We start from the raw sequence: 56,485 nt of genomic DNA on the forward strand, positions 1-56,485 counted from the left end.
GGCAAGACGAAACGCGAGATCATCCGATGCCTCAAACGCTACGTCATCCGCGAGGTCTACCACCTGATCCGACCCGCACCACGGACCCTCCCCACAGCGAGTTGACAACTATAGGAGCGTCAACGCCCTGGCGGAGAACCTGTGGATGGTCATCAAGACCGAGTGCATCCGCGGCCGCGTCTTCGCCACACACGCCGAGGCGAACCTCGCTCTCTTCGAGTACATCGACGGCTTCTACAATCCCCGCCGCATCCAGAAACGGCTCGGCTACCTCAGCCCGATCGAGTACGAGGAGAAGCACTACGCCGACCAGGCAGCGGCCGAACCAGTGAACCTGAAACCACGTCAACCCGCCCTGACCAGCTAGTCAGCCACTCCCGCGCTGCGGGGGAACCTCACTCCCGCACTGACCGGATGAGGTCAGAGAAGTCAGTCAGACTCTGCGACACGTAGCGCCTCCCTGAGAAGCGGGACCACCCGCTTCGGAACCCTGATCACCGACTCATGCCAGGGATCAGAACATCTCGCGAGCTCTCGCCCGTGGTCTGTTCGTCTGCTGTCCACCCCTGGATCACGAGATCCTTCGACTCCTGATCCACCCACACAGCAGGTGATCCGTGATCTCCGGACTCAGGATCTTTACCAACGAACCGTAAGGCCATGAGGTCCCTCCCTGCCGAGCGCGTTGCGCCTGGTTGCACGACCCTCACCCTGCCGGACAGCGCTGGTCAAGGGGGCGTGTTCACCCCGGCCGGGCCAAGCACAAGTGCGGCCCAGGGAGGGCACGCAGAAGGCGTCCGGCTCTGTGTCGGGCCGGACGCCCTCTACCTACCTACACCCACTCCACGGCCGAGACGATGCGCCCGCCGTCTTGCGGAGGGGCAGGGAGCGGCGTTCGCCGCAGCGTGCGAGAAGCCTGCTCACGCTCCCTCGCCCCGAGCCCTCGGAGGGTCTCGGCCCGCTCCGCATCGGTCATGCCGGCCAGCGCCTCAGCCATCCGCCGGACGGCATCCCCGCTGGTCACTACGGCTTCTTGACCGTCAGCGGAAGCATCTTCTTGCCGCTCTCACTCAGTTGTGGCCATGTATCGAACTGCGGGCACACGCCGCAGTCGAAGCACGGCGTCCAGCGGCAGTCCTCCACCTCGGTCTCGTCCAGCGAGTCCTGCCAGTCCTCCCAGAGCCAGTCCTTGTCCAGGCCCGAGTCCAGGTGGTCCCAGGGCAGGACCTCCTCGTACGTCCGCTCGCGGGTGGTGTACCAGTCGACGTCCACGCCGAAGTCCGGCAGCGTCGCCTCGGCGCTCTTCATCCACAGGTCGTAGCTGAAGTACTCGCGCCAGCCGTCGAAGCGGCCGCCGGCCTCGTAGACGGCACGGATGACGGAGCCGACCCGGCGGTCACCGCGCGAGAGCAGGCCCTCGACGATGCCGGGCTTGCCGTCGTGGTAGCGGAAGCCGATCGAGCGGCCGTACTTCTTGTCGCCGCGGATCTTGTCCCGGAGCTTGGCGAGCCGGGCGTCGGTCTCCTCCGCGCTCAGCTGCGGGGCCCACTGGAAGGGGGTGTGCGGCTTGGGCACGAAACCGCCGATGGAGACGGTGCAGCGGATGTCGTTCTGCCCGGAGACCTCGCGGCCCTTGGCGATGACGTTGACCGCCATGTCGCCGATCTGGAGGACGTCCTCGTCGGTCTCGGTGGGCAGCCCGCACATGAAGTACAGCTTCACCTGACGCCAGCCGTTGCCGTACGCGGTGGCGACGGTGCGGATCAGGTCCTCCTCCGAGACCATCTTGTTGATGACCTTGCGCATGCGCTCGGAGCCGCCCTCGGGGGCGAAGGTGAGACCGGAGCGGCGGCCGTTGCGGGTCAGCTCGTTGGCCAGGTCCACGTTGAACGCGTCGACGCGGGTGGAGGGCAGCGAGAGGCCGATCTTGTCGTCCGTGTAGCGGTCGGCGAGGCCCTTGGCGATCTCGCCGATCTCGGTGTGGTCGGCGGAGGAGAGGGAGAGCAGGCCGACCTCCTCGAAGCCGGTCGCCTTGAGGCCCTTCTCCACCATCTCGCCGATGCCGGTGATGCTTCGCTCCCGCACGGGGCGCGTGATCATGCCGGCCTGGCAGAAACGGCAGCCGCGGGTGCAGCCGCGGAAGATCTCCACGGACATCCGCTCGTGGACGGTCTCGGCGAGCGGGACCAGGGGCTGCTTGGGGTAGGGCCACTCGTCCAGGTCCATGACGGTGTGCTTGGAGACCCGCCACGGCACGCCCGACTTGTTCGGTACGACGCGGCCGATGCGGCCGTCCGGGAGGTACTCGACGTCGTAGAAGCCCGGGACGTAGACGCCGCCGGTCCTCGCGAGGCGGAACAGCACCTCCTCGCGGCCCCCGGGGCGGCCCTCGGCCTTCCAGGCGCGGACGATCTCGGTGATCTCCAGCACGGCCTGCTCGCCGTCGCCGATGACCGCGCAGTCGATGAACTCCGCGATCGGCTCGGGGTTGAACGCGGCGTGCCCGCCGGCGAGGACGATCGGGTCGTCGATGCCCCGGTCCTTCGCGGCGAGCGGGATGCCGGCCAGGTCGAGCGCGGTGAGCATGTTGGTGTAGCCCAGCTCGGTGGAGAAGCTCAGCCCGAAGACGTCGAACGCCTTGACCGGGCGGTGGCTGTCCACGGTGAACTGGGGCACCTTGTGCTCGCGCATCAGCGCTTCCAGGTCCGGCCAGACGCTGTAGGTGCGCTCGGCGAGGACGCCCTGGCGCTCGTTGAGCACCTCGTAGAGGATCATGACGCCCTGGTTGGGCAGCCCGACCTCGTACGCGTCCGGGTACATGAGAGCCCAGCGGACGTCGCACTCGTCCCACGGCTTGACGGTGGAGTTCAGCTCACCGCCGACGTACTGGATGGGCTTCTGCACATGCGGGAGCAGAGCTTCGAGCTGTGGGAAGACCGAATCGACAGACATCGCGAACTTTCGAGAGCCGGCAGGGGTGACCATCCAGCGTACCGCGACGCTCAGCCTCCGGACGCCCGCCGGATGTCCGCCCGGGCGGCCCTGTGCCACACACCGGGCAGTTCGCGCTCGCCCTCGGCGGCGGCGGCCTCCTCCTTCCCGTAGAGCAGTCCCCAGGTGAACGAAGGCTCCCCCGCCGCGTGCGCCCGGACCGCGAGCGCGCGCAGGGTCTCGCGGGCGACCACGCCGTCCTGGTGGTCGCCGAGGAGGCTCTGTACGGCCTTCACCCGCTTGGCGGACCTCTTGGCGGGCTTCCCGAGGGCGGGGCGGGCCGCCTCCGCCGCGTACCGGGCGCGTTTGGCCGCCTTGCGGGCGCGGTGCAGGGCCGCGTCGCGGTCCGGTCCTGGCGGCAGTTCGAGGGCGTGCGCGATACGGCCGGCGAGGCGCTTGTGGTCCTTGTGCACGGCCCGGGCCAGCTCCTTGCCGGGCGCGGCGGCGGCCGCCGGCAGCAGGGGCGGGTCCGCGAGGAGCCGTTCCAGGGCGCGCAGTAGCGTCAGATAGCGCTCGGAGTCCAGGACTGCGGCCGTGCGCCGGTGCGAGCCGCTGCGCCCGCCCGCCGACCACAGCCGCAGCCGGGCCCGGACCGGGCCGAGGACCAGGGTGCGGGGCAGCGCGTCGAGCCGGGCGCGCAGCCGGGCGTCCAGGACCTCCTGGTCCCGGTCGACGCCGAGTTCGGCGGCCAGCCACTTCAGCTCGGTGCCGAGGGGGCGGGTGGCTTCGCGGTCCAGGACGCGGCGGTAGGTGCGCAGGGCGCTGCGCAGTCTGCGGGTGGCGACCCGCATCCGGTGCACGGAGTCGGGCAGGCCCCGGCGGACGGCCGGGTCGAGGGCGACGATCGCCTCCGCCTGGCGGCGCGCGTAGGCCAGGACGTGGTCGCCGGCGGTGCACGGCTCGGCGGTGCGCGGCTCGGCGGTGCGCGGCTCGGCGGGCTCGTCGTCCTGGGGCCGCGAGCCGGCGGGCGCCGTCTCGGCGAGGGCGCGGGCGAGTTTGGAGGGGGCGGTGGAGGGCCGGATGCCGGCCTCGCCCAGGTGCTGTTCCACGGTGTCGAGGAAGGCGGGGTCGCCGTCGTCGGCGAGTTCGGCCTCGATCTCGGTCCAGGTCGCGGTGCGGTCGCCGCCGGACAGCCGCTCGGCGTGGACCTCGTCCACGCTGAGCTCGGCGAGGGGGGTGCCGTCCGGGCCGGTGAGCACGTGGACGTCGCGGGCGGAGCGCAGCCGGACCACGGGGACGACGGGTGTGTCCAGGACCCGGGAGCGGATCAGTGCGGCGAGGCGGGGCGGCAGGGTGTCGGAGAGCGGGGCGCGGATCTCGTCGCGGACGTTCGCGGCGACCGGGAGCTTGAGGTGCCAGCCGGCGTCCGAGCCGCCGGTGCGGCGGCGCAGGGTGACGTGGCCGGCGGCGAGGCGCAGGTCCTCGGTGTCGTAGTACACGGCGTCGAGTTCCATGACGCCCTCGTGGTCGACGGCCTCGACCCCGGCCACCCGGCTCAGGTCGGGCAGCCGGGTGGCGTCGGTGGTTTCGTACTTCCGCTCGATCTCGCGCTTGGTGTCCGCCATGTACCGAATCTAGTGCCGCGCGCGTCGAAGTGGTCGCTCAGGCCGTTATCGGCCGTTGCACCCGGATCGACTGGAGCAGCCCGATGGCCACCCAGACGGCGAACATCGAGGAACCGCCGTAGGAGACGAACGGCAGCGGGAGGCCGGCGACCGGCATGATGCCGAGCGTCATGCCGATGTTCTCGAAGGACTGGAAGGCGAACCAGGCGATGATCCCGGCGGCGACGACCGTGCCGTACAGCTCGGTGGTCTCGCGGGCGATGCGGCAGGCGCGCCACAGGACGACGCCGAGCAGGACGAGGATGAGCCCGGCGCCGAGGAAGCCGAGTTCCTCGCCGGCGACCGTGAAGACGAAGTCGGTCTGCTGCTCGGGGACGAACTGCCCGGTGGTCTGGGTGCCCTGGAAGAGGCCGGTGCCGTGCAGGCCGCCGGAGCCGATCGCGATGCGCGCCTGGTTGGTGTTGTAGCCGACGCCCGCCGGGTCGAGCGCCGGGTTGGCGAAGGCGGCGAACCGGGCGATCTGGTAGTCGTCGAGCAGCCCGAGCTGCCAGATGGCGACCGCGCCGGCAATCCCGGTGCCCAGGAGTCCGAAGACCCAGCGGTTGGAGGCGCCGGAGGCCAGCAGCGCCCCGAGCACGATGACGACCATGACCATGACGGAGCCGAGGTCCGGCATCCCCATGACGACCGCCATCGGGAGCGCTGCCAGGGCGAGGGCCTTGGCCACGGTCCGGTGGTCGGGGTGCAGCTGGTCGCCCGCGTCGACGCGGGCGGCGAGCAGCATCGCCATGCCCAGGATGATGGTGATCTTGGTGAACTCGGAGGGCTGGAGGGAGAACCCGCCCGGCAGCAGGATCCAGGCGTGGGCGCCGTTGACGGTGGCGCCCAGCGGGGTGAGGACCGCCATCACGAGGAGCACGGACAGCCCGTACAGGACCGGCACCGCGCCGCGCAGCGTGCGGTGGCCGAGCCAGATCGTGCCGATCATCAGCGCGATGCCGATGCCGGTGTTGAGGGCGTGCCGGAACAGGAAGTAGTACGGGTCGCCGTGGGTCAGCGAGTCGCGTCCCCGGGTCGCCGACCAGACGAGCAGCGAGCCGATGAAGGAGAGCGCGATCGCCGAGCCCAGCAGCGGCCAGTCGAGCCGGCGCACGAGCGAGTCGCGCGCGACGAGCCGGCCCCAGGTGGAGCGCTCGGGGGCGTAGCGCTGGACGGAGAAGCCGGCCATCAGTCACGCCTCCCGAGGACCGCGGCGAGCGTCTGCTCGGTGGCCGGATTCTCCGAGGCGGGGGTGTACGGCTTGATCGTCGGGGCGTCGATGGTGCCGTCCGTCCCGATCTTCGGCAGGCCCTTCTGGGGCGTCGGCAGGAGGGCCTTCTTCACGTCCTGCTTGCCGGTGGCGTCGAGGCCGTAGATGGCGTTGTAGATGTTGCGGACGGCGGGCCCGGACGCGCCGGAACCCGTACCGCCCTGGGAGATCGTCATGACGACCGTGTAGTCCTTGGTGTACGTGGCGAACCAGGAGGTCGTCTGCTTGCCGTAGACCTCGGCGGTACCCGTCTTGGCGTGCATCGGGATCTTGTCCTGCGGCCAGCCGCCGAACCGCCAGGCGGCGGAGCCGCGGGTCGCGACACCCGCGAGGGCTTCGTCTATCTCGTTGCGCGTCTTCTGGGTGAAGGGCAGCTTGCCGTGCGACTTGGGCGCGATCTCCTGGACGGTCTTGCCGTCGGCGCTGACGATCGCCTTGCCGACGGTGGGGTCGTAGAGCGTGCCGCCGTTGGAGATGGCCGCGTAGATGGTGGCCATCTGGATCGGGGTGACGAGGGTGTCGCCCTGGCCGATCGAGTAGTTGACGGAGTCACCGGCGCGCATCCTGTCGCCTTCGAGGCAGTTCTCGTAGGCGATCTTCTCGACGTACGTGCCGTCCTTCTTGCCCTGCTTGCACCAGGAGTCGTGGTTGGCCTTGGCGAAGTTCTTCTTCCACTGGCGGTCCGGGACGCGGCCGCTGACCTCGTTGGGGAGGTCGATGCCGGTCTCCTTGCCGAGGCCGAACTGGTGGGCGGTCTTGTAGAACCAGTCGTTGGGGTTCTTCTTGGGGTTGTTGCCGCCGTCCTTCTGCCACTCCTTGTGCGCGATGCCGTAGTACACGGTGTCGCAGGAGACCTCCAGGGCGCGGCCGATGGTGATGTCGCCGTAGCCCTGGGACTCGAAGTTCTTGAAGGTCTGCCCGCCGATGGAGTACGAGCTGGGGCAGGGGTAGTGGCCGTCGAAGGGGTATCCGGCGTTGACCGCCGCGGTCGAGGAGATGACCTTGAAGATGGAGCCGGGGGCGGCCTGGCCCTGGATGGCCCGGTTCAGCAGCGGGAAGTTGCTGGTCTTGCCGGTGAGCTTGGCGTAGTCCTTGGCGGAGATGCCGCCGACCCAGGAGTTGGGGTCGTAGTTGGGCAGGGAGGCCATGGAGACGACCCGGCCGGTCTTGGCCTCCATGACGACGACGGCGCCGGAGTCCGCCTTGTAGTTCTCGCCGGTGTTGGTGTCGAACTCCTTGCGGGCCGCCTTCATGGCCTCGTTGAGCTCGTACTCGGCGACGGCCTGGACGCGGGCGTCGATGGAGGTGACGACGCTGGCGCCGGCCTCCGCCTCGTCGTTCTTGGCCTGGCCGATGACCCGGCCGAGGTTGTCGACCTCGTAGCGGGTGACGCCCGCCTTGCCGCGCAGCTCCTTGTCGTACGTGCGCTCCAGGCCGGAGCGGCCGACCATGTCGGAGCGCAGGTAGGGCGAGTCGCTGTCCTGGGCCTTCGTGATCTCCTCGTCGGTGACGGGCGAGAGGTAGCCGAGGACCTGGGCGGTGTTGGCCTTGCCGGGTGCGGGGTAGCGGCGCACGGCGGTGGGTTCGGCGGTGATGCCGGGGAAGTCCTCGGCGCGTTCGCGGATCGTCAGGGCCTGCTGGGTGGTGGCCTCGTCGGTGACCGGGATGGGCTGGTAGGGCGAACCGTTCCAGCAGGGCTGCGGGGTCTTGGCGTCGCAGAGCCGGACCTTGTCGAAGACGTCCTTCGGCTTCATGTCGAGCACGTCGGCGAGCCGGGTCAGCACGGCCTTGCCGTCGTCGGCCATCTTCATCAGGTCGGTGCGGCTGGCGGAGACCACGAGGCGGGTCTCGTTGTCGGCGAGGGGCACGCCGCGCGCGTCGAGGATGGAGCCGCGGGCGGCGGGCTGGACGACCTGCTGGACGTGGTTGTTCTTCGCCTCGTCGGAGTACTCCTGGCCGTTGCGGATCTGGAGGTACCAGAGGCGGCCGCCGAGGGTGAGGAGCAGGGAGAAGACGAGGACCTGGATGACGATGAGGCGGATCTGGACCCGCTGGGTCCGGCCCGTCTCGGGGATGTTGCTCACCGGGCGCCCCCCGTCGTGGTCCGGGGGGTGTGCCCCGTGGAATGCAGCCTCACAGTCGCTTGACTCCCTTGATCCGTCCGGCGCGTGCCGCCCGGTTGCGGGCCGCCTTCACGCGCAGTCCGCCGCGCTGGCTGCCGATCCGCAGCCCGGTTCCCGCCGCGAGCCAGCCGGCCGCCACGTCGCCGCGGCCGGAGGATGACTCGGCGACGGGGTCGTTCACCGTACGTCTGGCGAGCGCCATGATCAGCGGCACCGTGAACGGCGCGAGGAGCAGGTCGTAGACGGCGGCGGTGAACAGCAGGCTGCCCAGGCCCACGTGACGGGCCGCCGTGTCGCCGACGAGCGCGCCGACCCCCGCGTACAGCAGGGTCGAGCCGATCGCCGCCGCGACGACCGCGGCCATCGGCAGGAAGGCGGACTTGAGCTGCCCGTTCTCCGGCCGCGCCAGGCCCGCGAGGTAGCCGATGAGGCAGAGCACCAGGGCGTAGCGCCCGGCGGCGTGGTCGGCGGGGGGTGCCAGGTCGGCGAGGAGGCCCGCGCCGAAGCCGATGAGGGCGCCGCTGACGTGCCCGTACACGAAGGCCAGGCCGAGGACGACCATGAGCAGCAGGTCGGGCACGGCGCCGGGCAGCTGGAGCCGGGCCAGTACGGACACCTGGACGACGAGGGCGAAGACGACCAGAACGATGGAGAGCAGGGTCCGGTTGACGTGCATGGGGATCAGCTCTACCTCTGTTCGTTGACCGCGTTGTCGGCGTTCGGTGTGGCGTTCCCGCTGGGGTCCGGGCCGGGGCTCTCGTGGATGTTGCCCACGACGTTGCCCTCGGTGTCGACGATGTCGCCGTTGGGCGAGATGGTGACGGTGACGGTCGGGGTGGGCTTCGGCTTCGCGGGCGCCTTCGGCTTCTTCGGCAGGACCATGTCGCGGGGGTCCTCGCGCGGGGCCTGGACGACGACGCCGACGATGTCGAGCTTGGTGAAGCCGACGTACGGGCGGACGTAGACGGTACGGGTCAGGTCGCCGCCGGAGGGGTCGACGCGGACTACCTCGCCGACCGGGACGCCGGGCACGAACGGCTTGTCCTTGCTGGAGCCGAAGGTGACGAGCCGGTCGCCCTTCTTGACCTTGGCCTTGCCGTTCAGGAACTGCACGGCCAGCGGCCGGGAGCCCTGGCCGGTGGCGAACCCGAGTTCGTCGGTCGACTCCATCCGGGTGCCGACGGTGAAGTCGGGGTCGTTGGCGAGGAGCACCGTGGCGGTGTCCGGGCCGACGGTGGTGACGCGGCCGACGAGTCCGTCCCCGTTGAGGACGGTCATGTCGCGCTTGAGGCCGTCCTTGGAGCCCGCGTCGATGGTGACCGTCCAGGAGAAGCCCTGGGCCGCTCCTATGGCGATGACCTCGGCGGCCTTGATGCCGTACTGGCCGGTGGCCGACTTCTTCAGCATCTTGTCGAGCTCGCGGACCCGGCTGCGGTTGCGGTCGTCGCTGCCGAGTTCGGCCTTCAGCTGTGCGTTCTGCTTCTCCAGCGTGGCGATCTTGTCGTGCCGGGCGCCGGAGGCGCGCACCGCTCCTATGGCGTTGCCCACCGGGTCGACCGCCGACGCCACGCCGTTCTCCACGGGTCCGAAGACCGTGGCGGCGGCCTGCCGGGCGCCGTCCACCGGCGACTCCTCACCACCCCGGATGTCCACCGTGATCAGTGCGAATGCGATGGCGATCAGCAGCACCAGGAGCAGCCGGCTCTCTCGTGTGTCCCTCACGTGCGGCGGCCGTGCCTTCCTCGTAGGAATGTTCGTGCCTGTATATCAACGATCCCCCGCGCGGAGCGGCAGCGTCCGCGCGGAGGGCCGTGGGATTACTACCGTCGGGGCTGGGCGTCCAGCACCTGCTGGAGCGCCTCGAACTCCTCGACGCACTTGCCGGAGCCGAGCGCGACCGAGTCCAGCGGGTCCTCGGCGATGTGGATCGGCATGCCCGTCTCGTGGCGCAGCCGCTCGTCCAGGCCGCGCAGCAGCGCGCCGCCGCCGGTGAGGACGATGCCGCGGTCCATGACGTCGCCGGACAGCTCCGGCGGGCACTTGTCGAGGGTCGTCTTGACCGCGTCCACGATCGCGTTGACCGGCTCCTCGATGGCCTTGCGGACCTCGGTCGCGGAGATGACCACGGTCTTGGGCAGGCCCGAGACGAGGTCGCGGCCGCGGATCTCGGTGTGCTCGTCCTTCTCCAGCTCGAACGCGGAACCGATGGTGATCTTGATCTGTTCGGCGGAGCGCTCACCGAGGAGGAGCGAGTACTCCTTCTTGATGTGCTGGATGATCGCGTTGTCCAGCTCGTCACCCGCGACCCGGATGGACTGGGCGGTGACGATGCCGCCGAGCGAGATCACCGCGACCTCGGTGGTGCCGCCGCCGATGTCCACGACCATGTTGCCGGTGGCCTCGTGGACCGGCAGGCCCGAGCCGATGGCCGCCGCCATGGGCTCCTCGATGATGTGCACCTGGCGGGCGCCTGCCTGCGTGGACGCCTCGATCACGGCGCGTCGCTCGACCCCGGTGATGCCGGAGGGCACGCAGACCACGACCCGGGGGCGGGCCAGGTAGCGGCGCTTGTGGATCTTCAGGATGAAGTAGCGGAGCATCCGCTCCGTGATCTCGAAGTCGGCGATCACGCCGTCCTTCAGGGGCCGTACGGCAACGATGTTGCCCGGCGTACGGCCGATCATCTTCTTGGCCTCGGCGCCGACCGCCAGGATTCCGCCGGTGTTGGTGTTGATGGCCACGACGGACGGCTCGTTCAGGACGATGCCGCGCCCCCTGACGTACACCAGCGTGTTGGCAGTCCCGAGGTCGATAGCCATGTCACGGCCGATGAACGACATTGAGTTCCCCTTGTTCCCCATGAGGATGCGTCGGGCCTTCCCAAGTGAAAGCGTCGATGGCTTGTTTTGGTAGGCGAGATGAGCGCTGCGGGCGTGGAAGGTTCCATCGTAGTGCCGGATGCACCGACACAGCGCGAGGGTCCGCCGCCGTGCTGGGCAGAACGGGTGGCCGTTCCACTCATGGTGACGTTACGTCGGGGGGATGCGTTCCCGCGATCGGGGACCCTATGCCGAAGGGCGACCGAATTACTTCGGTCGCCCCAGGTCATGAGCGCTGTTCGGCTGAGTGCGGCTCAGGAAAGTCCAGGAAAGAACAGCTTCATTTCCCGCTCCGCGGACTCCTCGGAGTCCGAGGCGTGGATGAGGTTCTCCCGGGTGATCGTGCCGAAGTCACCACGGATCGAGCCGGGCGCGGCGGCGATCGGGTCGGTGGGGCCCGCCAGGGCGCGGACGCCCTCGATGACCCGCTCGCCCTCGGCCACCAGGGCGACGATCGGGCCGGACTGCATGAACTCCATGAGCGGCTCGTAGAACGGGCGGCCCACGTGCTCCGCGTAGTGCTGCTCCAGCGTGGCGCGGTCCAGGGTACGCAGCTCCAGCGCCGTGATCTTCCAGCCGGCCTTGCGCTCGATGCGGCCGACGATCTCGCCGACCAAACCGCGCCGGACGGCGTCGGGCTTGAGAAGAACGAGGGTGCGCTGGGTCATGCGGGACTCCTTGCAGGCATACGGGTGCGGTGAGGCGAGATTACAGGGGCATGGCGACGGGCCCGCGGCCGGGTTTGCCGCGGTGTCCGCCGCGTGGGTGATGCCGCCCGGTCAGCTGCCGGCGGGTGCCTGCGCCTCCGCCTGCGCCGCCCATCGCGCCTTCACCGCGTCGATCCGGCGGCCGTAGTGCACCGAGGCCCACCACAGCGCGCCGAAGGCCACGCCGAGGACGAACATCGTGGGCACCACGAAGCCGCTCGCGACCAGCGCGATCTGCAACGCCCAGCCGAGCTGGACGCCCCCGGGCCGGGTGATCATCCCGCACAGCAGCACGGAGAACAGCATCCCGATGCCGCACACCGTCCAGACCGCGGCGTTCGTCAGGTCGTCGGACTTCATCGCGACGAGTCCGGCGAACCCGATCACGAAGAACTCACCGATCAGCGTCGATGCACAGAGCGTGCGCATGGGTCAGCGCCTTCCCAGAAGCAGCCGGGCCTCGCCGACCGTGATCACGGAACCGGTCACCAGCACCCCGGCGCCCGCGTACTCGTCCTCTTCCTCGGCGAGGGTGATCGCCGCCTCCAGCGCGTCGTCCAGCCGGGGCTCGACCTGCACCCGGTCGTGGCCGAAGACCTCGACGGCGACGGCCGCGAGGGCGTCGGCGTCCATCGCGCGCTCGCTGGAGTTCTGCGTGACGACGACCTCGGCGAAGATCGGCTCGAATGCCTCCAGGAGCCCCCGCACGTCCTTGTCACCGCTGGCGCCGACCACCCCGATCAGCCGGGAGAAGCCGAACGCCTCGGAAAGCCCCTCGGCGGTGGCGCGGGCGCCGGCCGGGTTGTGCGCGGCGTCCAGGACGACGGTCGGGCTGGAGCGGACGACTTCGAGGCGGCCGGGCGAGACCACCGAGGCGAACGCCGTGCGCACGATGTCCGCGTCCAGCGCACCGGCCTGCTCGGCGCCGACGCCGAAGAACGCCTCGACCGCGCAGAGCGCCACCACCGCGTTGTGCGCCTGGTGGGCGCCGTACAGCGGCAGGAAGACGTCTGTGTACTCGCCGCCGAGGCCGCGCAGCGTCAGCAGTTGGCCGCCGACCGCGATCTCCCGGGAGACCACGCCGAACTCCATGCCCTCGCGGGCCACGGTCGCGTCGGCCTCGACGGCCTTCTTCAGCATCACCTGCGCGGCGTCCACGGGCTGCTGGGCGAGGATGACCGTGGCACCCTGCTTGATGATCCCGGACTTCTCCGTGGCGATCTCGCCGGGCGTGGAGCCCAGGCGGTCGGTGTGGTCCAGCGAGATGGGGGTGACGACGGCGACCGTCGCGTCGATCACGTTGGTCGCGTCCCAGGTGCCGCCCATGCCGACCTCGACCACGGCGACGTCCACCGGCGCGTCGGCGAACGCCGCGTACGCCATGCCGGTGAGCACCTCGAAGAACGACAGCCGGTAGGGCTGCTGGGCGTCGACCATCTCGACGTACGGCTTGACGTCCTCGTACGTGGAGATGAACCGCTCCGGGTCCATCGGCGCGCCGTCCAGGCTGATCCGCTCGGTGATCGACTGGACGTGCGGCGAGGTGTAGCGCCCGGTGCGCAGGTCGAAGGCGCCGAGCAGGGCCTCGATCATGCGGGCGGTGCTCGTCTTGCCGTTGGTGCCGGTGATGTGGATCGAGGGGTACGCGCGCTGCGGCTCGCCGAGCACGTCCATCAGCGCGGCGATGCGCGTCACGGACGGCTCCAGCTTGGTCTCGCCCCAGCGCCCGGCGAGCTCCTGCTCCACCGCGCGCAGCGCCTTGTCCACCTCCGGGTCGGCGGGGCGGGCGGGGACCTCGTCGGCCCGGGGCGGTCCGGAGGCTGCGCGCAGCGTGCGGCTCCCGGCCTCGATCACCGCCAGGTCGGGGTCGCGCTGGGTCGCTTCGTCGACGATCTCCGCGAAGGTGTCGTCGGGATCGGACGCGTCGGGCCGGTCGGAAGGGCGGGGCTCACTCACGGGGCCAGTCTACGGATGGGCACGGACAACGCGCGCAGCCGCCCGGGGGCCGGACACGGCGGGGTCGCGGCGAAGCCCCCGCGTCCCTCGGGCGAGGGGTGCGGGGGCTTCGCGGCGGTGGCTCAGGACTGCGGCAGGTTCGCCAGCTGACCGGTGATCCGCTCGATGTCGGCCTCGGCCTTGGCGAGCCGGCCGCGGATCTTGTCGACCACGTTGTCCGGGGCCTTGGCCAGGAACGCCTCGTTGCCGAGCTTCCCGGTCGCCTGGGCCTTCTCCTTCCGCGCGGCCTCCAGGTCCTTCGTCAGCCGCTTGCGCTCGGCGCCGACGTCGATCGTGCCCGACAGGTCGAGGGCGACGGTCGCCCCGGCGACGGGCAGCGAGGCGGTGGCCTGGAAGGTGTCGCCGGCCGGCTGGAGGCGCAGCAGCTGCCGCATCGCCGTCTCGTGCGCGGCGAGCGGGGTGCCGGTCAGGGTGAGCTCGGCCGGCACCTTCTGGCCGGGCTGGAGGCCCTGGTCGGAGCGGAAGCGGCGGACCTCGGTGACGACCTGCTGGACGAGCTCGATCTCCTGCTCGGCCGCGTCGTCGCGGAAGCCCGAGTCCTTCGGCCAGTCGGCGATGACGACGGACTCGCGGCCGGTGAGCGCGGTCCACAGGGTCTCGGTGACGAAGGGGACGACGGGGTGCAGCAGGCGCAGCATCACGTCGAGGACCTCGCCCAGGACCCGGCCGGAGACCTCGGCCGGGCGGCCGCCGCCGAAGAACGTGGTCTTGGACAGCTCGACGTACCAGTCGAAGACCTCGTCCCAGGCGAAGTGCCGAAGCGCCTCGCTGAGCTTGGAGAACTGGAAGTCGTCGTAGTACGCGTCGACCTCGGCGACCGTCTTGTTGAGCCGGGACAGGATCCAGCGGTCGGTCACCGACATCTCGTCGGCCGACGGCAGTTCGCCCTCGATCGTCGCGCCGTTCATCAGGGCGAAGCGGGTGGCGTTCCAGATCTTGTTGGAGAACTTCGCGGAGCCCTGGACCCAGTCCTCGCCGATCGGGACGTCGGTGCCCGGGTTGGCGCCGCGCGCGAGGGTGAAGCGCAGCGCGTCGGAGCCGTACTTGTCCATCCAGTCCAGCGGGTTGACGACGTTGCCGAAGGACTTCGACATCTTCTTGCCGTGCTCGTCGCGGACCATGCCGTGCAGGACGATCGTCCCGAACGGCGGGACGTCCTTGTCGATGTACAGGCCGAACATCATCATCCGGGCGACCCAGAAGAAGAGGATGTCGTAGCCGGTGACCAGGACGGAGTTCGGGTAGAACTTCGCGAGGCTGTCGGTCTGTTCGGGCCAGCCGAGGGTGGAGAAGGGCCACAGGCCGGAGGAGAACCAGGTGTCCAGGACGTCGCTGTCCTGCGTCCAGCCCTCGCCCGTGGGCGGTTCGTCGTCCGGTCCGACACAGACCATCTCGCCGTCGGGGCCGTGCCAGACGGGGATGCGGTGCCCCCACCACAGCTGGCGCGAGATGCACCAGTCGTGGAGGTTGTCGACCCAGTCGAAGTACCGCTTCTCCATCTCCTGCGGGTGGATCTTGACCTTGCCGTCGCGGACGGCGTCACCGGCCGCCTCGGCGAGCGGGGCGACCTTGACCCACCACTGCATGGAGAGCCGCGGCTCGACGGTGGTCTTGCAGCGCGAGCAGTGGCCCACCGAGTGGACGTACGGCCGCTTCTCGGCGACGATCCGGCCCTCGGCGCGCAGTGCGGCGACGATGGCGGAGCGGGCCTCCATCCGGTCCAGACCCTCGAAGGGGCCGGGGACGGTGATGACCGCGCGCTCGTCGAGGACGGTGAGGAACGGCAGGTCGTGGCGCTGCCCGATCTCGAAGTCGTTCGGGTCGTGGGCGGGCGTGACCTTGACGGCACCGGTGCCGAACGAGGGGTCGACGTGGTGGTCGGCGACGACCGGGATCGTGCGGTCGGTCAGCGGCAGCTTGATCTGCTTGCCGACCAGGTGCTTGTACCGCTCGTCGTCGGGGTGGACGGCGACGGCGGTGTCACCGAGCATCGTCTCGGCGCGGGTGGTGGCGACGACGATGGTCTCGTCGCCCTCGCCGTACGTCATGGAGACGAGCTCGCCGTCGTCCTCCTGGTACTCGACCTCGATGTCCGAGATCGCGGTGAGGCAGCGCGGGCACCAGTTGACGATGCGCTCGCGGCGGTAGATCAGCTCGTCGTCGTACATCCGCTTGAAGATGGTCTGGACGGCCCTGGACAGGCCCTCGTCCATCGTGAAGCGCTCGCGGGACCAGTCGACGCCCTCGCCGAGGCGGCGCATCTGGCCGGAGATCTGGCCGCCCGACTCGTTCCTCCACTGCCAGACGCGCTCGACGAAGGCGTCCCGGCCCAGGTCGTGGCGGGACTTGCCCTCCTTGCCGAGCTCGCGCTCGACGACGTTCTGGGTGGCGATGCCGGCGTGGTCCATGCCCGGCTGGTAGAGCGCCTCGAAGCCCTGCATGCGCTTGCGGCGGACGAGGGCGTCGATCAGCGTGTGCTCGAAGGCGTGGCCCAGGTGCAGGGAACCGGTGACGTTGGGCGGCGGGATGACGATGGAGTACGGCGGCTTGCCGCTGTTCGCGTCCGCCTCGAAGTACCCGCGTTCTACCCAGCGCTCGTACAGCTTCCCCTCTACCTCGGCCGGCGTGTACTGGGTCGGCAGTTCGGGGTTGCTGGCTGGCTGCTGCGCTGGGTTCTCGGTCACGCGGACAGTTTAGGGCCGTCACAGTCATGCACTGAAACCGGTTTGTTCCGTAACGGTGTGCCTCCCGGTGGTCCGTGCGCGGGGTGCTTCCGCCAGGATGTTCGGAACGCGTAAGTATCACGAACAGGGGACACCGCAGATGAGCTACAACCAGCCGGGCCCGTACGGTGGGCAGCCGCCGCAGGGCCGGCCCGGACCGTACGGACAGCAGCCGGGCCCGTACGGCGGGCAGCCGCCGCAGGGTCCGCCGCAGGGACAGCCCGGCTACGGCTACCCCCAGCAGGCCCCCCAGGGCGTCCCGCCCCAGCAGCAGCCCCAGCCCGGTTACGGCTACCCGCAGGCCCAGCAGCCCGGCCCGTACGGCCAGCAGCCCCCCACTCCCCCGTACGGCGGCCAGCCGGTCTACGGCCAGCAGCCGGGCTTCCCGCCGGCGGAGCCCCCGAAGAAGAAGACGGGTCTGATCGTGGGCGCCGCGGTCCTCGCCCTGGCGGTCATCGCGGGTGGCGTGTACTACCTCACCTCGGACGGGGGAAGCACCTCCGTCGCGTCCTCCACGAAGGGCTACAAGCTGACGCCGCCGGAGGCGGTGGGCGAGTACAAGCACGACAAGTCCGACTCCGACAACAAGACCGGGCCGCTGACCGGCAAGGAGAAGACCGAGACCGAGGAGATGGGCGTCAAGTCGCCCGTCGAGGCCAGCGCCGTCTACGCCAGCGGGGACATCGAGAAGAACCCGCTCACCACGAAGATGCTCATGCTCAAGGGCATCTGGGGCAAGGTCGACGACCCGGAGAAGACGCTGAACGCGGCCTTCGCCGGGGCCAAGGACGAGATGGCGAAGGACGAGGGCGACGACGACAGCGAGGCGACCCTCGTCGGCTCGCCCGAGAGCGTCACGCCCAAGGGCTTCGACGGCGCCCTGATGAAGTGCCAGACGATCAAGACGGTCAACAAGAAGTCCGACGGCTCGCTCCAGAACGGCCCCAAGGAGGTCAACATCCCCGTCTGCATCTGGACCGACTACAGCACCGTCGGCATCGTCTTCGCCGTGGACCTGGGCGCGGCCATGACCACAGGCAAGAGCATGCCGACCGAGGACGTCGCCGACCTCGCCGCCAAGCTCTACAACACCTCCCGCACCAAGATCTGAGCGCGACAACGCGAAGGGGCGCCCAGCCGGTTCTTCCGGCGGGGCGCCCCTTCGCGTACGTGCGGACTACCGCACCGCGCTACGCGGACTTCTCGTGCCGGCCCTCGTCGCCCTTGCCGATCGTGCGCGGCTCGCGCGGGACCAGGGTCGGGTTGACGTTGTTGCGGACCACGTCGGCGGTGATGACCACGCGGGCGACGTCCTTGCGGGACGGCACCTCGTACATCACCGACTGGAGGACCTCCTCCATGATCGCGCGCAGGCCGCGCGCGCCGGTCTGGCGCAGGATCGCCTGGTCGGCGATGGCCTCCAGCGCCTCGCGCTCGAAGTCCAGCTCCACGCCGTCGAGTTCGAAGAGGCGCTGGTACTGCTTGACCAGGGCGTTGCGCGGCTCGATGAGGATCTGGAGCAGGGCCTCGCGGTCCAGGTTGTGGACCGAGGTCAGGACGGGGAGGCGGCCGATGAACTCGGGGATCATCCCGAACTTCACCAGGTCCTCCGGCATGACCTCCTGGAACTGGTCGCTCGCCTGGATCTCCCGCTTGGAGCGGATCGTGGCGCCGAAGCCGATGCCCTTGGCGCCGGCCCGGGACTCGATGATCTTCTCCAGGCCGGAGAAGGCGCCGCCCACGATGAACAGCACGTTCGTCGTGTCGATCTGGATGAACTCCTGGTGCGGGTGCTTGCGGCCGCCCTGGGGCGGTACGGAGGCGGTGGTGCCCTCCAGGATCTTCAGCAGGGCCTGCTGGACGCCCTCGCCGGAGACATCGCGGGTGATCGACGGGTTCTCGCTCTTGCGGGCGACCTTGTCGATCTCGTCGATGTAGATGATCCCGGTCTCGGCCTTCTTGACGTCGTAGTCAGCGGCCTGGATCAGCTTCAGCAGGATGTTCTCGACGTCCTCGCCGACATAGCCGGCCTCCGTCAGCGCCGTCGCGTCGGCGATGGCGAACGGGACGTTGAGCATGCGGGCCAGCGTCTGCGCGAGCAGCGTCTTGCCGGAGCCCGTGGGGCCCAGCAGCAGGATGTTCGACTTGGCGAGCTCGATCGCGTCGTCGCGGCCCGCGCCGCCGCCGTTCTCGCCGGCCTGGACCCGCTTGTAGTGGTTGTACACAGCGACCGAGAGGGCCTTCTTCGCGGGCTCCTGCCCGACGACGTACCCCTCGAGGAACTCGTAGATCTCGCGCGGCTTGGGAAGCTCTTCCCAGCGGACCTCGCTCGTCTCCGCGAGCTCCTCCTCGATGATCTCGTTGCAGAGATCGATGCACTCGTCGCAGATGTACACACCGGGACCCGCGATGAGCTTCTTCACCTGCTTCTGGCTCTTTCCGCAGAACGAGCACTTGAGCAGGTCGCCGCCATCACCGATGCGTGCCACGAGGTGCTTCCCCTTCGCCTGGGAGACGCCTGGTTCAGCGGCTCCTGGTGCCTCTATCCGACGGTACCTTGCCTGGCCCCCCATGCGGGCCCCCCTTGGCACGGTTCACACGGCCGTGACCGGCTGTCCGTTCCGTGCCAAGGGGCCGGGCCCCACGTCAGGCGACCGCTCCGGCCGCGCTCTTGCGGGTCGCCACGATCTGGTCGACCAGACCGTAGGCGAGGGCGTCCTCGGCCGTCAGGATCTTGTCGCGCTCGATGTCGTCGCGGATCTTCTCGATCGGCGTGGTGGAGTGCTTGGCCAGCAGCTCCTCCAGCTGGGTCCGCATGCGCAGGATCTCGTTGGCCGCGATCTCCAGGTCGGAGAGCTGCTCACGGCCGGTCTGCGAGGACGGCTGGTGGATGAGGATGCGCGCGTTCGGCAGCGCCAGGCGCTTGCCGGGTGTACCCGCGGCGAGCAGGACGGCGGCGGCGGAGGCCGCCTGGCCCATGCAGACCGTCTGGATGTCCGGCTTCACGAACTGCATCGTGTCGTAGATCGCGGTGAGCGCGGTGAACGAGCCGCCGGGGCTGTTGATGTAGATGGAGATGTCCCGGTCCGGGTCCATCGACTCCAGGCACAGCAGCTGCGCCATGACGTCGTTGGCGGAGGCGTCGTCGATCTGCACGCCGAGGAAGATCACGCGCTCCTCGAAGAGCTTCGCGTACGGGTCGTACTCGCGCACGCCCTGCGAGGTGCGCTCCACGAAGCGCGGGACGATGTAGCGGTTGTCCACCTGCGGGCCGGTGTAGAGGCCGCTCGCGGAGGCGCCGGAGAAGTTGTTCATGTGGGTGTTCACCATCCTGGTGGCGTTCTGTGGCTGGGTGTCTCGGCGTACGAGAGATGCGCGGTGCGGTGCGGCGCTGTCCGGGGGACCGGATCAGGCGCCGGTGCCGCCGCCGCCCGGAACGCCCGATGCGACGGTGATGATCTCGTCGATGAGGCCGTAGTCCTTGGCCTCCTCCGCGGTGTACCAGCGGTCGCGGTCGCCGTCGCGGATGATCGTCTCCACGGTCTGGCCGGAGTGGCGGGCGGTGATCTCCGCCATCCGCTGCTTGGTGCGCAGCAGGTACTGGGCCTGGATCTTGATGTCCGACGCCGTACCGCCGATGCCGGCCGAGCCCTGGTGCATGAGGATGTCGGTGTTCGGGAGCGCGAAGCGCTTGCCGGCGGTGCCGCCGGTGAGCAGGAACTGCCCCATCGAGGCGGCCATGCCCATACCGATGGTGACCACGTCGTTCGGGATGTACTGCATGGTGTCGTAGACCGCCATGCCGGCCGTCACCGAGCCGCCGGGGCTGTTGATGTACAGGTAGATGTCCTTGTCCGGCTCGGCGGCAAGGAGGAGCAGCTGCGCGGTGATCTTGTTGGCGATGTCATCGTCGACCTGCTGACCGAGGAAGATGATGCGCTCGCCGAGCAGTCGGCTGTAGACCTGGTCACCGAGGCCTCCACCGAGGGACGGCTCTCCGGCGGCGTAGGGCATCAGATTCGTCACGTATCCACCTGCTCGTCTCTGACGGCTCCGGCCGTCTCAGCGTCTTCGTACCGGGTGGGCCGGGACTCCCCGACCCTTCCTCTTCATGGACCCTAACGCGCAGGTGGGACAACGCCATCCCGCTTCCGCAACTGTTCGCTGGGAGCGCAAGGTCCGCAGTTGGCACAAGGGTTGTGGCGAATCGTCCGCGGTACGACGACGGGCTCCGGACGCGGTGGCGTCCGGAGCCCGTCGTACGGGGTCAGCGCGAGGCTCAGACCTCGGTCTTCTCCTCGGCGGCGGCCTCGGCGGCGCCCTCGGCGGCCTCCGTGGTCTCCTCCGCCGCGTCCTCGTCGTCTTCCAGCTCGACGACCTCGCCGTTGGTGTCGACGACCTTGGCGGCCTCGACGACCACGGCCAGCGCCTTGCCGCGGGCGACCTCGCCGACGAGCATCGGCACCTGGCCGCCCTCGACCACGGCCTGGGCGAACTGGTCCGGGCTCATGCCGGAGGAGGCGGCACGCCGCATGAGGTGCTCGGTGAGCTCCTCCTGGTTGACGTTCAGCTTCTCCTTGTTGACGAGCTCGTCCAGGATGAACTGGGTCTTGATGCCCTTGACGGCCTGCTCGGACGTCTCGGCCTCGAACTCCTCAAGGGTCTTGCCCTGGATCTCCAGGTACTTCTCGAGGGTGAGACCCATCTGGCCGAGCTGGTGGTGCTCCAGGTTGTGCTTGCGGGTCTGAACCTCGTCCGCGAGCAGCTTCTCCGGGATCGGGACCTCGGCGAGCTTGAGCAGCTCTTCGAGGACGCGCTCCTGGGCCTGGGTGGCCTGGTCGTACTGCTTGGTGTTCTCCAGGCGCTTGCGGCTGTCCGCCTTCAGCTCCTCCAGCGTGTCGAACTCGCTGGCCATCTGGGCGAACTCGTCGTCCAGCTCGGGGAGCTCGCGGGCGGCGACGGCGGTGACCTTGACGGTGACCTCGGCCTCCTTGCCCTCGGCGGAGCCGCCCTTCAGCTCGGAGGTGAAGGTGGCCTCGCCACCCGCCTCCAGGCCGGTCACGGCGTCGTCGATGCCTTCGAGGAGCTCGCCGGAGCCGATGGTGTACGAGACACCCTCGGCCACGCCGTCCTCCAGGACCTCGCCCTCGACCTTGGCCTGCAGGTCGATCGTGACGACGTCGCCGGCGGCGGCGGCGCGCTCGACCGGGTTGGTCGAGGCGAAGCGCTCGCGGAGCTGCTCGACGGCCTTCTCGACGTCCTCGTCGCTGACCTCGAGGGCGTCGACGGTGACCTCGATGCCGGAGTAGTCCGGGATCTCGATCTCGGGGCGCACGTCCACCTCGGCGGTGAAGGCCAGCAGCTCGCCGTCCTTCAGCTCCGTGATGTCGACCTCGGGCTGGCCGAGGACGTTGAGCTCACCCTCGTTGACGGCCTCGGTGTAGAACTTCGGGAGCGCGTCGTTGACGGCCTCCTCCAGCACAGCACCACGGCCGAACCGCTGGTCGATGATCCGGCTGGGGATCTTGCCCTTGCGGAACCCCTTCACCGTGACCTGCTGGTTGATCTTCTTGTACGCCGCGTCGAGGCTGTCCTTGAGCTCCTCGAAGGGCACCTCGATGCTGAGCCGAACCCGGGTCGGGTTCAGGGTCTCCACGGCGCTCTTCACGGTTCGGTCTCCTTGGTGGCTGACTTCTTGGGGTTCTGCTCGGCCGCACAGGAGGCGGCTTCGCGGACCGAGCCCGGTACATCAGACACACGGGCACGCATTTTGCATAGTAACGGCAAGGGGGAGGACTCCCACAACGCGATCTTGCCGCTGGTCCTCGCCGGTGGTCGGGGTGGCCGGATTCGAACCGACGACCTTCCGCTCCCAAAGCGGACGCGCTACCAAGCTGCGCCACACCCCGTCGGTGCGACACGTAGGGTACATGCAGACGGGCACCGGACCCGCAGCTTTGCGCCGGTCGGCCGGGCGCGGCACCGTCCGCCTCGGTATGGGGTGTGCGGGCAGCGCCCGCGACCCGCTACGATGCTTCTCGTGCCGCGGTCCCCGTGACCTGCGGCGCGCCGCACGCGGGCGTAGCTCAATGGTAGAGCCCTAGTCTTCCAAACTAGCTACGCGGGTTCGATTCCCGTCGCCCGCTCCACGCACGACGAGGGGCCCGGTCCGGTGGACCGGGCCCCTCGTCGTGTCCCGGGACCGGCACCGGTTCGGCACCGGCCCGGGCCCGGGCTCAGAAGCTGATCTGGTTGATCGTCTCGGCTATCGAGTTCATGAACCTGTTGATCGACGGCGCCATGCCGGTCGATGCCAGGAAGAAGCCGAAGAGCACCGCGACGACCGCGGGCCCGGCCTTGATGGAACCGCCTCGGATCATGACCACCAGGATGATGGCCAGAAGAAGCACCACAGACAGTGAAATGGCCACGACTGATCACACCTTCGGTCGGTCCGCCTTGCCGGCCCGGAGCTGTGCGGCCGTGCACCCCTCCGTTCCGTCCATCGTGCCACCAACTCCCCCCGGGTCGCTGCCAGGTGACGAATCGACCTGTCGATATCACGCCATCTTGCGCCCCTTGCGCCCCCTGTGCGCCCGATGACTCGAACGGCTGAGGCCCCGTCATGCACAGGCACCCCCGCCCGGCCCCGCACCGCTGCCGCCGCATCGGCCCGTTTCTGTGAATCCGCGCCTCGGAGCGATATGCAACGGTGATCGTTTCTGTATCCACACAGTTTATTCACAGGGAAATTCGTCGCCGAACGCGACGTAATTCACTTCGGCCAACTCACTGACGGTATGCACCATTTGATACGGATGAAACCGGCCACAACGGGCACGCTTTGTTGGTTTGGCATTTGATATGCAGGGAACACGCGCTATTCGACGGCGGTTTTACGGATGGCAATCGAGACGTCTAGGGTGCTTGAGATGTTCCACGCTCCGAACGCAATGCAGAGGGCCGCGCTTTCCCCGGCGACCGGGGAGCCGGAGCCCAGACCCCCTGCGTCGGCGGCGACCGCGGAGGCACCCGCTCCGGTAGCGAACGAGGCCGCGCAGGGCGCCCCCGCCAAGAAGCGTGACGCCTTCTTCGACAACGCGAAGTACCTCGCCATCGTGCTGGTCGCGGTGGCGCACTCGTGGGTCCCGGTCATGGACGGGAGCCGGGCCGCCCGCGCGCTGTACATGGTGACGTACACCTTCCACATGCCCGCGTTCATCCTCATCTCGGGTTACTTCTCACGGTCGTTCGACCTGAGCCCCGCCAAGGTGAAGCGGCTGGTCACCGGTGTCGCCGTGCCGTACGTGGTCTTCGAGACGGCGTACTCGCTGTTCCGGCGGTACGCGAACGACCAGCCGGACGCCCCGATCAGCCTGCTGGAGCCCTGGTACCTGACCTGGTTCCTGGCCGCCCTGTTCATCTGGCGGCTCACCACCCCGCTGTGGCGCAATCTCCGCCACCCGCTGGCCGTCTCCCTCGTGATCGCCGTCCTCGCCTCGCTCGCCCCCGGCATCGGTGACGACCTCGACCTGCCGCGCGTCCTGCAGTTCCTGCCGTTCTTCGTGCTGGGACTCCAGCTGAAGCCGGAGCACTTCGAGCTGGTGCGCCGCCGCGAGGCGCGGCTGATCGCCCTGCCGCTGTTCGCCGTCGCCGTCGTCTTCGCGTACTGGGCGGCACCCCGCATGCAACTGGGCTGGTTCCTGCGGGACTCCAGCGCCCAGGACATGGGCGCGCCGTGGTGGTCGGGCGCCGTGATGACGCTCGCGATGTTCGCCTGCGCGACGCTGCTGACCGCCGCGTTCCTGGCGCTGGTGCCACGCCGGCACATGTGGTTCACGGTGCTCGGCGCCGGCACGATCTGCGGCTACCTGCTGCACGGCTTCCTGGTGAAGGGCGCCGACTACGCGGGCGTCTTCGACGACCACGCCTGGCTGGTCTCGCCGACCGGTCTGGTGATCGTGACCGTGGTCGCCTCCGCCGCCGTGACCCTGCTGTGCACGCCGCCGGTGCGGCGGGTCCTGCGCTGCGTGACCGAGCCGGACATGGACTGGGCGTTCCGCCGGGACGCCGCCAAGATCTGAGCCCCCCGCTCCCCCACACGCGAAGCCCGGCCCGGCGTGGCCGGGCTTCGCGTGTGGGGGAGCGGCCGGGCTTCGTCGTATCGGCCGGTGTTGGCTCAATCCCGCCGTTCGGCCGGCAGCTTCCAGAGCGCCCCGTCCACAGCCTTCAGAGTTGCGGGCCTTCGGGCTCTCCATCGACCCCGGCGGCCTGCCGACCGTCCTGTGGGCCGGTGCCGGCCGCCGCCGCGGTCACCCTCGCGATGAACGTCTTCGCCGGGATCGCCGCCGCCAAGGTGTACGCGTTCGGCCCGCAGGCCACCGCGAACATCTCCACCACCCTCGTGGCGCGCGGCGAGTTCGCCCTGATCCTCGCCACGATGGCGGCCGGGCGCTCGTACTGGCTGGGCCGCTTCCTGCCGGGCGGGCCGGAACCGGCGCTCCCCGGTCCCGTTCGGGTCGGCTCAGGACTTCCGTGACAGGAGCAGCAGGGCCCGGTCGTCGTTGACGTCCTTGGCGCACGCCTCGATCAGGTGCCAGGCGGCGCCCTCGAAGCCGGTGGCGACATAGCGGTCGGCCTCGCCGGTCAGCCGGTCGATGCCTTCCGCGATGTCCCGGTCCGATGCCTCCACCAGCCCGTCGGTGAACAGCATCAGCACGTCGCCGGGGGCCAGATGGCCCTTCACCGGGTCGAACTCGGCGCCGTCGTACACCCCGAGCAGCGGGCCCTCCGCCGCCATCTCCTCCCACTGGCCGCTGCCGGCGTGGAGTTGGAGGGCGGGCGGATGGCCCGCCGAGAGGAGTTCGTAGTCGCCCGTTTCGAGGTCGAGGACCAGGTGGATCGAGGTGGCGAAGCCCTCGTCCCAGTCCTGGCGCAGCAGATAGCCGTTGGCGGCGGGCAGGAAGCCGTGCGGCGGCAGTGAGCCGAGGAGCCCGCCGAAGGCGCCGGACAGCAGCAGGGCGCGGGAGCCCGCGTCCCTGCCCTTGCCGGAGACGTCGGTCAGGACCGCCTCCAGGGTGCGCCCGCCGTGGGTGCGGGCCGCGACGACGAAGTCCCCGGAGAAGGACTGCCCGCCGGCCGGGCGCAGCGACATCTCGCGGTGCCAGCCCTGCGGGAGGCGGGGCAGCGAGCTCTGCACCCGGATGCGTTCGCGCAGGTCGAAGAGCATGGTGCCGCCGCGCCGCCAGGGCACGCCGACCCGGGCGCGGAACTGGGCGAGGATCAGCCCGAAGAACCCGCAGGCGGCGACCGTCAGCACGGTGCCGGGGGTGACCCTGGCCGGGCCATTCTCGTAGGGGCCGAGCCAGATGGACTCCACGATGAGGGCGGCGGCGGCCGCCGCGTACAGGCCGAGCAGGCTGGCGGGGCGCAGCAGCAGGCCGCCGGCGACGATCGGCAGGACGAGCATGGTGGGCGCGCACCAGACCGGGTCGGCCAGGGTGGCGCAGGTGATGGCCGGGATGACGAGCAGCAGGCCGGCCAGGGCGATCCAGTCGGAGCCGTCGCCGCGGAAGTAGTCGACCCCGGACCTGCGCAGCGTGCTGCGGACCCGGTGCGCCGATTTCCGCAATCGGGCCGGGTACGTCTCTGCTCCTGCGCGTCGGGCCATTGCGGGGACCTTATCCACCCGGCGGCCTCCGGTGCAGGGGGACCCCATGACAATGTGTTCGAAATCGGCCCGTCCGGGGCCGTACTTGCGGGTAGCCGGGTGCGCTCACGCGGACTGGCAGCCCGGGCACCAGAAGAGGTTGCGGGCGGCCAGGTCGGCCGTGCGGATCTCGGTGCCGCAGATGTGGCAGCCCTGGCGGGCGCGCCGGTAGACGTAGACCTCGCCGCCGTGGTCGTCCACGCGTGGCGGGCGGCCCATCGCCTCGGGCAGGTGCTCGGGGCGGACGGTGTCGATCCGGTTGTTCCGTACGCCCTCGCGCATCAGCGCGCCCAGGTCCGCCCAGATCGCGTCCCACTCGCGGCGGGTGAGGTTCTTGCCCGCCCGGTAGGGGTCGATGCCGTGCCGGAACAGCACTTCGGCGCGGTAGACGTTGCCGACTCCGGCGACGACCTTCTGGTCCATCAGGAGGGCGGCGACGGTGGTCCGGCTGCGGGAGATCCGCTGCCAGGCCCGTTCGCCGTCCTCGTCGCCGCGCAGCGGGTCGGGGCCCAGCCGGTCGTGTATCGCGCGCTTCTCGGCGTCGGTGATCAGGGCGCAGGTGGTGGGGCCGCGCAGGTCCGCGTGGTGGGCGTCGTTCAGCAGGCGCAGCCGGACGGTCTCGGTGGGCGGCGGGGCCGGCACCGTACCGAAGCCGAGCTTGCCGAACAGGCCGAGGTGGATGTGGACCCAGCCGGTGTCGGGGAAGCCGAGGAAGAGGTGCTTGCCGTGGGCGTCGGCCGCTTCGAGGACCTGGCCGTCGAGCAGGGCGGCGCTGTCCGAGAACTTGCCCTGCGGGCTGCTGACCCGCACCGGCCGGCCGGCGAAGCGCTCGCGGTGGTCCGCGGCGAGGCGGTGGATGGTGTGTCCCTCGGGCACGGTGGCGGGTCTCCTCGGTGGGGGCGGGGGCGGACATGGCTGTGCCGCCGGAAGGACCGGCGGCACAGGGGGTCGGGGGTCAGCCCTGCTGCGGGTGGTGGGCCGGGACCGGGGGGAGTTCGCCGGTGTTCTCGTACGCGGTGAGCATGTCGATGCGGCGGGTGTGCCGCTCCTCGCCGGAGTACGGGGTGGCGAGGAAGATCTCCACGAACTTGGTGGACTCCTCGACGGTGTGCATCCGGCCGCCGATGGAGATCACGTTGGCGTCGTTGTGCTCACGGCCCAGTGCGGCGGTCTGCTCGCTCCAGGCGAGTGCGGCGCGGACGCCCTTGACCTTGTTGGCGGCGATCTGCTCGCCGTTGCCGGAGCCGCCGATCACGATGCCGAGGCTGTCCGGGTCCGCGGCCGTCTTCTCGGCGGCCCGCAGGCAGAACGGCGGGTAGTCGTCCTGGGCGTCGTAGATGTGGGGACCGCAGTCGACGGCTTCGTGGCCCTGTGCCTTGAGCCACTCGACGAGGTGGTTCTTGAGTTCGTAACCGGCATGGTCGGATCCGAGGTACACGCGCATGGGAGGAGTGTGGCACGAGCGGAGCCGGGTGGCCGACGACGGGGTGCGGCCGCACGGGCTGCCCGGCCCCGTCGACGGGGGGCCGGCCCGGGAGTTCGGGTAAGCCGCCGACCGGGTGCGCGCGCTCGACGTGGTGACGGGTGACGGGGTGGCGCGCGGCGGCGGCCGCATGGACGGCTTCCACGGCCCCGGACGGCCGAGAGGCTCGCCGGTCTGGTGTCGCGGTACGACCCGGCGAGCCTCTTCGGAGGTCCCTGCTTACGGAAGCGGGGGCGGCGGGGTCAGCCCCGGCGGCCGATGAGCTTCCAGGAGGCGGGCAGCGCGCCCATGGCGAGGGCCGCCTTCAGCGCGTCGCCGAGGAGGAACGGCGTCAGGCCCGCGGCGATCGCGGCGCTCGCCGACATGCCGGTGGACAGCGCCAGGTACGGCACGCCGACGGCGTAGATGATCGCGGAGCCGAGCACCATCGTGCCCGCGGTGCGCAGCACCGAGCGGTCGCCGCCGCGCCGGGCCAGGCCGCCGACCACGGTGGCGGCGAGCAGCATGCCGAGCACGTAGCCGAAGGAGGCACCGCCCGCGCCGGAGCTGCCGGCCGAGAACCACGGCATGCCGGCCATGCCGACGAGCGCGTACACGGCGAGGGAGAGGAAGCCGCGGCGGGCGCCGAGCGCGGTGCCGACGAGGAGGGCGGCGAAGGTCTGGCCGGTGACCGGGACCGGGGAGCCCGGGACCGGCACGGCGATCTGCGCGGCTATGCCGGTGAGCGCGGCGCCGCCGAGCACCAGGGCGGTGTCCACGGCGTAGCGGTGCCGGACGGCGGGCAGCAGGTCGGCGAGGACCGCTCCGGTACGGACGGGGGCGGCAGCAGTGCTCATCGGGACTCCGCGGGGGTGAGGGCAGACAGAGGGACGGACTGAGCCTGACGTTAGCCGACGGAGTCGCGCTCGATCACCATCAGCGGCCCACAAAGCGGCGGTTGGGGCGTTGGTGGGATTCACACAACGAACGACGCGCAATCATCGCGGGGCGTGATGCTTGTCACGGAGGTGGGAATGGATTCTTCCGGGCTGGGCCGGGAAGGGGCGCGGGGGCAGGACTGTGAACTCCCTCTAAAACTCCGCCCCGTGACGGCGGCCCGTCGCCTGCCGCTCCACAGGGCCGCGGCGCGGATCCGGTGACCGTATAGCGGACCGTGGTTCCCGGTGATCGGGGCGCGTGTTCAGGCTTGAGGACGTCCCCCGTCTCACCGACCGGACAGAGTTCGTCCATGTCCCGGACCTCCTCCCCCACCGGCTCGCCGGCCACCGCGCCGGACACCGCGCCCGACACCTCCCTCTCGCACGGGCTGAAGCAGCGCCGTCTGTCGATGATCGCGCTGGGCGGTGTCATCGGCGCCGGGCTCTTCGTCGGCTCCGGTACGGGCATCGCCGCCGCGGGCCCCTCGGTCGTCGTCGCGTACGCCGCCTCCGGGCTGCTGGCCATGCTCGTGATGCGGATGCTCGGTGAGATGTCGGCGGCCGATCCGGCGTCCGGTTCGTTCTCCGTCCACGCCGAGCGGGCGATCGGCCCGTGGGCCGGTTTCACGGTGGGCTGGGCGTTCTGGGTGCTGCTCTGTGTGGCCGTCGGGCTCGAAGGGATCGGCGCGGCCCGGATCGTCACCGGCTGACTGCCCGGGACCCCGGAGTGGGCCTGGGTGGCGCTGTTCATGGTGGTGTCCCTGGGGGCGAACCTGGCCTCGGTGTCGAAGTTCGGCGAGTTCGAGTTCTGGTTCGCCGCGCTCAAGGTCACCGCGATCGCGCTGTTCCTGGTGCTGGGCGTGCTGGCGGTGGTTCCCGGGGCTGACGGTGGTGGCGCTGCTCGCCATGGCCGGGATCTTCGTCCTGATGCTCCGCCAGCCCGGCACCCGCGACCAGCTGCTCGCGTCGGGCGCGCTGACGGCGGCCCTGGCCGCCGTCGGGACCGTACGCGGGCGGCGCGCCGGGACCAGGACGAAGGACTGACCCTCTCTCAGCCACTCCTGCTGTTAGCCTGCTCTTGCATATAGGTTGCAATAACAACGGTTCAGCAGCTGGAGGGTTCGAAACCAATGGCCACGTACACGCTCCCGGAACTCCCGTACGACTACGCCGCGCTCGAACCGGTCATCAATCCGCAGATCATCGAGCTCCACCACGACAAGCACCACGCCGCGTACGTGAAGGGCGCGAACGACACCCTGGAGCAGCTGGAGGAGGCCCGCGACAAGGAGGCATGGGGAGCGGTCAACGGCCTCCAGAAGAGCCTGGCCTTCCACCTCTCGGGCCACATCCTGCACTCCATCTACTGGCACAACATGACCGGTGACGGCGGCGGCGAGCCCCTCGCGGCGGACGGCGTCGGCGACCTCGCGGACGCGATCACCGAGTCCTTCGGCTCCTTCGCCGGCTTCAAGTCCCAGCTGACGAAGGCGGCCGCCACCACGCAGGGCTCCGGCTGGGGCGTCCTCGCCTACGAGCCGGTCAGCGGCAAGCTGATCGTCGAACAGGTCTACGACCACCAGGGCAACGTGGGCCAGGGCTCGGTCCCGGTCCTCGTCTTCGACGCCTGGGAGCACGCCTTCTACCTCCAGTACAAGAACCAGAAGGTCGACTTCATCGAGGCGATGTGGGCCGTCGTCAACTGGCAGGACGTGGCCAAGCGCTACGCCGCCGCCAAGGAGCGCGCGGACGTCCTGCTGCTCGCCCCCTGACCCGGGGCGCTCCCGGCCGGGGGCGCATCGAGCGTCCTGCCTCGTGATCGTCTTCTCAACCTTCACCGGGCAGGCGGATGAAGGAGAGGCCCCCGCCTGGACGTGACAGGCGGGGGCCTGTCTGCTGCATGATGTCCGCCATGAGGAGCAGATCATGACGATCACCGTCCAGCAGCTGGCGTGCTACCCGGTCAAGGGCTGTGCCGGCGTCGCACTCGACAGCGCACGGGTCACCACCACCGGCCTCGAACACGACCGGACGTTCATGGTGGTCGACGCGGCCCACGGCACCTTCCGCAGCCAGCGCACCCACCCCGCGATGGCCGCGCTCAGGGCCGAGGTCCTGGACTCCGGGGCCGTGCTGGCCCTGTCGGCCGAGGGCGCGGGGCCGCTGCGCCTGGACGTCGTCCGGGACGGGCCGCGCCGCGAGGTCAGCATGTTCGGCAAGGACCTCGGGCCGGCCGTCGACCAGGGGGACGAGGCCGCGCAGTGGTTCTCCGACGCACTCGGGGCCCCGTCCCGGCTGGTCCGGGCGGTCCCCGGCTTCGACCGCGACGGCTGGGGCGACACCCCCGGCAAGCTCAACTTCGCCGACGCGCACGCGGTCCTGGTCACCTCGACGGCCTCGCTGGCCGCTCTCAACGCCCGGATCGCCGCCCGGGGCGACGCCGCGCCCGTGCCCATGGACCGCTTCCGCCCCAACATCGTGCTGACCGGTGAGGACGAGCCGCACTTCGAGGACCGGGTGGCGCGGATGTCGCTGGGCACCGTCGAACTCGCCCATTCCACACGGGCGACCCGGTGCAACGTCACGCTCGTCGACCAGCCGTCCGGCCGCCGCGAAGGCCCGGAGCCGTTGCGCACCCTGGCCACGTACCGGCGCGAGCCGGAGTTCGGCAACAAGGTCAGCTTCGGCGCGAAGAACGCGGTGGTCCGCGAGGGCGTGGTGCGGGTCGGCGACCGGGTCTCGGTCGGCAGCCCGGTCGGCGGCTGAGCGCCCGTAAATCCACCTGACCCGGGCGGGCCGGTCGCCTAGGCTCCGGGCGGTACGGGACGACGACGTGGACGTGGAGGATGACTGTGCGCTACCGCGAGCTGGGACGCAGCGGACTTTCGGTGTCGGAGATCGGCTACGGCGCCTGGGGCATCGGTGAGTCCGGCTGGGTGGGGGCCACGCAGGACGAGTCCGTGCGCGCCCTGCACCGGGCGATCGACCTCGGTGTGAACTTCATCGACACGGCGCGCGGCTACGGCGAGAGCGAGCGCATCGTCGGGCAGGTCGTACGCGAACGGGCCGGCGACGAGGTGCTGGTGGCGACCAAGGTGCCGCCGGAGAACGGGGCGTGGCCGGCCCACGACGGCATCGACCCGGCCGACGCCTTCCCGGGCGAGCACATCCGCACCAGCCTGGAGACGAGCCTGCGCACGTCCGGTCTGGACCACTTCGACGTGCTCCAGTTCCACGTCTGGAACGACGAGTGGGTGGGGCGCGGGGACTGGCTGGAGACGGTCGCCGCGCTGAAGCAGGAGGGCAAGGTCCGCCTGTTCGGTGTCTCCGTCAACGACCACGTGCCCGACAGCGCCCTCGCGCTCGTCCGCAGCGGCGTGGTGGACAGCGTGCAGGTCATCTACAACGTGTTCGACCAGGCACCGGCCGACGCGCTGCTGCCGGCCTGCCAGGAGCACGGGGTCGGGGTGATCGTGCGGGTGGCGCTGGACGAGGGCGGGCTGACCGGCCGGATCACCGCGGACACGACGTTCCCCGAGGGCGACTGGCGCAACCGGTACTTCCGCGACGACCGCCCGGCCCAGGTCGAGCAGCGCGTCGCGGCGATCGTCGCGGACCTGGGCATCGAGCAGGACGCGGTCGCGGAGCACGCGCTGCGGTTCGTCCTGAGCCACCCGGCCGTCTCCACGGTCATCCCGGGCATGCGCAGCGTGCGCAACGTGGAGCGCAACACCGCGGTCGGCGACGGGTGCCCGCTCAGCGCCGACCAGCTCGCCGTGCTCGCCCGGCACCGGTGGCAGCGCAACTTCTACTCCTGAGCCAGGCGCTCACCGGGCCGCCGCGTCGTCCTTCGTCCACGGGCCGACGCCGAGCCGGCCCGTGGTGCCGAGGTCGAGCTCCGGGGTCACCGTCACGGGCGCGGCCCCGGGCTTCGCCGTGACCTCGGCATAGGGGGCGTTCACCGGGTCGCCCTCCGTGGTGGTGTTGCGCCACGCCAGGATCGCGCGCGCTGACTCCCCCGGCCGCAGGCTGACGGGCCGGGGCGGGGCGCTCCCGCCGACCCCGGTCGAGATCTTGTCGGTGCCGTGCAGGACGTTCACCCCGGTCACCGGTTCGCGGTCCTCGCCGAGGAGCCGGAGCGCGGGGTAGCCGTCGAGGCGGTAGTCGGCGGTGCCGCAGTTGACCAGGTGGATGCCCATGACGCGCAGCCCCATCGCGGCGTCGCCCCGGTCGTTCGTGATGCGGACCCCGGAGGGCGGGCAGGCGTCGGCGGCGGGCGCCTCGCCGGCCGGGACGGCCCGCACCTTGGCGATCCTGGCCCGCAGCATCCGGGCGGAGCCGGGCCCGTCCTCCGTGTCGAGGGGGCGGCGCACGGTCTGGCCGGGGCGCACGTTCTCGACCGTGCGGGTGGTGTTGTCCATGGCCTCGCCGAAGCCGTTCACCAGGGTGAGGGTGATGGTGAAGGTGAGCGCTTCCCTCTCGGTGTTGGTGACCTCGAACCCGGTGGAGGGGGCGCCGGAGGGCCCGCACGTGCCGGTGACGACGCGGACGTTGTCCCAGGTCCGGCCGGAGGGGTCGTCGACCGGGGCGGCGGCGCAGGTGGCGCCGGGCGAGGCGGCCTCGGACCCGGCCGTTTCCTTCCCGCATCCGGTCAGGAGCGCGGTGCTCGCGAGGGCGGCACACAGGACGAGGGCGGTGGCGGGGCGCATCCGCCCAGAAGATCAAAGAGCGCCGCGCCGGGCTGTGCGCGAGGTCACATCCAGCGTCACAGCGGCGTCACAGCCCGCGCGGGGCCCGGCCGGACGGACGGGCCCCGCGCTGCCGTGTCCGCTCAGTCGAAGACCGGCCCCTGGGTGCGGGTGCGCTTGATCTCGTAGAAGCCGGGGATCGAGGCGACGAGCAGGGTGCCGTCCCAGAGCTTCGCCGCCTCCTCGCCCTTGGGGGCGGGGGTGACGACCGGGCCGAAGAAGGCGACCTGCTCGCCGTCGGCGCCGGGCACGGCGATGACCGGGGTGCCGACCTCCTGGCCCACCTTGTCGATGCCCTCCTGGTGGGAGGCGCGCAGCTCGGTGTCGTAGGCGTCGGAGTCGGCGTAGTCGGCGAGTTCGACGGGCAGGCCGACGTCCTTCAGGGCGGCCACGACCGCCTCCCGGGTGGGGCCCTCGCCCTTGTTGTGGAAGCGGGTGCCGAGGGCCGTGTAGAGCGGGCCGACGATGTCGTCGCCGTGCTTCTGCTGGGCGGCGATCACCACGCGGACCGGGCCCCATGCCTTGTTCTCCAGCATGTCGCGGTACTCGTCGGGCAGCTCGTCCAGCCGGTTCTCGTTGAGTACGGCCAGGCTCATCACGTGCCAGCGGACCTCGACGTCGCGGACCTTCTCCACCTCCAGCATCCAGCGGGAGGTCATCCAGGCCCACGGGCAGAGCGGGTCGAACCAGAAATCGGCGGGGGTCTTGCCGGTTGCCGTGCTGTTGTCAGACATGTCTCTCCTCAAGCGGACCGATCTCACTCTGTGCGCGAGAACACCGCGGGGCGCTCCGGCCATTCCCGAGTGCTCGGCCGGGAGACGGCATGGGAGGATCAAAGTATTCGAACGTGACACAAAGGAGTGTGCTCGTGCCCGGTGAGAACCTGTCCCGAGACGAGGCCCGCGAGCGGGCCGAGCTGCTGACCGTCGACGGTTACGACGTCGAACTCGACGTCCGTTCCGCGGTCGGTGAGCCCGGCCGGGACGACCGGACCGCCGGTCCGCTGACCTTCCGCTCGGTGACGACGATCCGGTTCCGCGCGGCGCGCGGCGGCGCGTCGACCTTCGCGGACCTGATCGCGCCGTCCGTGAACGCGGTCAGTCTGGACGGCGTGGCGCTGGACCCGGCGGCCGTCTTCGACGGCACGCGGGTGGCGCTGGCGGATCTGGCGGAGGGCGAGCACGTCCTGGTGGTGGACGCGCAGTGCGCGTACAGCCGGACCGGCGAGGGCATGCACCGGTTCGTCGACCCGGAGGACGGCGAGGTCTACCTCTACACCCAGTACGAGCCGGCGGACGCGCGCCGCGTCTTCGCCAACTTCGAGCAGCCCGACCTCAAGGCGCCCTACCGCTTCCGCGTGACGGCGCCCGCCGAGTGGACGGTCTGGAGCAACGGCGCCGAGGAGTCCCGCGAGGGCGGGGTCTGGCGCTTCGCGGAGACCGAGCCGATCTCGACGTACATCACGGCGGTCGTCGCCGGTCCGTACCACTACGTCACCGACTCCTACAGCCGCACCTTCGAGGACGGCACGACACTGGAGATCCCGCTCGGCGCGATGTGCCGCAAGGGGCTCGCCAAGCACTTCGACTCCGACGACGTCTTCCTGATCACCAAGCAGGGCCTGGACTTCTTCCACGACAACTTCGACTACCCGTACCCGTTCGGGAAGTACGACCAGGCGTTCGTGCCGGAGTACAACCTCGGCGCGATGGAGAACCCGGGCTGTGTCACGTTCCGCGAGGAGTACATCTTCCGCGGCAAGGTGACGCAGGCGGCGTACGAGGGCCGGGCCAACGTCATCCTGCACGAGATGGCGCACATGTGGTTCGGCGACCTCGTCACCATGCAGTGGTGGGACGACCTGTGGCTGAAGGAGTCGTTCGCCGACTTCATGGGCGTCTTCGCGATGGTCGGGGCGACCCGCTTCCAGGACGGCTGGATCACCTTCGCCAACAACCGCAAGTCCTGGGCCTACCGCGCCGACCAGCTGCCGTCCACGCACCCCGTCACGGCCGACATCCGTGACCTGGAGGACGCCAAGCTGAACTTCGACGGCATCACGTACGCCAAGGGCGCCTCGGTGCTGAAGCAGCTGGTGGCGTACGTGGGCCGGGACGCGTTCCTGGAGGGCGCCCGGCGCTACTTCAAGAAGCACGCCTACGGCAACACCCGGCTCGGGGACCTGCTGTCGGTGCTGTCCGAGACGTCCGGGCGGGACATGACCGCCTGGTCGCGCTCGTGGCTCCAGACCGCGGGCGTCAACTCGCTGACCCCGATGGCGACCTACGACGCGGCCGGCCGGATCACCGAGCTGGCCGTCCTCCAGGAGGCGGCCGAGTCGCACCCGGAGCTGCGGCCGCACCGGGTGGCCGTGGGCCTGTACCGGCGCACCCCCGAAGGCGACCTGGTGCGTTACGCGCGCGCCGAGGCGGACGTGTCGGGCCCGCGCACGGTGATCGGGGAGCTGGCCGGGGCCGAGCGGCCCGAGCTGATCCTCGTCAACGACGACGACCTCACCTACTGCAAGGTCCGCTTCGACGAGGTGTCGCTGGCCACGCTGCGGGCGCACCTGGGCGACATCACGGACCCTCTCGCGCGCGCCCTGTGCTGGTCGGCGCTGTGGAACCTCACCCGGGACGGCCTGATGCCGGCCCGTGACTTCGTCTCGCTGGTGCTGGCCTTCGCCGGGCGCGAGACGGACATCGGGGTGCTCCAGATGCTGCACGCCTGGACCCGTACCGCGCTGACGCACTACGCGGCGCCGGAGTGGCGCGAGGAGGGCGGCCGGGCGCTGGCCGAGGGCGCGCTCGGTGAGCTGCGGCTCGCGGAGCCCGGAAGTGAGCACCAGCTCGCCTGGGCCCGGTTCTTCGCGTCGGTCGCCGCATCGGACACCGACTTCCAGCTGCTGTCCGGGCTGCTCGACGGCACGGCCAGGATCGACGGGCTCGACGTCGACCAGGAGCTGCGCTGGGCGCTCCTGGCCCCGCTCGTCGCCCACCTGGCGGCGGACGAGGCGGCGGTGGACGCGGAGCTGGCCCGGGACGACACGGCCTCCGGCAAGCGGCACCAGGTGCGGTGCCTGGCCGCCCGGCCGTCCGCCGAGGTCAAGGCGGGGGCGTGGGCGGACGTCGTGGAGTCGGACGCGCTGTCCAACGCGCTGGTGGAGGCGACGATCGCGGGCTTCGCGCAGTCCTCGCAGCGGGAGCTGCTGGCGCCGTACGCCGAGCGGTACTTCGAGGCGATCGAGCGGGTGTGGGCCGAGCGGTCCATCCAGATCGGGATGGCCGTGGTCAAGGGCCTGTTCCCGGCGCTCCAGGACGACCCGGCGACGCTGGCGGCGACCGACGCGTGGCTGGAGTCGCACGCGGACGCGGCGCCGGCCCTGCGCAGGCTGGTGCTGGAGGCCCGCGACGACCTCGCGCGCGGGCTGCGGGCCCAGGCGGCGGACACGGTGGCGTAGGCGGAGGACCTCCGGCTCAGGGCCCTTGCCCGGTCGCCCCCGTCCCGGGCAAGGGTTCCGTCCTCGAACGCCGGACGGGCTGGGTCGTGGTGCGGGACGGTGTTGTTGTCCCGGTATGTCGACGAGCCTGTAACAACGGTCAAGGAAACGGCCACCGGCGGGATACACCGGAGCATGACCCAGAACACCCCGCTCTCCCCCTGTCACCTCCCCACCGCCGGTATGCGTCAACGCGTGGTGTCGGCCGCGCAGTTGAAGGCGATGGGTGTCCCGCCCGGACAGGCCGCCGAGCAGTGCCGGGCCGGTGGTCCGTGGCAGCAGCCGCTGCCCGGTGTCTTCGTGCTGCACCCCGGACCGCTCAGCGGCCGGGAGCGGCTGCGGTCCGCCCTGCTGTACGCGGGCCGGCCACCGGCGTCCGGTCGGCGGCCGGCCCCGTCGCGGGCCGCCGACCCGGCGTACGGCGAGGCGATGCTCACCGGGCTCGCCGCGCTCTCGCTGTACGGCTTCGCCGCCGTGCCGCCCGCCTCCGCCGTGGAGCGCATCGACGTGCTGGTGCCCCGGGTGCGGCGGCTGCGCTCGGCCGGGTACGCCCGGCTGCTGCGCACCGCCGAACTGCCGCGCCCAAAGCGGCGGGACGGGCTGCCGGTGGCGCCGGTGGCCCGGGCGCTGGCGGACGCGGTGGCCGGGCTCGGGGACGCGCTCGCGGTGCGCCGGCTGCTCACCGAGGCGGTGCGCGGCGGCCACTGCGAACCGGCCGTGGTGGTCGGTGAGCTGAACCGCGCCAAGGTGCTCGGGCGGCCGCAGGTGGTGAACGCGGTCGACTCCCTGCTGGCCGAGGGGCGGGCCATGGCGGAGGAGCGGCTGTACGGCATGGTGCGGACGCACGGGCTCAAGGAGCCCCTGTGGAACGTGGATCTGCGGCTGCCCGGCGGCCCGCACCTGGGCGGGGTGGACGCCTACTGGCCCGATGAGGCGGTCGCCGTGGAGCTGGACACCCGGGCCCCGCGCCACAGCCGGCTGGACGAGGGCCGCCGGCAGGAGGAGCACGAGGCCGAGTGGTCCGCGTACGCCGCCCGGCGCGAGCACCTGGAGCGGCTCGGCGTCACCGTCGTCCACCTCACGCCGAAGAAGCTGCGGGACGCGCGGGAGCAGCAGGCGGCCATGGTGCGGACAGCGCTGATGGCGTCGGCGGACCGGGAGCCGCCGGCGTATGTCGTGATCCTGCCCCGCTGAGACGGTCCCGAATCCCCGCGAAACCGCGCCGAATCCCCGCCGAGGCCGGAGTTCCGTCACGTATGGGGGTGTTCGTCCCCGCTGACGCTTCGGCCCCACTGGCGGGATTCCGCCATGTCCGCAACAAGCCCCCCACAACTCTCCACAAAGCCCTGTCATCTACGAAAGGGTGAGCGGTCATCCGGTACCGATTTCCGGACTCTCTCTTTCACATACAGGGATGCTGATGACCTCCGAATCCCCCGGTTACATATCCGGAGCGAGACGCGCGGCCCGAGTGGCGGCCGCCGCCGGCCTGGTGGCCGCACTGGCCGCCACCGGCGTCACCCCCGTCTTCGCCTCCGACGACCCGGCCACCGCACCCGTGAAGGCCGCCGGCACGAGCCCGGCGGACAAGCTGGGCACGGCCGACGCCGAAATCCTGACCAAGGCCAAGGCCAAGGGCGAGAAGAACATCACCATGATGGTCGCCACCGCCCCCGGTGCGACCGAGCAGGTCACCAAGCAGCTGGACGCCGTCAAGGGCTCCGTGCTGGGGCGTGCGTACGACAAGCTCGGGTACGTACGGGCGACCGTGCCGACCTCCGCCGCCGAGGCCACCATCAAGGCGGCGTCGAAGCTCAGCTCCGTCCACGGCATCGATCTCAAGCAGGAGATCATGCTGGACGACCCGACCCCCGCGGCCGACCGGGCGACCGGCGGCAAGGCCAAGGTGAAGTCGACCGGGACCTACGCGGCCCCCGGGAAGAAGACGCCGGCGAAGAACCCGTACAACCCGTCCTTCGAGACCGGTGCGGTCGACTTCGTCAAGCAGCACCCGAAGGCCGACGGCCGCGGCATCACCATCGGCGTCCTGGACGCGGGTGTGGACCTCGGTCACCCCGCGCTGCAGAAGACCACCACCGGCGAGCGCAAGATCACCGACTGGGTGACCGCCACCGACCCGGTCAGCGACGGCGACGGCACCTGGCTGCGGATGACGGACGCCGTGTCCGGCCCGGTGTTCACCTACAAGGGGCGCACCTACTCCGCCCCCAAGGGCTCGTACCGGATCAGCGTGTTCGCCGAGGCCGCCACCAAGGGCGGCGACATGGCGGGCGACCTGAACCGCGACGGCGACACCACCGACACCTGGGCCGTGCTCTACGACCCGGTCACCGGCACCACCCGGGTCGACCTGAACGACAACGCGGACTTCAGGGACGACACCGCCCTCAAGCCGTACAAGGAGAAGCACCAGGTCTCCTACTTCGGCAAGGACGACCCGCGCACCGACGTGGTCGAGCGCATCCCGTTCGTCGTGGAGAACCGCGAGAACGTCGTGTACAACGCGGCGGGCGACACCTCCGACTACGTCTCCATCGGGGTCATCGAGTCCGAGCACGGGACGCACGTCGCGGGCATCACCGCCGCCAACGGCCTGTTCGGCGGCAAGATGAACGGCGCCGCGCCCGGCGCGAAGATCGTCTCCTCGCGCGCCTGCACCTGGTCCGGCGGCTGCACCAACATCGCGCTCACCGAGGGCATGATCGACCTCGTCGTGAACCGCGGCGTGGACGTCGTCAACATGTCGATCGGCGGTCTGCCGCCGCTCAACGACGGCAACAACGCCCGCGCGGAGCTGTACAAGCGGCTGGTCGACATCTACGGCGTCCAGCTGGTCATCTCGGCCGGCAACGACGGCCCCGGCGTCAACACCATCGGTGACCCCGGCCTCGCCGACCACGTCATCTCGGTCGGCGCGTCCATCTCCAAGGAGACCTGGGCCGCCAACTACGGCTCCAACGTCACCAAGAAGTACGACATGCTGCCCTTCTCCTCGCGCGGCCCGCGTGAGGACGGCGGCTTCACGCCGACCCTGACGGCGCCCGGCGCGTCGATCAACTCGACGCAGACCTGGCTGCCCGGTTCGCCGGTCGCCGAGGCGGGCTACTCGCTGCCGGCCGGCTACTCCATGCTCCAGGGCACCTCGATGGCCTCCCCGCAGGCCGCCGGCGCGACCGCACTGCTGCTGTCCGCCGCGAAGCAGAAGCACATCGAGCTGCCCCCGGCCGACCTGCGCACCGCGCTGACCAGCACCGCCACCCAGATCAAGGGCGTGCCCGCGCACGCCCAGGGCGCCGGTCTGATCAACATCGTGGACGCCTGGAAGCTGATCAAGAAGCAGGGCTCCCCGGCGCACGAGTACTCGGTCAAGGCCCCCGTCGACACCGCGATCGACTTCGCGCTGAAGACCCCGGGCTTCGGCACCGGCCTCTACGACCGCGAGGGCGGCCTCAAGGCCGGCCAGAAGAAGACCTACGACGTCACGGTCACCCGCACCACGGGCCCGGACAAGAAGGTCGAGCACAAGCTGTCCTGGAAGTACAACGACGGCACCTTCAAGCTCGTCGGCTCGAACAAGGTCGCGCTGCCGCTGGGCAAGCCGGTGACGGTCAAGGTCCAGGCGAAGCCGGGCAGCGCGGGCGTGCACAGCGCGATCCTTCAGCTGGACGACAAGAAGACCGCCGGGACGGACCAGCAGATCCTGACCACGGTCGTCGTCTCCAAGGAGCTGGCCAAGCCGTCCTACGCGTTCAAGGCGTCCGGCTCGGTGCAGCGCAACGGCACCACGTCGTACTTCGTGACCGTGCCGGAGGGCGCCAAGACCCTTGAGGTCGCGATGAGCGCGCTGCGCTCGGGCAGCCAGACCCGCTTCATCTCCATCCACCCCTACGGGGTCGCGGTGGACGACAGCGGTACGCCGTACTGCTACCCGAACTACGAGAACCCGGCCAACACCTGCCGCCCCGACGTCCGCTCGTACCCGGACCCGCAGCCCGGTGTCTGGGAGATCGAGGTCGAGGCCCGGCGCACGTCGCCGCTGCTGGACAACCCGTACAAGCTGGACGTCGCGCTGCTCGGCGCGACCTTCGACCCGGCGGTGCAGACCCTCGCCGAGGCGAAGATCGGCACCCCGGCGGCGGTGGACTGGAAGGTCACCAACAACGCGGGCGCGCTGGAGGGCAAGCTCGCGGGCGGCTCGCTGGGCTCGGCCGACGTCGAGCGTCCGTCGATCTCCACGGGCGGCGAGTACGTCAAGGAGGTCACCATCGGTGCGGGCGTCGAGAAGCTGGACGTCGCCATCGGCAACACCGCGGACGCCAACGCCGACCTGGACCTGTACGTCTTCAAGGGTTCCGCCCAGGTGGGCGCCTCCACCACGGCGGGCTCCGAGGAGTCCGTCAGCCTGGTGAAGCCGGCCGCCGGCACGTACACGGTCGTCATCGACGGGTACGACGTACCGGCCGGGACCACCGCGTTCGACTACCGCGACGTGTTCTACTCGGCGTCGCTCGGCACGATCTCCGTCGACGCGTCGAAGGCCGTGAACCTGGCCCCCGGCGCCTCGGCCAAGGTCGGTGCCGAGGTGAAGGTCGCCGGTGCGGCCCCCGAGGGCCGGCAGTTCTTCGGCGAGATCAGCCTCGTGAACGCCCGGGGCACCGCGGCGGGCACCGGCAGCGTCGTGATCGAGAAGGTCACGCCGTAGCCACACGGTGCTGAACATGTGATCCGTACGACAGTGGGGCGGGCGCTCGCCGAGCGCCCGCCCCACTGGCCCGCACGCCCCCGTCCGCAGGTCGGACAATGGATTGGACAAGGCGGCCGTGGACATACGCATCATGGACCGGCAATCGAGCCCGTTCGTACGTCTGAGGGAGTTCCCGTGAAGGTCGGAATCGTCGGCGCCACCGGTCAGGTAGGCACAGTCATGCGCAGCATCCTGGCCGAGCGGAAGTTCCCGGCCGACGAACTGCGGCTGTTCGCCTCCGCGCGCTCGGCGGGCTCCACCATCGAGTGGCAGGGACGCGAGATCACCGTCGAGGACGCCGCCACGGCCGACTACACCGGCCTGGACATCGTGCTCTTCTCCGCCGGCGGCGCCACCTCCAAGGCACTGGCCGAGAAGGTCGCCTCGCAGGGTGCCGTCGTGATCGACAACTCCTCCGCCTGGCGCAAGGACCCCCAGGTCCCGCTGGTCGTCTCCGAGGTCAACCCGCACGCGATCGCCGACCGCCCCAAGGGCATCATCGCCAACCCGAACTGCACCACGATGGCCGCCATGCCCGTGCTGCGCCCCCTGCACGAGGAGGCGGGGCTCGAAGCGCTGACCGTCGCCACGTACCAGGCGGTCTCCGGCTCCGGACTGGCCGGCGTCGCCGAGCTGCACGGCCAGGCGTCCAAGGTCGTCGCCGACGCCGACAAGCTCACCCACGACGGGTCGGCCGTCGACTTCCCCGAGCCCGGCGTCTACAAGCGCCCCATCGCCTTCAACGTGCTGCCGCTGGCCGGCTCCATCGTGGACGACGGCTCCTTCGAGACGGACGAGGAGCAGAAGCTCCGCAACGAGTCCCGCAAGATCCTGGAGATCCCGGAGCTGAAGGTCTCCGGCACCTGCGTCCGGGTGCCGGTCTTCTCCGGCCACTCGCTCCAGGTCAACGCCCGCTTCGCCCGCCCGATCGGCGTGGAGCGCGCGTACGAGCTGCTGAAGGACGCCCCGGGCGTCGAGCTCTCCGAGATCCCCACCCCGCTCCAGGCCGCCGGGCAGGACGCGTCCTTCGTGGGGCGCATCCGCAACGACGAGACCGTGGAGAACGGCCTCGCGCTGTTCGTCTCCAACGACAACCTGCGCAAGGGCGCGGCGCTGAACGCGGTCCAGATCGCGGAGCTGGTGGCCGCGGAGCTCGCCGGCTGAAGCCGGAGGCCGGGGCAGTGCCGCTGCGCGGGGCTGCCCCCTTCCCCGCCCCTTCCCGAAACCGGCGCTCCGCCCCGGGCCCCGCGCCTCGAACGCCGGCGGGGCTGGATGGTGCGGCGGGGCTTCATCCGCGCCGCACCTCGAAGTGCCAGCAGCCGTACTCCACGGCTCGTACGTGGACCAGCTCCACCGCCGGGTCCGCGAACGCCTCCGCGAACGCCTCGTCGTACCCGCGCTCCTCGTCCGCGGGGATCTCCAGGAGCCGGCCGCCCACGATGTGCCCCTCCGCGTCGTAGCGCCGCACGGTCCGCAGCGCGCCCGCGCGGGAGAACGGGTAGCCCTTCCGGCCGGGCTCCGGCCCCTCGCACTCCTCGGCGTGGACGAAGACGGGGCCCTGCTCGTCGTAGGCCCCCGGGCGGGCCCAGGCCGCCGCCGCCCAGCGCCGCAGCGGGGCGTAGGAGACGAGGGCGATCCGCTCCCCCGCCTCGGTGCCGCGCAGGCAGCACCGCAGCGGGCTGCCCGCCTCGGTGGCGGTGTACGGGACGCAGGGGCGTCCCGCGTCGTCGGTCTCGCGGAGTTCCTTGAGCGCGTCCGGTTCGATCGCGCGTGCCTCGTATGCGGTCATACGACGAGCCTCCCTCGGCGCGGCGCCACGGTCCGGCGGAAAACGGACATCGCCCTGGGTGCGGGTCCCGTGGAAGGATGACGGGAAACATCACAGAGCAAGGAGATGACCGCGTGCCTGGCACGAATCTGACCCGCGAAGAGGCACAGGAGCGGGCGCGCCTGCTGACCGTGGACGCGTACGAGATCGATCTCGACCTCTCCGGAGCGCAGGAGGGCGGGACCTACCGGTCCGTCACCGTCGTGCGCTTCGACTCCGCCGAAGCCGGTGCGGAGAGCTTCATCGACCTGATCGCCCCCGCGGTGCACGAGGTCGAACTGAACGGCAAGGCGCTGGACGTCGCGGCGGTCTTCCGCGACTCGCGCATCGCCCTGCCGCACCTGCTGGCGGGCTCCAACGAGCTGAAGGTCGTCGCCGACTGCGCCTACACCAACACCGGCGAGGGGCTGCACCGCTTCGTCGACCCGGTGGACGAGCAGGCATACCTGTACACCCAGTTCGAGGTTCCGGACGCGCGCCGCGTCTTCGCCAACTTCGAGCAGCCGGACCTGAAGGCGACCTTCCGGTTCACCGTGAAGGCTCCGTCCGGCTGGACCGTGATCTCCAACTCGCCGACGCCCGAGCCCAGGGACGACGTCTGGTCGTTCGAGCCGACGCCGCGCATCTCCTCGTACATCACCGCGCTGATCGTCGGCCCGTACCACTCGGTGCACAGCAGCTACGAGAAGGACGGCCGGACCGTCCCGCTGGGCATCTACTGCCGGCCCTCGCTCGCCGAGTACCTGGACGCGGACGCGATCTTCGACGTGACCCGGACGGGCTTCGACTGGTTCGAGGAGAAGTTCGACTACGCGTACCCGTTCGCCAAGTACGACCAGCTCTTCGTCCCGGAGTTCAACGCGGGCGCGATGGAGAACGCGGGCGCGGTCACCATCCGCGACCAGTACGTCTTCCGCTCCAAGGTGACGGACGCGGCGTACGAGACGCGGGCCGAGACCATCCTGCACGAGCTGGCCCACATGTGGTTCGGCGACCTCGTCACGATGGAGTGGTGGAACGACCTCTGGCTCAACGAGTCGTTCGCCACGTACACCTCGATCGCCTGCCTGGCGTACGCCGAGGGCTCGCAGTGGCCGCACTCGTGGACCACGTTCGCCAACTCCATGAAGACCTGGGCCTACCGGCAGGACCAGCTGCCCTCGACCCACCCGATCATGGCCGACATCCGCGACCTGGACGACGTCCTGGTCAACTTCGACGGCATCACGTACGCCAAGGGCGCCTCCGTCCTGAAGCAGCTGGTGGCGTACGTCGGCATGGACGAGTTCTTCCAGGGCGTCCAGGCGTACTTCAAGGCGCACGCCTTCGGCAACACCCGGCTGGCCGATCTGCTGGGCGCGCTGGAGAAGACCTCCGGCCGCGACCTGAAGACCTGGTCGAAGGCGTGGCTGGAGACGGCCGGCATCAACGTCCTGCGCCCGGAGATCGAGACCGACGAGAACGGTCACGTCACCTCCTTCACCGTGCTCCAGGAGGCCCCCGCGCTGCCCGCCGGCGCGAAGGGCGAGCCGACGCTGCGGCCGCACCGGATCGCCATCGGCTGCTACGACCTGGACGAGGCCGGGAAGCTGGTGCGTACGGACCGGATCGAGCTGGACGTGGACGGCGAGCGCACCACCGTGCCGTTCCCGGCCGGTACCGCCCGCCCGGCCGTCGTCCTGCTCAACGACGACGACCTGTCGTACGCGAAGGTCCGCCTGGACGAGGAGTCGCTGCGGGTCGTCACGCAGCACCTGGGCGACTTCACCGAGTCGCTGCCGCGCGCCCTGTGCTGGGCTTCGGCCTGGGACATGACCCGGGACGGCGAGCTGGCCACCCGCGACTACCTCGCGCTGGTCCTGTCCGGGATCGGCAAGGAGTCCGACATCGGTGTCGTGCAGTCGCTGCACCGCCAGGTGAAGATGGCGCTCGACCTGTACGCGATGCCGGAGTGGCGCGAGGCGGGTCTGACGCAGTGGACCGAGGCGACGCTCGCGCACCTGCGTGCGGCGGAGCCGGGCAGCGACCACCAGCTGGCCTGGGCGCGTGCCTTCGCGGCCACCGCCCGCACCCCCCAGCAGCTGGACCTGCTGCAGTCGCTGCTCGACGGCACCGAGGAGATCGAGGGCCTGACCGTCGACACCGAGCTGCGCTGGGCGTTCGTGCAGCGGCTGGCGGCCGGCGGGCTGCTGGACGAGGACGAGATCGACGCCGAGTACGCGCGCGACCGGACGGCGGCGGGCGAACGCCACGCGGCCTCCGCCCGTGCGGCGCGGCCCTCCGAGGAGGCGAAGGCCGAGGCGTGGGCGTCGGTCGTGGAGTCCGACAAGCTGCCGAACTCCCTCCAGGAGGCGGTCATCGCCGGCTTCGTGCAGGCGGACCAGCAGGAGCTGCTGGCCCCGTACACGGAGAAGTTCTTCGCCGCGGTGAAGGACGTCTGGGACTCGCGGAGCCACGAGATGGCCCAGCAGGTCGCCATCGGCCTGTACCCGGCGCTCCAGGTCTCGCAGGAGACCCTGGACGCCACGGACGCCTGGCTGGCCTCGGCCGAGCCGGGTGCGGGTCTGCGCCGGCTGGTCTCGGAGTCCCGCTCGGGCGTGGAGCGGGCGCTGCGGGCGCGGGCGGCTGACGCGGCGGCGGCCACCGCGTAACCGGGTCCGGACAAGGAGCAAGAAGGGGGCGCCTGCGACGAGGCGCCCCCTTCGCGCTGCCCGGGGCTGCCGGGACCGGTCAGTGCAGGCGGGCGGCGAGCAGGGCGATGTCGTCCGTCTTTCCCTTGCCGAACGTCGCCAGCAGTTCGTCGCACAGCTCCTCGATCCCGGCCGGCGCCCGGGAGAAGGTGGTGCCCAGCATCCGCATGCTGTCGTCGAGGTCCTCACCCGGCACCTCGACGAGGCCGTCCGTCAGCAGCAGGAGGGTCGACCCCTCCGGCACCTCGTGGCTCACGACCGGCGGATGCGGGAGGTTGAGCCCCAGCAGGGGGCCGTGCTCGGTCAGATAGCGGGTGGTTCCGTCCGGGTGCCGCAGCAGGGGCGGGATGTGTCCGGCGTTGGCCACCTGGATGCGTCGCCCTCCGGGCTCCACCAGCACCAGGCACACGGTGACCGTCATCGACGGCCGCACGCGCACCAGCAGGGCGTCCAGGTTCGTGAGCAGGGACTGGGGGGCGTGGCCCTCGATGGCGTAGGCCCGCAGGGCGTGCCTGACCTCTCCCATGATCATGGCGGCCTTCAGCGAGTGCCCCGCCACGTCCCCGATGGCGAGCAGCAGGCCGTCCGGGGTCTGTAGGGCCTCGTAGAAGTCTCCGCCGATCTCGGTGTGGTCGGCGGCGGGCTCGTAGCGCACGGCCAGGTCCACACCGGGTGTCTCGGGCAGCCGGTCCGGCAGGAAGGTCCGCTGGAGGGTGAGGACGAGCGCGTGTTCCTCGCTGCGTGAGCGCAGCGCCTCCAGCGCCAGGGCGCATGCCTGCGCCAGCTGGGAGAGCAGGTCCCGGTCGTCCACGCCGTCGAGGGCGTCGGCGCCGACCGCGAACGCGACGGGGGGCCGGCCCCGTTTCGTGCGGGCCAGGGTGAGGGCGACCCCGGCGGGGAACACGTCCGCCCGGTCGCCGTCGTGGCAGACGAGCGCCCGCCACTCGGCACCGGACAGCAGCACGGTCTCCGTGCCGGTCCGGTCGCCGAGGGCCCGCTCGGCCAGGAGGTCGAGGAGCCGCCCCCCGTCGCCCGCCTCGCTGACCGCCGTGTCAGCGCCGGTCCCGGCGCTGCCCGCCCTCGGGCTCCGGGCGACCGCGGCGAGGTGGAGCGTACGGTTGTCGGGGCTGAGGCAGACGGCGACGGCGGCCGATTCCATGAGCGCGGCCGCGCCGGCCGCCGCCTCGGCGGTGAAGGATTCCCCGTCCATGGCGGCGTAGACGGCCAGGGTGCTGCTGTTCAGCGCGGCGACCCGGGTGGCGAGCCGCTCGGCGCGGCGCCGGGCGCGGGCGTAACGCAACGCCGCGGTGACCGTGGCCAGCAGCTCGTCCGGGGCGATCGGCTCGGTGAGGTAGGCGTCCGCGCCGCGGTGGAGGCCCTGGGTCCGGTCGCTCAGCTCGATGGCCGTCGCGGAGACGTGGATGACGGGCAGTGAGGCGGTCCGGGGATCGGCCTTGATCCGCTCGCACACCTCGAAGCCGCTCATGTCGGGGAGCTTCACGTCTACGATGGCCAGTTCCGGCAGTTCGCCGTCGGGGGCGTCGGCGAGGAGGGCCAGGCCCCCCGTGCCGTCGGCGGCCTCCACGACGGTGTGACCCGCCCGGCGGAGCCAGCTGCCGACGATGTACCGGTTCGTCTCGTTGTCGTCGAGTACCAGCACCTTGGCGGCGGCGCTGTCCCGGCGCAAATGCGCAGTCATGCCATGTCGTCCTTCTCGTCCGCTCCCGGCGTGGCGGGCGTTGTGTGTTCCGCGAGTGCCGCGGCCAGCTTCGACAGGTTCAGCGTGGACTTCTCGAGGATCGCCCGCGCGTGCGTGAGCCGCTCCCGGTCCAGATCCTCACCGGGTGTCGAGGTCAGGACGAGGACGGGGACGGTGCGCAGCTCGGGGTCCGCGGCGAGTTCCGCCAGCACGGCGTACCCGTCGAGGTCGGGCAGGTGCAGGTCGAGGAGCACGGCGTCGGGCCGCTCGCGGCGCACGGTGGAGCCGGCCAGGCCGCCCTCCGCCACTTCGACCACACGCCCCGCGAGCCGGTCCAGAAGCGGTCGGATCGCGGTGCGGAAGGCCCCGTCGTCGTCCACGGTGACCAGCACGGCGACCACGGGTGCGTGGGGTTCGTGGCGGCCGGTCCCGCAGAGGGACTGACCGGCCACGGGCAGCCGTACGGTGACCTCGGTGCCGGCCCCGGGGCTGCTGGCCAGCGAGAGGCTGCCGCCCAGGAGCTCGGTGAGCCGGCGCGCGTAGGGCAGGCCCAGGCCCGTACCGGAGCGGCCGCGCTGATGGGGTCCGCGCACCTGGTAGAACTCCTCGAAGATCTGCTGCTGTTCCTCCTCCGGGATGCCGACGCCCGTGTCCGACACGGTGAAGACGACGTGGCCGCCGTCGGGCCCGTCCTCCCGGGAGACGTCGAGGCGCACGGTCCCGGCGGAGGTGAACTTCAGGGCGTTGGAGAGCAGGTTGCGCAGGACGCGGGTGAGCATGACCTCGTCGCTGACGATCCGCAGATCGGGCTCGGCCACGATCAGTTCGGCGCCACCCGCGACCGCGTAGCCCCGCAGGGTGCCCCGCAGCTGGCCGAGTGCGGCCCGCAGGTCCACCGTCGTCCAGTGGGGTTCCAGGCGCCCGGATTCCGCCTTGGCGACGTCCAGGAGTTCGTCGACGAGGGCGAGGAGGGTGCCGCCCGACGCGGAGATCAGGCCGATCTGCCGGCGCTGTTCCTCGTCGAGGCGGTCCTCGTCGAATTCCAGGAGCAGCCGTGCGAGTCCGACGACCGAGTTGACCGGTGTGCGCAGCTCGTGACTGACGTTGGCCCAGAACCTGGTCTTGGCCTCGCTCGCCTCGCGCAGCTGCCGGGACTTCTCATCCAGCTCCGCGTAGAGGGCCACGACACCTCGGTTGGTCTCCTCCAGCTCCTGTGACAGCTCGGTGTAGAGGGCCATCACCCCCTTGTTGGTCTCCTCCAGCTCCTCGTTCAGACGGCGCAGCTCCTCGCGCTGCGCCCTGGACTCCACCAGTGCGGCGATCAGGTCGCCGGTCTGCGCGCGGGTGTCGTCCAGTGCGCTGGGGCCCTTGTGGGCCAGGAGGGCGCCCCGCACCTGCTCGGCGGCATCGGACGTGCTGGTGTCGGCGGTGAGCTGCTGTTCGACCGCGAGCCCGCGCTCCGGAGGGACGTAGCGGACCGGGACCAGCCGGGAGGCCGCCTGGATGGCCTCCTCCCCGGGGCCGCTGCCGTCCTGCCAGGACAGGCCGACCCGCAGGAGGGGCAGCGGCCGGCTGACGACACCGAAGGTGACGGTCAGCCCGGACGCGCCCAGCAGGTCCCGGCCCAGCTCGCTCAGGGCGGTCGCGAACCGGATCTGGTCCTGGTTCTCCACGCCGAGCGCTTCGGCGGCCGACTTGCCGCTGCGGCGGAGCAGGAAGATGTCCTGCTCCGTGGTCAGGGGGAAGGACGCCAGAGGGGCGGTCTCATGGGCCGAGAAGGTGTTCATGTTCACCAGGGCCCCTTCGCGACGACGACGCCGGCATCGTCCCGGCGCACACCTGCCTCGCGCAGCAGCTGCGCGGCCGCCACCAGCGGCGAACGCTCCAGGAAGCCGGGCAGTCCCGCCGCCTGCCAGCGCTCGGTGAGACCGTCGGAGTGCATGATCACGGCGCTGTTGCGAGGCAGTGACTGCTGTACGACCCGCAGCGTCGGCATCTGGTGCCCCACGATGCCGGGCGCCGACGAAAGAGTCCGCCTGTTACCGGTGGCCGGGTCCACGACGAAGGTGCTGACGTTGCCGATGCCGCAGAAGTACAGGGTCTCCCTGCGCGGTTCGATGCGTACGACGGCGACGGCGCCGCCCCTGCCGCCGCGCAGCGCCCTGTGGATGTCCATGAGCATCGCGTCGGGCTGCTCGGCGGTGGAGTCGCGGAAGGCGGTCACCGCCGCCTGTGCGGCCTGGCCGGCCAGCGGTCCGTGTCCCAGGCCGTCGCAGAACAGGACCAGGAGAGCGGGTTCGTCCGAGCCGGCACCGCCCGCGGGTGTGGAAGGTGTCCCGGCCGCGGGCCGGGAGGCGTTCCCGGCCGCGGGCCGGGAGGCGTTCCCGGCCGGCCGGAATCCGGTCAGCTGCGCCCATCCCAGGGCGGCGTCCGGCGAGCGCTCCGGCTCGGTGGCGGGTCCTGGGACGCCGGTCCTTCGCAGGCCCCGGCCGGCGTCCACCGGGCTGCCGGCCCGGCGGGCGAACCAGGCGTCCCCGCACACGTCCTCTCCGCTGATCGTCCTCGTCAGCCCTTCCACGACGGGGCGTCCGCAGGCAGCCATGCGCCGGGCCGCCTCCTTCGTCCAGAAGCGTGCGGTCAGTACGGTGCCCCGGCCGGGCACGGAGTGCAGGTCGAAGAAGTCGGCGAGACGGGAGATGGCGCCCAGGCCGATGCCGAGGGTGCCGCCCGTGGACGTGCCGTCGGTGAGCGAGTGCGCGACGTCCGCCATCCCCGGCCCGTCGTCCAGGGTGACGAATTCGACGCCCGCGTCGTCCGGTGTCCGGACCGTGCGCAGCAGGAAGGTTCCGCCGACGGCGTGCCTGCGCAGGTTGGTCGCGGCCTCGCTCACGGCGAGTGCGACCTCGGCGCACCGCTGCTCGTCGAACCCGATGCGCCGGGCCAGCGAGACCGACGCGCCGCGGGCCGCGGCGGGCAGCGCCTCCTGGTCCCGTAGCCAGAGGACGTCCTGTGCGTCCAGGACCGGGAGGGTCAGCGCCTCCACTTGGTCACCGCAACCTGTGTGCCGCGCCCGGTCTCGGTCTCCAGGGTGAAGTCGTCGACCAGGCGGCGGGCTCCGCTCAGCCCGAGTCCGAGCCCTCCGCCGGAGGTCCATCCGTCGGTCAGCGCCTGGTCGATGTCGGGGATGCCCGGGCCCTCGTCCTCGAAGACCGCGGTCACCCCGAGGCGCCCGTCGCGGCGCACCAGGCCCGCGCGCATGACTCCGCCGCCGCCGTAGACCAGCGTGTTCCGGGCGAGCTCGCTCGCCGCGGTGACGAGCTTGGTCTGGTCGACGAGCGAGAGCTTGCAGCGCTGGCCGAGGGTGCGCACCAGCTGGCGTGCCCGGACCACGTCGTCGTTGGAAGCGATCGAGACGGTCTCGTGGTCGGCGTCGGGGACGGGCGCGAAGCCGCTCATCGCTGGGCCGGACGGCTGTCGCCCCGCCGCGCCAGGATCTCCAGCCCCTTCTCCAGGGAGAGGGCCGTGCGCACGCCTCCGAGCGAAAGGCCGAGTTCCACGAGGGTGATGGCGACGGCCGGCCGCATCCCGACGACGACGGTCTGCGCGTCGAGCATGCGGGAGATGGCCGCCGTGGTGGCCAGCATGCGGCCCACGAAGGAGTCGACGATCTCCACGGCGGTGATGTCGATGACCACCCCGGTGGCACCGGACTCCACGATGCGGGCGGCCAGGTCGTCCTGGAGCTCCAGGACGACCTGGTCCTCCAGCTCGACCTGGATGGAGACGAGGAGCACGTCCCCCAGCTTCAGTACGGGTACGCGCTCGCTCACGCCTGGCCGCCGGGCCGTACGGCTTCCGCGTTGCTGCGGCGCAGGGCGTGCTTGAGGGCGTCGGCGAGGGACGACTTGGTGACGATGTCGCCGAACTGGATGCCGAGGGCGACGATCGTCTGGGCGATCTGGGGCCGGATGCCGGAGATGATGCACTCGGCGCCCATCAGCCGGGCCGCCACCACCGTCTTGAGCAGGTGCTGGGCGACCTCGGTGTCCACCGCGGGCACCCCGGTGATGTCGATGATCGCCTGGTCCGAACCGGTGTCGACGAGCGCCTGGAGGAGCTTCTCCATCACCACCTGGGTCCGCGCCGAGTCGAGGGTGCCCACCAGCGGAACGGCGACCACGCCCTCCCACAGCTTCACGACGGGGGTGGAGAGTTCCATCAGCTGCTCGGCCTGTGCGCTGATGATCTCCTCGCGCGTCCTGGCGTACACCTCAAGGGTGTAGAGGCCGAGCGCGTCGATGAGCTTGCCGAACTGGAGGTAGGACCGCAGATCCGCGACCGAGGTGTCGGCGGTGGGCGCCAGGACGTCCTTCGCCGCCAGCACGCTGGTGGCGGTCTCGGTCGGCGTGAAGCCCTGCCGGGCCCGCGCGCGGGAGAGTTCGGCGAGAAGGGCGCGCGTCTCGGCGAAGGCGTCCGCCTGCCAGTCGAGCCCGCCCTCGCGCAGACCTGCCACGAGTGCGGCGTACAGCTCCTGGAGCTCGCGGTTGAGCTCCGAGAGGGAGATGCGCCCCCGCAGGGTGCGCGAGACCGCCTCCACCCAGGCCGCGCCGAGCGCTTCCTGCTCGGCCGTCAACAACTCGACGAGCCGGGTGGGTATATCGTGTTCTGTCACCGCAATGACTCCCTCTGATTCAGACATACGCTGCAATCGCTCGCAGCGTATGCCATGACTCCCCTGATACCGGCGCCGGTGGGTCGCACCGTCGTCGGGCCGTGCCGGAAGGCGGCCGGCCGCCTCGGGTGCGATCGGCGATCGGGAATCCGGAGCGGCGGGAGCACGCACATCCACTTGCCCCTGCACAGCACCTTCACACCAGGGAATCTCCGGGGAACCGCGGCGAATGGAAACCGCCCGGCGGGCAGGCGCTGACGCGCGGCCGTCCGCCGGGCGGGAGCCGGGGGTTTACGAGGCCGATGCCTCGTAGCGGGCGGTCAGTGCGGCGGCCCCGGACTCGGTCAGGGAGCCGTGCAGGCGCATCCGGGCCACCCCGCCGTCGGGGAAGGCGTCCAGCCGGACGTGGGTGACCACGGCCTCGGCCGGCAGCGGGAAGCGGTGCGGGGTGTCGGGCTGGAGCCGGGTGCGCGGGATGATCCCGAACCACTCGCCGCTCTCGCCGTCACGGCCCTGGAGGGCGATCCAGCCGGCCGCGTTGCCCTTGAGATACGCGGTGTCGATCTCGACCGCGCGGACGGCGCCCTGGGCGGGCAGCCGGAAGCGGACCCAGTCGTGGGTGTCGCGGACCCGGCGGCGGCGGTTCTCCCAGCCGTCGTCCATCTTGCGGGAGGTGCCGGGCAGGATGATCTGGGTCGGCGAGGAGTAGAAGCGGTCCGAGGCGTCCTCGTAGCTGCCGCCGTTCAGGACCGAGATCAGGTCGAACGTGCCGAGCGCGGCGAGCCAGGACGGGTCGGGGACCACCTCGCCGTGCACGCGGAGGCGGGCGATGCCGCCGTCGGGGTGCTGGCGGAGGCGGATGTGGGTGCAGCGGCGCCCGCCGGTGATCTCGAAGCCGTTGGCGGCGTGGCCGCGTACGGGTGTCGGGGGGACGATCTCCTCCCACTTCACGTCGTCGGCGAGGAGTTCGTCCGGGCCGGGCGAGCCCGGGACCGAGGTGGCCTGGACGGAGACGCGCTGCGGGTAGTTGCCGCGGAAGTGGGCGGTGTCCACGACGATGCCCCGGATGATGCCGGGGGCGCCGAGGCGGATCAGGGCCCAGTCGTGCTCGTCGGGGGCCGGGAAGGGGTGCTCTGCGTCGGCGCCGCGCCGGCGGCGAGTCTCCCAGCCGTCCATGATCTTGCCCTTGTGGCCGAAGTGCTCGGGGTCGAAGACCGCGCGCTCCCGGAGCAGGAGGTTCTCGCGCTGGGCGAAGAACTCGTCGTTGGCGGCGATCACGCCCGCGCCGAGCCGCCGGTCGGCGAGGTCGACGAGGTCGGTGAAGGGGAGGTCGGCGGTGCGGTAGTCGGCGTACGGGTCTCCGCCGCCGTACGGGGCCGCGTCGTTGGCGTGGGGGTCGTCGGGGGTGGTCTCGTGGCGGTTCTCATTCCGTGCGCCCGGGTCGTTCTGTTCGAAGGTCATGCGTTCACTGTCGTACGACTGAAGCGATCAGGTCCATCGAAAGTTTTCGCACCCGTCTTTAAGGCATGCTGAACGGTTCCGCGACCTCGCGCAGGGCGTCGAGCAGCCGGGCGACCGCGGGCCCCTCTTCCGCCCCGCGCCGGACGGCGGCGACCACATGGCGCCGGGGCCGGTCGGCGTCGAGCACCCGCATCACCACCCCGTGCCGGGCCTGCCGTTCCGCCGACGCCATGCGCGGGATGAGGGCGACGCCCATGTCCGCCTCCACCATGGCGAGGATCGCGGTCCAGCCGGAGGCGCTGTGGGCCTGCTCGGGGACGAAGCCCGCGGCCTGGCAGGCGGCGGTGGTGATCTCCGACCAGGGCTCCGATCCGCCGAAGATCCACGGCTCGGCGGACAGGTCGGCCAGCCGCAGCCCGGGCGCCTCCGCGAGCCGGTGGCCTGCGGGCAGGGCCACGTCGAGCGGGTCGGCGAGCAGCGGCAGCACGGCGAAGCGGGGGTCGGCGGCCGTGGGTGCGTGGGCGGCCAGCGACAGCGCGAGGTCCACCTCGGCGGCGGCCAGGAGGTCGTACGCCTGCGCGGCCTCCGCCTCCCGGACCCGGACGTCCGGGCCGGGCCGGTGCTCGGCGCGCAGCCGCTGCACGGCCGGGACGACGAGTGCGGGCACGGCGGTGGCGAAGGCGGCGACGCGCACCTCGCCCGCCTCGCCGCGCAGATAGCCGGTCAGTTCGGCGTCGGCGCGCTCCAGTCGGGCGAAGACCGCCTCGGCGTGGCGCAGGACGAGATGGGCGGCGTCGGTCAGCCGGACGCGCCTGCCCTGGGCCTCCAGGAGGGGCACGCCGAGCTGTTTCGCCAGGTTGGAGAGCTGCTGGGAGACGGCCGACGGGGTCATCAGCAGGGCGTCGGCGGTCGCGGTGACCGTGCCCCGGTCGCGCAGGGTGCGCAGGATGCGGAGCTTCTTGACGTCCCACTCGGTCATGGCCGCAACCTACCGCCGCGCGCGGGCCCGGACATGCGTGTGCGCCGCGCGGTGGGGGTCACCGTGCGGCGCGTCCGCGCCGTGCGGGGTGGGACCGGGGCCCGGGGCCCTGATCACCGGGCAGGTGGGTCAGACCTGCTTCTTGGACTTGTCGAGGACCATGACCAGGCCCGCGATGACCGCGAACAGGACGATGGGCGCCGCGACGTACAGGCCGATCGTGTCGATCACGCTCAGGCCGGGGCCCGGGTCGTCACCGTCGTCGCGGGTGAGCGCGAGCGCGGGGGACGACATGAGCAGCATCATCAGCGTCGTTCCGGCGGCGACGGCGCCGGCGCGCATAGCGTTCTTCTTGTCCACGGTGCAAACGTAGCGAACGCCTAAGCGGGCCGCGCGCCCGGGGGTGCCGTACGGGTCCCCGGGAGCGCCGAACCGGTCTCCGGAGGCTCCTGACGGGGCCGCAGGACGTCCATCAGGCGGTGCAGGCGCGGCGAGGCGGCCAACTCCTCCAGCGTGACCGGGCGGCCCTCCGCGTCGGCGATGGGCAGCCGCCAGTTGGGGTACTGGTCCCAGGTGCCCGGGAGGTTCTGCGGGCGGCGGTCGCCGATCGTGTCGGGGAGCCAGACCCCGGCCATCCGGGCGGGGGTGCGCAGCAGGAAGCGGTGGACGGCCCGGACGGCGGCCTCCTCGTCGCCGCCGCCCTCCGGGAGCATCCCGAGCCGGGCGAGCAGGGCCAGCCACTCGGCGGTGTCGGCCCCGTCCTCGCGGCGCTCCTCGTCCAGCGGGCGGGTGAGCAGGCCGAGGCGGTGGCGCAGCGTCACGTGATCGCCGGTCAGCCGGGCCGCGGTGGAGGGCAGGTCGTGGGTGGTGGCGGTGGCCAGGCAGTCCTCGCGCCACTGCTCGGGGGCGAGCGGGCGGCCGGTGCCCGACCAGTCCCGTTCGAACCAGAGGACGGAGGTGCCGAGGACGCCGCGCCGGGCCAGCGCCTCGCGGACGCCCGGTTCGACGGTGCCCAGGTCCTCCCCCATGACGACGGTGCCGGCCCGGTGCGCCTCCAGGACCAGGACGGCGAGCATCGCCTCCGCGTCGTGGGTGACATAGGTGCCCTCGGTGGGCGGACGGCCCTCGGGCACCCACCAGAGCCGGAAGAGCCCCATCACGTGGTCGATGCGCAGGGCGCCCGCGTGGGCGAGGAGCCCGCGCAGCAGTCCGCGGTACGGGGCGTAGCCGGAGGCGGCGAGGGTGTCGGGGCGCCAGGGCGGCAGTCCCCAGTCCTGGCCGCGCGCGTTGAAGGCGTCCGGGGGCGCGCCGACGGACATGCCGTGGGCGAAGGCGTCCTGCTGGGCCCAGGTGTCGGCGCCGCCGGGGTGCACGCCGACGGCGAGGTCGTGGACGACGCCGACGGCCATTCCGGCCTCCCGGGCGGCACGCTGGGCGTCGGCGAGCTGGGCGTCGGTCAGCCAGGCGAGCCGGCAGTGGAAGTCGACCCGGTCGAGCAGTTCGGAGCGGGCGCGGGCGGTGGCGTCGGAGCGGGGGTCGCGCAGCTCGGCCGGCCAGTGGTGCCAGTCGGAGCCGTGCACCTCGGCCAGCGCGCACCACAGGGCGTGGTCCTCCAGGGCCCGGCCCTGCGCGGCGAGGAAGTCGCAGTAGGCGGCGCGGCGGCCGGGGGTCAGGGGGACGGCGACGAGCAGTTCCAGGGCCTGCCGCTTGAGCGCCCAGACG

At 71.1% G+C, this 56,485-nt stretch carries 45 protein-coding genes, 2 tRNA genes and 3 pseudogenes; 16 read left to right on the forward strand and 34 right to left on the reverse strand.

Annotated features, from left to right (window positions below; all coding sequences use genetic code 11):
- The first annotated feature begins 145 nt into the window (after positions 1-145).
- A complete protein-coding gene (locus E6R18_RS28820) occupies positions 146-367 on the forward strand; it encodes an IS3 family transposase (protein WP_168712468.1) in 222 nt (73 codons plus the stop codon).
- 656 nt (positions 368-1,023) lie between these two features.
- On the opposite strand, the gene E6R18_RS28830 is transcribed toward E6R18_RS28820, so the two are convergent.
- From E6R18_RS28830 to E6R18_RS28880, 11 genes are all read right to left on the reverse strand, one after another.
- The gene (locus tag E6R18_RS28830) at positions 1,024-2,952 is read right to left on the reverse strand and encodes a TIGR03960 family B12-binding radical SAM protein (RefSeq protein ID WP_136319822.1); all 1,929 of its coding nucleotides are present in this window, start codon (positions 2,950-2,952) and stop codon (positions 1,024-1,026) included.
- 50 nt (positions 2,953-3,002) lie between these two features.
- On the reverse strand, positions 3,003-4,556 hold the full coding sequence (locus E6R18_RS28835) for a CYTH and CHAD domain-containing protein (RefSeq protein ID WP_136319823.1): 1,554 nt from the start codon (positions 4,554-4,556) through the stop codon (positions 3,003-3,005).
- 37 nt (positions 4,557-4,593) lie between these two features.
- The gene (gene rodA, locus E6R18_RS28840; RefSeq protein ID WP_136319824.1) at positions 4,594-5,784 is read right to left on the reverse strand and encodes a rod shape-determining protein RodA; all 1,191 of its coding nucleotides are present in this window, start codon (positions 5,782-5,784) and stop codon (positions 4,594-4,596) included.
- Positions 5,784-7,949, reverse strand: coding sequence for a penicillin-binding protein 2 (gene mrdA, locus E6R18_RS28845; protein ID WP_136319825.1), 2,166 nt, complete (start codon positions 7,947-7,949; stop codon positions 5,784-5,786). Before mrdA ends, rodA begins: the two co-directional genes overlap by 1 nt.
- 49 nt (positions 7,950-7,998) lie before the next feature.
- Positions 7,999-8,664, reverse strand: a complete 666-nt coding sequence (gene mreD / locus E6R18_RS28850) for a rod shape-determining protein MreD (protein WP_136319826.1) — start codon at positions 8,662-8,664, stop codon at positions 7,999-8,001.
- An 11-nt stretch (positions 8,665-8,675) separates the two neighbouring features.
- Positions 8,676-9,710 carry a rod shape-determining protein MreC gene (gene mreC / locus E6R18_RS28855; RefSeq protein ID WP_136319827.1) on the reverse strand — a complete coding sequence of 345 codons (1,035 nt, stop codon included), beginning with the start codon at positions 9,708-9,710 and terminating at the stop codon, positions 8,676-8,678.
- Between the two features lie 98 nt (positions 9,711-9,808).
- Entirely contained in the window at positions 9,809-10,828 is a 1,020-nt protein-coding gene (locus E6R18_RS28860) for a rod shape-determining protein (RefSeq protein ID WP_136319828.1), read from the reverse strand.
- A 293-nt stretch (positions 10,829-11,121) separates the two neighbouring features.
- Positions 11,122-11,535 (reverse strand): nucleoside-diphosphate kinase, encoded by a 414-nt coding sequence (gene ndk, locus E6R18_RS28865; protein WP_136319829.1) that lies wholly within the window; start codon positions 11,533-11,535, stop codon positions 11,122-11,124.
- A 111-nt stretch (positions 11,536-11,646) separates the two neighbouring features.
- Entirely contained in the window at positions 11,647-12,003 is a 357-nt protein-coding gene (locus E6R18_RS28870) for a DUF4233 domain-containing protein (protein ID WP_136319830.1), read from the reverse strand.
- A gap of 3 nt (positions 12,004-12,006) precedes the next feature.
- Entirely contained in the window at positions 12,007-13,530 is a 1,524-nt protein-coding gene (locus E6R18_RS28875) for a folylpolyglutamate synthase/dihydrofolate synthase family protein (protein ID WP_136319831.1), read from the reverse strand.
- Positions 13,531-13,652: 122 nt separating this feature from the next.
- Complete coding sequence (locus E6R18_RS28880; protein WP_136319832.1) at positions 13,653-16,274, reverse strand: valine--tRNA ligase; 2,622 nt, start codon at positions 16,272-16,274, stop codon at positions 13,653-13,655.
- A gap of 139 nt (positions 16,275-16,413) precedes the next feature.
- Between E6R18_RS28880 and E6R18_RS28885 the strand changes: the two genes are divergently transcribed.
- Positions 16,414-17,424 (forward strand): hypothetical protein, encoded by a 1,011-nt coding sequence (locus E6R18_RS28885; RefSeq protein ID WP_136319833.1) that lies wholly within the window; start codon positions 16,414-16,416, stop codon positions 17,422-17,424.
- A 79-nt stretch (positions 17,425-17,503) separates the two neighbouring features.
- Here E6R18_RS28885 and clpX read toward each other — a convergent pair whose 3' ends face one another.
- The 5 genes from clpX to E6R18_RS28910 form a co-directional block, all read right to left on the reverse strand.
- A complete protein-coding gene (gene clpX, locus E6R18_RS28890; protein ID WP_018103185.1) occupies positions 17,504-18,802 on the reverse strand; it encodes an ATP-dependent Clp protease ATP-binding subunit ClpX in 1,299 nt (432 codons plus the stop codon).
- Between the two features lie 157 nt (positions 18,803-18,959).
- On the reverse strand, positions 18,960-19,643 hold the full coding sequence (locus E6R18_RS28895; protein WP_136319834.1) for an ATP-dependent Clp protease proteolytic subunit: 684 nt from the start codon (positions 19,641-19,643) through the stop codon (positions 18,960-18,962).
- A 78-nt stretch (positions 19,644-19,721) separates the two neighbouring features.
- Positions 19,722-20,327 carry an ATP-dependent Clp protease proteolytic subunit gene (locus E6R18_RS28900; RefSeq protein WP_168712469.1) on the reverse strand — a complete coding sequence of 202 codons (606 nt, stop codon included), beginning with the start codon at positions 20,325-20,327 and terminating at the stop codon, positions 19,722-19,724.
- Positions 20,328-20,592: 265 nt separating this feature from the next.
- A complete protein-coding gene (tig, locus tag E6R18_RS28905) occupies positions 20,593-21,981 on the reverse strand; it encodes a trigger factor (RefSeq protein WP_136319836.1) in 1,389 nt (462 codons plus the stop codon).
- Positions 21,982-22,145: 164 nt separating this feature from the next.
- A tRNA-Pro gene (locus tag E6R18_RS28910) sits at positions 22,146-22,222 on the reverse strand.
- 166 nt (positions 22,223-22,388) lie between these two features.
- Between E6R18_RS28910 and E6R18_RS28915 the strand changes: the two genes are divergently transcribed.
- Positions 22,389-22,462 (forward strand) — tRNA-Gly (locus tag E6R18_RS28915).
- Positions 22,463-22,549: 87 nt separating this feature from the next.
- On the opposite strand, the gene E6R18_RS28920 is transcribed toward E6R18_RS28915, so the two are convergent.
- Positions 22,550-22,744, reverse strand: a complete 195-nt coding sequence (locus E6R18_RS28920) for a hypothetical protein (protein WP_026249602.1) — start codon at positions 22,742-22,744, stop codon at positions 22,550-22,552.
- Between the two features lie 501 nt (positions 22,745-23,245).
- Between E6R18_RS28920 and E6R18_RS28925 the strand changes: the two genes are divergently transcribed.
- Together E6R18_RS28925 and E6R18_RS28930 are read left to right on the forward strand one after the other, a co-directional pair.
- Entirely contained in the window at positions 23,246-24,397 is a 1,152-nt protein-coding gene (locus E6R18_RS28925; RefSeq protein ID WP_206308456.1) for an acyltransferase family protein, read from the forward strand.
- A gap of 157 nt (positions 24,398-24,554) precedes the next feature.
- Positions 24,555-24,852, forward strand: a pseudogene (locus tag E6R18_RS28930) (cation:proton antiporter); the annotation flags it as partial.
- Here the strand turns inward: E6R18_RS28930 and E6R18_RS28935 are convergent.
- The 3 genes from E6R18_RS28935 to E6R18_RS28945 all read right to left on the reverse strand — a co-directional run bounded on the left by E6R18_RS28935 (position 24,838) and on the right by E6R18_RS28945 (position 27,466).
- Positions 24,838-25,983, reverse strand: a complete 1,146-nt coding sequence (locus E6R18_RS28935) for a PP2C family protein-serine/threonine phosphatase (protein WP_136319838.1) — start codon at positions 25,981-25,983, stop codon at positions 24,838-24,840. The pseudogene E6R18_RS28930 and the gene E6R18_RS28935 overlap by 15 nt on opposite strands.
- Positions 25,984-26,088: 105 nt before the next feature.
- Positions 26,089-26,898: a DNA-formamidopyrimidine glycosylase family protein gene (locus E6R18_RS28940; protein ID WP_136319839.1), complete on the reverse strand. Its 810-nt coding sequence runs from the start codon at positions 26,896-26,898 to the stop codon at positions 26,089-26,091.
- Positions 26,899-26,977: 79 nt separating this feature from the next.
- Positions 26,978-27,466 (reverse strand): ribose-5-phosphate isomerase, encoded by a 489-nt coding sequence (locus E6R18_RS28945; protein WP_136319840.1) that lies wholly within the window; start codon positions 27,464-27,466, stop codon positions 26,978-26,980.
- A 157-nt stretch (positions 27,467-27,623) separates the two neighbouring features.
- Here E6R18_RS28945 and E6R18_RS35100 point away from each other — a divergent pair.
- Positions 27,624-27,767: pseudogene (locus tag E6R18_RS35100) on the forward strand (FAD-binding protein); the annotation flags it as partial.
- On the opposite strand, the gene E6R18_RS28955 reads toward E6R18_RS35100, so the two are convergent.
- Entirely contained in the window at positions 27,748-28,341 is a 594-nt protein-coding gene (locus E6R18_RS28955; protein ID WP_136319841.1) for a biotin transporter BioY, read from the reverse strand. The pseudogene E6R18_RS35100 and the gene E6R18_RS28955 overlap by 20 nt on opposite strands.
- 392 nt (positions 28,342-28,733) lie before the next feature.
- On the opposite strand from E6R18_RS28955, the pseudogene E6R18_RS28960 reads away from it, so the two are divergent.
- The 5 genes and pseudogenes from E6R18_RS28960 to E6R18_RS28975 all read left to right on the forward strand — a co-directional run.
- Positions 28,734-29,309, forward strand: a pseudogene (locus E6R18_RS28960) (amino acid permease); the annotation flags it as partial.
- Between the two features lies 1 nt (position 29,310).
- Positions 29,311-29,466: a hypothetical protein gene (locus E6R18_RS34245; protein WP_168712467.1), complete on the forward strand. Its 156-nt coding sequence runs from the start codon at positions 29,311-29,313 to the stop codon at positions 29,464-29,466.
- A gap of 86 nt (positions 29,467-29,552) precedes the next feature.
- Positions 29,553-30,194, forward strand: a complete 642-nt coding sequence (locus E6R18_RS28965; protein ID WP_136319842.1) for a superoxide dismutase — start codon at positions 29,553-29,555, stop codon at positions 30,192-30,194.
- A 154-nt stretch (positions 30,195-30,348) separates the two neighbouring features.
- On the forward strand, positions 30,349-31,188 hold the full coding sequence (locus E6R18_RS28970) for an MOSC N-terminal beta barrel domain-containing protein (RefSeq protein ID WP_136319843.1): 840 nt from the start codon (positions 30,349-30,351) through the stop codon (positions 31,186-31,188).
- 86 nt (positions 31,189-31,274) lie between these two features.
- Entirely contained in the window at positions 31,275-32,240 is a 966-nt protein-coding gene (locus E6R18_RS28975) for an aldo/keto reductase (RefSeq protein ID WP_136319861.1), read from the forward strand.
- A 9-nt stretch (positions 32,241-32,249) separates the two neighbouring features.
- Here the strand turns inward: E6R18_RS28975 and E6R18_RS28980 are convergent, their stop codons facing one another.
- Both E6R18_RS28980 and E6R18_RS28985 read right to left on the reverse strand, forming a co-directional pair.
- A complete protein-coding gene (locus tag E6R18_RS28980; RefSeq protein WP_136319844.1) occupies positions 32,250-33,131 on the reverse strand; it encodes a DUF4232 domain-containing protein in 882 nt (293 codons plus the stop codon).
- Between the two features lie 122 nt (positions 33,132-33,253).
- Positions 33,254-33,904, reverse strand: coding sequence for a DsbA family protein (locus E6R18_RS28985; RefSeq protein ID WP_136319845.1), 651 nt, complete (start codon positions 33,902-33,904; stop codon positions 33,254-33,256).
- A 134-nt stretch (positions 33,905-34,038) separates the two neighbouring features.
- On the opposite strand from E6R18_RS28985, the gene pepN (E6R18_RS28990) reads away from it, so the two are divergent.
- The 4 genes from pepN (E6R18_RS28990) (at position 34,039) to E6R18_RS29005 (ending at position 42,598) form a co-directional block, all read left to right on the forward strand.
- Complete coding sequence (gene pepN, locus E6R18_RS28990; protein ID WP_136319846.1) at positions 34,039-36,630, forward strand: aminopeptidase N; 2,592 nt, start codon at positions 34,039-34,041, stop codon at positions 36,628-36,630.
- 174 nt (positions 36,631-36,804) lie between these two features.
- On the forward strand, positions 36,805-37,863 hold the full coding sequence (locus E6R18_RS28995; protein ID WP_136319847.1) for a hypothetical protein: 1,059 nt from the start codon (positions 36,805-36,807) through the stop codon (positions 37,861-37,863).
- Between the two features lie 220 nt (positions 37,864-38,083).
- Positions 38,084-41,392 (forward strand): S8 family serine peptidase, encoded by a 3,309-nt coding sequence (locus E6R18_RS29000; RefSeq protein ID WP_206308457.1) that lies wholly within the window; start codon positions 38,084-38,086, stop codon positions 41,390-41,392.
- Between the two features lie 177 nt (positions 41,393-41,569).
- Positions 41,570-42,598, forward strand: coding sequence for an aspartate-semialdehyde dehydrogenase (locus E6R18_RS29005; RefSeq protein WP_136319849.1), 1,029 nt, complete (start codon positions 41,570-41,572; stop codon positions 42,596-42,598).
- A 124-nt stretch (positions 42,599-42,722) separates the two neighbouring features.
- Here E6R18_RS29005 and E6R18_RS29010 read toward each other — a convergent pair whose 3' ends face one another.
- On the reverse strand, positions 42,723-43,223 hold the full coding sequence (locus E6R18_RS29010; protein WP_136319850.1) for a DUF1203 domain-containing protein: 501 nt from the start codon (positions 43,221-43,223) through the stop codon (positions 42,723-42,725).
- Between the two features lie 113 nt (positions 43,224-43,336).
- Between E6R18_RS29010 and pepN (E6R18_RS29015) the strand changes: the two genes are divergently transcribed.
- Positions 43,337-45,913, forward strand: coding sequence for an aminopeptidase N (pepN, locus tag E6R18_RS29015; protein ID WP_136319851.1), 2,577 nt, complete (start codon positions 43,337-43,339; stop codon positions 45,911-45,913).
- Between the two features lie 79 nt (positions 45,914-45,992).
- Here pepN (E6R18_RS29015) and E6R18_RS29020 read toward each other — a convergent pair whose 3' ends face one another.
- The 10 genes from E6R18_RS29020 to malQ all read right to left on the reverse strand — a co-directional run.
- The gene (locus E6R18_RS29020; protein ID WP_136319852.1) at positions 45,993-47,651 is read right to left on the reverse strand and encodes a fused response regulator/phosphatase; all 1,659 of its coding nucleotides are present in this window, start codon (positions 47,649-47,651) and stop codon (positions 45,993-45,995) included.
- Complete coding sequence (locus E6R18_RS29025) at positions 47,648-49,438, reverse strand: hybrid sensor histidine kinase/response regulator (RefSeq protein ID WP_136319853.1); 1,791 nt, start codon at positions 49,436-49,438, stop codon at positions 47,648-47,650. The genes E6R18_RS29020 and E6R18_RS29025 overlap by 4 nt, the downstream gene beginning before the upstream one ends.
- A gap of 2 nt (positions 49,439-49,440) precedes the next feature.
- Positions 49,441-50,694: an ATP-binding protein gene (locus tag E6R18_RS29030; RefSeq protein ID WP_136319854.1), complete on the reverse strand. Its 1,254-nt coding sequence runs from the start codon at positions 50,692-50,694 to the stop codon at positions 49,441-49,443.
- Positions 50,682-51,107 carry an anti-sigma regulatory factor gene (locus E6R18_RS29035; RefSeq protein ID WP_136319855.1) on the reverse strand — a complete coding sequence of 142 codons (426 nt, stop codon included), beginning with the start codon at positions 51,105-51,107 and terminating at the stop codon, positions 50,682-50,684. Before E6R18_RS29035 ends, E6R18_RS29030 begins: the two co-directional genes overlap by 13 nt.
- Positions 51,104-51,481 (reverse strand): STAS domain-containing protein, encoded by a 378-nt coding sequence (locus E6R18_RS29040; protein ID WP_136319856.1) that lies wholly within the window; start codon positions 51,479-51,481, stop codon positions 51,104-51,106. The genes E6R18_RS29035 and E6R18_RS29040 overlap by 4 nt, the downstream gene beginning before the upstream one ends.
- On the reverse strand, positions 51,478-52,350 hold the full coding sequence (locus E6R18_RS29045; protein ID WP_136319857.1) for an STAS domain-containing protein: 873 nt from the start codon (positions 52,348-52,350) through the stop codon (positions 51,478-51,480). The genes E6R18_RS29040 and E6R18_RS29045 overlap by 4 nt, the downstream gene beginning before the upstream one ends.
- 264 nt (positions 52,351-52,614) lie before the next feature.
- Positions 52,615-53,784: an allantoicase gene (gene alc, locus E6R18_RS29050; protein ID WP_136319858.1), complete on the reverse strand. Its 1,170-nt coding sequence runs from the start codon at positions 53,782-53,784 to the stop codon at positions 52,615-52,617.
- Positions 53,785-53,842: 58 nt separating this feature from the next.
- Positions 53,843-54,763, reverse strand: a complete 921-nt coding sequence (locus E6R18_RS29055; RefSeq protein ID WP_136319859.1) for a LysR family transcriptional regulator — start codon at positions 54,761-54,763, stop codon at positions 53,843-53,845.
- Between the two features lie 129 nt (positions 54,764-54,892).
- Positions 54,893-55,105, reverse strand: a complete 213-nt coding sequence (locus E6R18_RS29060) for a hypothetical protein (protein ID WP_136319862.1) — start codon at positions 55,103-55,105, stop codon at positions 54,893-54,895.
- Between the two features lie 38 nt (positions 55,106-55,143).
- On the reverse strand, positions 55,144-56,485 hold a 1,342-nt coding region (gene malQ, locus E6R18_RS29065; protein ID WP_136319860.1), incomplete at its 5' end, for a 4-alpha-glucanotransferase.

The organism is Streptomyces sp. A1277, assembly GCF_004795015.1.
GTDB lineage: Bacteria > Actinomycetota > Actinomycetes > Streptomycetales > Streptomycetaceae > Streptomyces.

Coding starts and splice junctions, on each gene's coding strand:
- E6R18_RS28820 (WP_168712468.1), top strand. CDS start 146: ATGGTCATCAAGACCGAGTGCATCCGCGGCCGCGTCTTCGCCACACAC.
- E6R18_RS28830 (WP_136319822.1), bottom strand. CDS start 2,952: ATGTCTGTCGATTCGGTCTTCCCACAGCTCGAAGCTCTGCTCCCGCAT.
- E6R18_RS28835 (WP_136319823.1), bottom strand. CDS start 4,556: ATGGCGGACACCAAGCGCGAGATCGAGCGGAAGTACGAAACCACCGAC.
- rodA (WP_136319824.1), bottom strand. CDS start 5,784: ATGGCCGGCTTCTCCGTCCAGCGCTACGCCCCCGAGCGCTCCACCTGG.
- mreD (WP_136319826.1), bottom strand. CDS start 8,664: ATGCACGTCAACCGGACCCTGCTCTCCATCGTTCTGGTCGTCTTCGCC.
- E6R18_RS28860 (WP_136319828.1), bottom strand. CDS start 10,828: ATGTCGTTCATCGGCCGTGACATGGCTATCGACCTCGGGACTGCCAAC.
- ndk (WP_136319829.1), bottom strand. CDS start 11,535: ATGACCCAGCGCACCCTCGTTCTTCTCAAGCCCGACGCCGTCCGGCGC.
- E6R18_RS28870 (WP_136319830.1), bottom strand. CDS start 12,003: ATGCGCACGCTCTGTGCATCGACGCTGATCGGTGAGTTCTTCGTGATC.
- E6R18_RS28885 (WP_136319833.1), top strand. CDS start 16,414: ATGAGCTACAACCAGCCGGGCCCGTACGGTGGGCAGCCGCCGCAGGGC.
- E6R18_RS28895 (WP_136319834.1), bottom strand. CDS start 19,643: ATGGTGAACACCCACATGAACAACTTCTCCGGCGCCTCCGCGAGCGGC.
- E6R18_RS28900 (WP_168712469.1), bottom strand. CDS start 20,327: ATGCCCTACGCCGCCGGAGAGCCGTCCCTCGGTGGAGGCCTCGGTGAC.
- E6R18_RS28925 (WP_206308456.1), top strand. CDS start 23,246: ATGTTCCACGCTCCGAACGCAATGCAGAGGGCCGCGCTTTCCCCGGCG.
- E6R18_RS28935 (WP_136319838.1), bottom strand. CDS start 25,983: ATGGCCCGACGCGCAGGAGCAGAGACGTACCCGGCCCGATTGCGGAAA.
- E6R18_RS28945 (WP_136319840.1), bottom strand. CDS start 27,466: ATGCGCGTGTACCTCGGATCCGACCATGCCGGTTACGAACTCAAGAAC.
- E6R18_RS28955 (WP_136319841.1), bottom strand. CDS start 28,341: ATGAGCACTGCTGCCGCCCCCGTCCGTACCGGAGCGGTCCTCGCCGAC.
- E6R18_RS28965 (WP_136319842.1), top strand. CDS start 29,553: ATGGCCACGTACACGCTCCCGGAACTCCCGTACGACTACGCCGCGCTC.
- E6R18_RS28970 (WP_136319843.1), top strand. CDS start 30,349: ATGACGATCACCGTCCAGCAGCTGGCGTGCTACCCGGTCAAGGGCTGT.
- E6R18_RS28980 (WP_136319844.1), bottom strand. CDS start 33,131: ATGCGCCCCGCCACCGCCCTCGTCCTGTGTGCCGCCCTCGCGAGCACC.
- E6R18_RS28985 (WP_136319845.1), bottom strand. CDS start 33,904: ATGTCTGACAACAGCACGGCAACCGGCAAGACCCCCGCCGATTTCTGG.
- E6R18_RS28995 (WP_136319847.1), top strand. CDS start 36,805: ATGACCCAGAACACCCCGCTCTCCCCCTGTCACCTCCCCACCGCCGGT.
- E6R18_RS29000 (WP_206308457.1), top strand. CDS start 38,084: ATGCTGATGACCTCCGAATCCCCCGGTTACATATCCGGAGCGAGACGC.
- E6R18_RS29010 (WP_136319850.1), bottom strand. CDS start 43,223: ATGACCGCATACGAGGCACGCGCGATCGAACCGGACGCGCTCAAGGAA.
- E6R18_RS29020 (WP_136319852.1), bottom strand. CDS start 47,651: ATGACTGCGCATTTGCGCCGGGACAGCGCCGCCGCCAAGGTGCTGGTA.
- E6R18_RS29025 (WP_136319853.1), bottom strand. CDS start 49,438: ATGAACACCTTCTCGGCCCATGAGACCGCCCCTCTGGCGTCCTTCCCC.
- E6R18_RS29035 (WP_136319855.1), bottom strand. CDS start 51,107: ATGAGCGGCTTCGCGCCCGTCCCCGACGCCGACCACGAGACCGTCTCG.
- E6R18_RS29045 (WP_136319857.1), bottom strand. CDS start 52,350: ATGTCTGAATCAGAGGGAGTCATTGCGGTGACAGAACACGATATACCC.
- alc (WP_136319858.1), bottom strand. CDS start 53,784: ATGACCTTCGAACAGAACGACCCGGGCGCACGGAATGAGAACCGCCAC.
- E6R18_RS29055 (WP_136319859.1), bottom strand. CDS start 54,763: ATGACCGAGTGGGACGTCAAGAAGCTCCGCATCCTGCGCACCCTGCGC.
- E6R18_RS29060 (WP_136319862.1), bottom strand. CDS start 55,105: ATGCGCGCCGGCGCCGTCGCCGCCGGAACGACGCTGATGATGCTGCTC.